Genomic DNA, 57,671 nt, shown 5'->3' with positions numbered 1-57,671 from the left:
GCGGCGGCCGTCTGCATCGCCATTTCCCGCAGCGCAGTGAGGTTGGTCTGGGTGAAGAACGCATCAATGGCAGCCCGCGCTTGCTCGGGCACGTAGACCTTGCCGTCGCGCAGACGCTCCAGCAGTTCGCGCGGCGGCAGGTCAATCAGCACCAGCTCATAAGCTTCCTGCAGCACCCAGTCGGGCAGCGTCTCGCGGACCTGCACTCCGGTGATGCCGCGCACTTGATCGTTGAGGCTTTCCAGGTGCTGGACGTTGACCGTGGTGTAAACGTCGATCCCGGCAGACAGCAGTTCCTGAATGTCCTGCCAGCGCTTGGCGTGCCGGCTGCCGGGCGCATTGCTGTGCGCCAGCTCGTCGACCAGTACCAGTTTCGGCCTGGCCGCGAGTAGACCGTCGAGGTCCATTTCTTCGAGCATGACGCCACGGTATTCGGTGCGTAGCATCGGCTGTTGCGGCAGACCGCCGAGCAACGCTTCGGTCTCGGCACGGCCGTGGGTCTCGACGACACCGGCCAGCAGCGCAACACCCTGGCGCATCTGGGAATGCGCGGCCTGAAGCATCGCGTAAGTCTTGCCCACCCCCGGCGCCGCGCCGAGAAACACCTTCAGCCGCCCGCGATCGTCTCGGGGCAGGTTGACCAGCAAGGCGTCGGCGCGGTTGGTTGAATTCACTAAGGTTGTCCTGAGGTGTGGGATCGGGTTGATCGTTGTCCTGACTTACGTTGCGCAACGTCACAGATCTGTATCCTGGCCGAGGCCAATTGCAGGAGCGCACTTGCCCGCGAAGGAGGCGGTACATCCGATGCATCTCCATCGTCTGTACTCATGCATTCGCGGGCAAGCGCGCTCCTACAGTTCGGCGTGCGCCACAGGTCCCTGTCCGGGCCGAAACCCGGCGTACCCATTACCGAGGCCATGCCAGCCGAACGATCCAGCGGACTTAGTTCACGACCTTGCCAGACGGTAACCGATCCAGACCCAAGTTCAAATCCAGTACGTTCACCACCGGCGGGCCGATCAATGAGGTGCGGGTGTTCTCGGCGACCATTTTCTGGACTGCTTCACGCGGCAGGTTGCGCGCCGCGGCGATACGCGCCACCTGGTAGTCCGCTGCTGCGGGCGAGAGATGCGGGTCAAGGCCGCTGCCGGAGGTTGTCAGCAGGTTCAGTGGCACCGGGCCCTGATTTTCGACCTTCTCCCTGGCCGCATCCTCACCGACCCGCGTGGCCAGCGCCGGATTGCTGGGCGACAGGTTACTCGCACCGCTCGCCACCGTGGCATACGCGCCGGCGGAAGGACGTGGGTGGAACCACTCCTCGCCGGTGAAATTCTGGGCAATCAATCCCGAGCCGCGCACCTTCTCATGGTCGTCGTAGACCAGGCTGCCGTTGGCCTGTTCGGGAAACGCTACCTGTGCGACACCGGTCACTACCAGCGGGTAAGCCACGCCGGTGATCAGGGTCATCAGAACGATCAGGCTCACGGCCGGACGCAATACGCTGGACATCATTCATTCCTCGTGTGAAGTGAGCGCCGCGCGGGATCATTCACCGCGCAGCACGATCAAGGGTTAAACCAGGTGCAAGGCCGTCAACAGCAGGTCGATCGCCTTGATGCCCACGAACGGCACCACCAGCCCGCCCAGCCCGTACACCAGCAGATTGCGTCGCAGCAAATGCGCAGCGCTCGCGGCCTGCACACGGACCCCGCGCAACGCCAGCGGAATCAGCACCACGATGATCAGCGCGTTGAACACGATGGCCGACAGGATCGCGCTTTGCGGGCTGGCCAGGTGCATGATGTTGAGCACGCCCAGCTGCGGGTAGATCGCCGCGAACAGCGCCGGCAGGATGGCAAAGTACTTGGCCACGTCATTGGCGATGGAAAAAGTCGTCAGCGCCCCGCGGGTCACCAGCAATTCCTTACCGATCTGCACCACGTCCAGCAGCTTGGTGGGGTCGCTGTCCAGGTCAACCATGTTGGCGGCTTCCCGCGCGGCCTGGGTGCCATCGTTCATCGCCATGCCGACATCGGCCTGGGCCAGGGCCGGGGCGTCGTTGGCGCCGTCGCCGCACATGGCCACCAGACGACCGTCGTTCTGCTCCTGCCGGATGCGCTCCAGTTTCTTCTCGGGCGTGGCTTCGGCCAGCACGTCATCAACGCCCGCCTCTGCCGCGATCGCCGCCGCGGTCAGCGGGTTATCGCCCGTCACCATCACGGTGCGAATGCCCAGTTTGCGCAGCTCTTCGAAGCGCTCGCGAATGCCTGGCTTGACCACGTCCTTCAGATGGATCGCGCCCAGCAGCTTGCCGTCGCCGCAGACCAGCAACGGGGTGCCGCCGGTTTTGGCGATCTTGTCGATTTCGCGAGCCAGCACCGGTGGCAGATCACTGCGGTCACGGCCGAGGAACTTCAGCAGCGAATCCACCGCGCCCTTGCGGTAGACACGGCCCTGGAAATCAACGCCGGACAAACGGGTTTCTGCGGTGAAAGGCACGGCGGTCAGCTGACTCGCCGCTGGCTCCGTCATGGGGTGCGAGGCGCGCAGGTACTCGACGATGGATTTGCCTTCGGCGGTGTCATCGGCCAGCGACGCCAGCAGCGTGCCCTCGCTCAGCTCTTTGGGCGATACGCCGGGCGCGGCATACACCGCCGAGCAGCGACGGTTGCCGAAAGTAATGGTGCCGGTCTTGTCCAGCAGCAGCACATGGACGTCGCCCGCCGCTTCTACCGCGCGGCCGGACTTGGCGATGACATTCAGCCGTACCAGGCGGTCCATGCCGGCGATACCGATGGCCGACAGCAAGCCGCCAATGGTCGTCGGGATCAGGGTCACCAGCAGCGCCACAAGGAACACCAGCGGCAGGTTACCGCCGGCAAAGTGCGCAAAGGGCTGCAGCGTCACGACCACCAGCAAAAAGATCAGGGTCAGGCCGATCAGCAAGATGTCGAGGGCGACCTCGTTGGGGGTCTTCTGCCGCTTGGCGCCTTCTACCAGCGCGATCATGCGGTCCAGGGTGGATTCGCCCGGGTTGGCGCTGATGCGCACCAGCAGCCAGTCGGACACCAGTCGGGTATTGCCCGTGACAGCCGAGCGGTCGCCACCGGATTCACGAATCACCGGGGCCGATTCACCGGTGATCGCTGCTTCGTTGACCGCGGCAATGCCTTCGATGACCTCGCCATCACCCGGGATCAACTCCCCGGCTTCGACACGGACCACATCGCCCTTGCGCAGGGTGGCAGCGTTGACCATCCGCTGTTGGCCGTTGGCATCTTGTACCCTCGCCTTCAAGCCTTCGGTGCCGGCTTTCAGGCTGTCGGCGCGGGCCTTGCCACGGCCTTCGGCCAGGGCTTCGGCGAAGTTGGCGAACAGCACGGTGAACCACAGCCAGACCGCGATCTGCACGGCGACGGACGTCGGCACTGCCGGATCAGGGATCAGACACAGCACGGTGGTCAGAATGGCGGTCAGTTCGACCACCAGCATCACCGGCGCCCGTTGCAGCTGACGCGGATCGAGCTTGACGAACGCCTGGATCAGCGCCGGGCGCCACAGTGCGGCGAACCCGGTTTTGGCTGGGGCGCTTGCGGGCTGCTGGCCATGACCGGGCACGGCCGTGTTGCTGGCCGGGGCGTTGCTGTCCGGGCTCTTTGTTACAGGGGCTTGCATGTTCATGGTGTAGTCCTCAGAAGCCCAGGCTCAAGTGTTCGGCAATCGGTCCCAGAGCCAGCGTCGGCAGGAACGTGAGGCCACCCACGAGCAGAATGGTCATGGTCAGCAAGGTAACGAACAGCGGGCCATGGGTCGGAAAGCTGTTCTGGCCGAGCGGGGACGTCTTCTTGGCCGCCAGACTGCCCGCCAGCGCCAGCACCGGCAGGATGTAGCCGAAGCGGCCAATGAACATCGACAAGCCCAGCATCAGGTTATGAAAGGTGGTGTTGGCGCTGAAGCCACCGAAGGCCGAGCCGTTGTTGGCGGTTGCCGAGGTATAGGCGTACAGCAACTGACTGAAACCGTGGGCGCCGGGGTTGCTCACTGCACCCGCCGGGCCCGGCAAGCTGGCGGCCAGCGCGCCGAACACCAGCACGCCAACCGGCATCACGATCAGCGTCGCCACCAGCAGCTTGACCTCACGGGCTTGAAGCTTCTTGCCCAGGTATTCCGGGGTGCGGCCGATCATCAGACCCGCCAGGAACACCGCGATCAGCACGTTGAGCAACATCCCGTAAAGGCCTGCACCAACGCCGCCGAAGATCACCTCACCGACCATCATGTTGGCCAGGGCGATCATGCCGGTCAGCGGGTTGAGGCTGTCGTGCATGCCGTTGACCGAACCGTTGGAAGCAGCCGTCGTGGTCGCGGCCCAGAGCACGGTAGCGGTGGTTCCGAAGCGCGTTTCCTTGCCCTCCATCGGCGCGGCCTGCTCGACCGAGGCGATGTTCAGCGCAGGGTTGGGCTGATACTCGGACCACATGGCCGTTGCGCCACCGATCAGAAACAGCGCCAGCATGCAGGCGATGATTGCGCGGCTCTGACGCATGTCCTTGACGTAATGGCCGAAGGTGAAGACCAGCGCCACCGGGATCAGGATGATCGACACCAGCTCGAACAGGTTGCTCCAGATGGTCGGGTTCTCGAACGGGTGCGCCGAGTTGACGCCGAAGAAACCGCCGCCGTTGGTGCCCAGTTGCTTGATCGCAATCTGGCTGGCCGCAGGGCCCAGGGGAATGGTCTGATCGGTACCTTGCAGGGTCACGGCATCAACGTAGTGCGCGAAGGTCTGCGGCACGCCCTGCCAGACCAGCAGCAGCGCCAGCACCAGGCACAGCGGCAGCAGGCCATACAAGGTGGCACGGGTCATGTCCGCCCAAAAGTTGCCCAGATGCTGAGTCGAGCGGCGGCTGATGCCGCGGCAAAACGCAACCAGCACGGCGATGCCGGTGGCGGCGCTGACGAAGTTCTGCACGGTCAGGCCGGCCATCTGGCTCAGGTAACTCAGCGAGGCTTCGCCGCTGTAGCTCTGCCAGTTGGTGTTGGTGACGAAGCTCATTGTGGTGTTGAACGCCAGCGACCATTCCATCCCCGGCAGGCCCTGAGGATTGAGCGGCAACGACCCCTGCATCAGCAGGATCGTAAACAACACGACAAACCCCGCCAGGTTGAACGCCAGCAGGGCCAGTGTGTAGGTTTTCCAGTTTTGCTCGACCGTGGGATCGACGCCCGCCAGGCGATAACAAACGCGCTCGACCGGGCCCATGACCGGGGTCAGAAAGGTCCGCTGACCTTCCATCACGTTGTAGTAAAACCGTCCCAGCAGCGGCGCGGGCAATAGCACCAGGGCGAAAAACGCCAGTATCAGCAGGTAGTCATAACCGTGCATGGCCGTCACTCCTCGACCCGGCCGGCACGCAGCAGCGCCACCAGCAAGTACACGAACAACCCTGCTGCCAGCAGCAGCGACACCCCATCCAGAACGCTCATGAAAAACTCTCCGTCATACGGCGACTGCCGTGTGGGGCAATTGTGTTCAGTGAGGGTGTAAAGGAACGAGAGCGACGGCGGTCGTGGGGCATAAAGAAAGCGTAAAGAGTGAATAAAACAGACCGTTTACAAGCTTTACACCGTAGGCATATCCGTTATTTGTGGGTGGAGTTGTTATGGTTCCGCCCTTACGGCGGGTCACTTTTGGCAAAAGCGCCCCAAAAGTAACCAAAAACGCTTTGCTCCTGGTTAGGTCCCTCCTCCGTCGGGATTCCCTCACTTCGACGACCCTCCGTGGGCCCGCGCCGAACGGACATCCATGTCCTGACGGCGCTCTCGCCGCATCCATGCGGCTCGACCCACTGCGCGTCGTCTACGTTCGGCCTGCGCCCAAGTCGCGTTTGGCGGCGTCCGGACTTTCTGTGTATGAAGATCAAGATCAAGATCAACGGCAACGGCAACGGCAACGGCAACGGCAACGGCAACGGCAACGGCAACGGCAACGGCAACGGCAAATTATGTTGCGATCACCAGCGTTTGCACGGTCTTTCTGACTGGATGCAATTCCCTGTAGGAGCCGGCTTGCTGGCGAATGGGGTGGGCCAGCCACAGACATGTCGGCAGGCAGACAGCGTTCGCCAGCAAGCCGGCTCCTACAGTGAGATCGCGATCACCCAGTGCGACCGGCTTCAGCCGGGAAGCAGATTGTCAGGCTGCATTTTTCCTAGCTGAAACATCGCATTCGCCATCAAGCCGGCCCCCAGTGAGATCGCGATCACCCAGTGCGACCGGCTTCAGCCGGGAAGCAGATTGTCAGGCTGCATTTTTCCTAGCTGAAACATCGCATTCGCCATCAAGCCGGCCCTACAGTGAGATCGCGATGACCCAGTGGGACCGGCTTCAGCCGGGAAGCTGTTGATCTGCTTTTGATCTCCTTACGCAAAAAGCCCAGTCACCGCCAATCGCGACTTGGGTGCAGGCTGAACGCAGGTCTCGTGGAGTGGGCCGAGCGGCATGGATGCCGCGAGAGCCGCCCCCCGCCATGGATGGCGGATGGCGGCGGGCCCACGGAGCGGGACCGGAGTGAAGGAACCCTGACGAAGGAAGGGCCTAGCCAGGAGCACAAGCCCTTGGTTGCTTGGGGCTTTATCAAGTAACTCGCCGAAGGCGAAACACGAGGCCGTTAGGCCGACGCTGTTGATCTGGCGCAGTCAGCCACCCCGCAAGGCCTGAGGATGTACCCGACTTGATACATTCAAGACACCCCACCGACACCTCCCCACCCCACCCTTTCGCCCCGCGCGCCAGCGAAGTAGCATGGCCGCGTCGACTCCTACCCGCGGCCCCATTCGGCAGCACAACACGGCGGCAGTACCATGCAGACACCTCCCGGCACCACCACCGCCACCTCGCCAGCCGAAGAGCGCCGCTGGAACACCCGCGCGCTGATCGTCGACGACGACATCCCGATCCGCGAACTGCTCTGCGACTACCTGGCCCGCTTCAACATCCACAGCACCGGTGTCACCGACGGCAACGCCATGCGCCAGGCGCTCGCCGAGGAGAACTACGACGTTGTGGTGCTCGACCTTATGCTGCCGGGTGAAGACGGGCTTTCGCTGTGCCGATGGCTGCGCAGCTCGTCCGACATCCCGATCCTGATGCTGACCGCCCGCTGCGAACCCACCGACCGCATCATCGGCCTCGAACTGGGCGCGGACGACTACATGGCCAAGCCCTTTGAGCCGCGCGAACTGGTGGCGCGCATCCAGACCATCCTGCGTCGCGTACGCGATGATCGCACCGAGGAACGCGCCACCCTGCGCTTCGACAACTGGCGGTTGAACAGCGTCCTGCGCCAGCTCACCGCGCCGGACGGCCTTGTCGTGCCCCTGTCCAACGCTGAATTCAGGCTGCTGCGGGTATTCCTCGAACGTCCACGGCGGGTGCTCAACCGCGAGCAGTTGCTCGACGCGGCCCGAGGACGCTCCATCGAGGCGTTCGACCGCAGCATCGATCTGCTCGTCTCGCGCCTGCGGCAGAAGCTGGGCGATGACCCGAAATCACCGCAGTTGATCAAAACGGTACGCGGCGAGGGCTACATGTTCGACGCCCGGGAGATTGGTTGATCCGCTCGGCCGACACCCTGTTCGCCCGGCTGTTCGGCGGAGCGCTGCTGGCTATCGTCCTGGCCCACCTGCTGGCGTTCGTCTGGTTTCATTACTACGGACCACGAATGCCGCCGCCCGAGTGCGCTCGGCCGATGGCCAGCCAGACGCAGCCTTCGCCGACTTCCGGCAGCACGTTGTCTGACAAAAACGACCCGCGCCCCGGGCCACCGTGCCGACCGCCGCTGCTGGGTATTCCGCTGGTGCCGCTGCTGTTTCAGCTGATCACCCTGGTAATCGCCGCGTGGTTCGGCGCCAAGGCCTTGAGCCGGCCAATTCGCCGGTTGAGCGAAGCGGCCGAGCGCCTCAGCGAAAACCTCGACAGCCCTCCCCTCGCTGCCAATGGGCCACGGGAAGCGCAGCAGGCAGCGCTCGCGTTCAACCTGATGCAGGAGCGCATCCGCGACCAGGTGCAACAGCGCGCACGCATGCTCGCCGCCGTGTCACACGACCTGCGCACCCCCCTGGCGCGCCTTAAACTAAGGGTCGAGCAGATAGAAGACCTGCGGCTGCATGGGCAAATGAGCCAGGACCTGAACGACATGATCGGCATGCTCGATGCCACCCTGACGTACCTAAACGAGCAGCGCACCAGCGAAGCGCTGCAGTATTTCGACGTACAGGCGCTGATCGAATCCCTGGCTGAGAACGCCCAGGACAACGGCGATGACATTCAGGCGAGCGGCACCTGCCGACCGTTGAATTCCCAGCCCATGGCCCTGCGCTCCTGCCTCAACAACCTGATCGACAACGCGCTGCGTTACGCCGGCCACGCACGCGTGGAAAGCGAAGACACCAGCGACCTGCTGCGCATCCGCGTCATCGACCACGGCCCCGGCATTGCCAAAGAGCTGCGCGAAATGGTGTTCGAACCGTTCTACCGCGTGGAAGGGTCGCGCAATCGCAACTCGGGTGGAGTCGGCATCGGCATGACCATCGCCCGCGAAGCAGCGCGCCGGATGGGGGGTGACTTGCACCTTGAGGAAACCCCCGGCGGCGGGCTAACGGCCGTGCTGGAGTTGCCGCGCACCTGAGCGTCCGCGCAGGGTCATTCACTCGTTGCTCGCTTTGATCGCCTGTCGGGCGCGACTGTCGCCCACCCAATCGAGCAGCAGGCTGTAGGCCACCGCCAAGAGCGTCGGACCAATGAACAGGCCGATAAAGCCAAACGCCAGCAAGCCGCCAAACACCCCAAGCAAGACAACCACCAAAGGCAAATTGCCGCCGCGACTGATCAGGTACGGCTTGAGCACGTTATCGACTCCGCTGACGATGAACGTGCCCCACAGACCGAGAAAGATCGCCATGCCGTAATCACCACGCCAGGCCAGCCACGCCGTGGCCGGGATCCAGATCAGCGGCGGGCCCATGGGCACAAGGCTGAGCAGAAAGGTCCCGATACCCAGCACCAGAGCGCCCGGCACGCCGGCAATCAGGAAACCGATCAAGGCCAGCACCGCCTGGGCCGCTGCCGTCCCGATCACTCCATTCACTACCCGCTGCACCGTGCCCGCCACCAGGTCGAGGTAATACTGTGCGCGGTCACCGATCAGCCGTTCCAGCAGGCTGAGCACGAACGCCGCCACCCGTGGTCCGTCGCGATAAAAGAAAAAAACGAAGACGATGCTCAGGGTCAGTTCGAGAATGCCCCCGCCGATCTGCGCGCTGCGCGCCAGCAGCCAGTTGCCGACCTGGCCCAGATAAGGTTTGACGCTGGCCAGCAAGGCAGCGCCCTGTTGGTCAATGGTGTTCCAGTAACCGACCAGCCGTTCGCCCACCAGCGGGACTCCCGCCAGCCACAGGGGTGGATCGGGCAAACCGTCCACCTGCACGTCCTTGATGAAGCCGGTGGCGTCGCGCACGTGGTCTGCGAGGTTGAAACCCAGCCAGACCAGAGGCGCGAGCACCAGCACCATCCAGCCTACGGTCAAAATGGCGGCGGCAAGTGATTCGCGTCCCTTAAGCGCCCGTGTCAGCAAGCGCATCAGCGGCCAGCTGGCAAAAGCCAGCACGGCGCCCCAGAACAGCGCCGACCAGAACGGCGCCATTACCCACAGGCAAGCGCCGAGCAGCGCGAGCAGGAGTATCTGCACCAACAGGCGATCGTTATTGAACATGGTCATTCCGCACAAGGATGGGGATATCTGAGGAGCATACCGGTGAACCCCGTCGCCCGCCTGCTCTGACCATGCAGCCTGGAGATGCGCGCCAGAGGCACCGGTTCGAGGTCAACTTCGCTTAACGAATGAGCTGCAAGGTCAGACCGGGATTTTTACCATCACCAGCCTCCAGCCGTGCTGCGCGTACGCCCTTGGCCACAAGCGCCTGACGCCAGGCCTCGCGTTGCTCTCCAGAGAGCGTGACGCGCAATGTGCTGTCCAGATTCAACCCGCGGGACAGCAAGGTGATCCAGGGCTCCTGCGGTTCGGCGGTCAGCATCGGCAGCTCAAGCTCACCCGTACTTTTCAGCTCACGCAACAGAGTCGCCGACGTCGGCAGCACATCGCCCAGCGGGGTGCTGGCCTGAAATTGTTCGACATGAAGGAAAGCGCGGCGGTTACCGCGAGTGATGCCATACAACGCCACCAAGGTGTTGTCAGCCGGGGCAGCCAGGCGCAGCAGCAGATAGGACTGGCCGTTATCGGCGCCGTACAGCTTGGCGTTGCCGAATACTTCGTTGGCCCACAGGCTGCTTTCGCCGCAGTCCCGCGCCTGACACCAGAACAGTAGCTGTGCGCCCTGCTGCTGCAATGCCTCACGTGCGGCGGTGAATGCTTCGTCGGCGCTGTGCTCAACCGGCAATTGGTAGGTGATGGCGGTGACATTGCCGCGCCCGGAGACCTGTCCGTCGAACCGCAGCTGGCCGCTGATCTTGCGTATCGAGCCCAGCGGGTAGATACGTTCCAGCTCGACGGCCGGGCGATAGTCGACGATTTCTGCGTCGGTCAGTCTCGGCAGATTGGGCAGGTCCTGGCTACCGGGAACGTCGGCGGCATGGGTGATGGTGCTGAGGCCGGAGAGCAGCAGCGCTAACGCGAGCGTGCGGGTGAAGGTGTGGCTGAACGTCATGGATGCACTCATGGCAGGTCAATCGGCGAGGCAGCCATTGAAGCGGCAGGCAAGGCAATCGGCAGGCAAAACAAAGCCGCGACAACGCGCGGCGTGCTGGAAAATAAAAGGTCGGGGCGTAGGCAATGGTCCATCGTGCAGTCTCCTGTTTCAACTGCCCCAGCGTCGGCAGTTGCAGGTCGCAAGTCAAGGAACGGCGAAGACGCGATTGAAACAGTCTGCAACAGAGCCCGTCATGCGCGCGCCCGTTCAAGCACCGCGTCGGGCTTCATGCTGCCTTCTTCTTCCGCCCAGCGGGACATCAAGGTCCTGAGCATGAGCGCTGTGTCTTCCGGGTATTCGAGGGGAAACATGTGTCCGCCAGGTACGCAAAGGTACAGGCCTTTGCGCATGTTTTTGACAGAGAGCGCATGGTGGCGGCGCACCACGTCACTGCTTTCGCCGCGCACCATCGCAAGCGGAACCCGCAACTGACGGGCAAGGCCCGGACTGGTGTGGGGCACGCTGCGGTAAATGCTGATTTCGGTCGCCGGATCAAAACGCAACCGCAAACCGTCTCCATCCGCTTGCAATCCATGGCGCAAATACGCCTCGAAGCACTCGGGGTCGAAACGCCGAAACAGGGACTTGCCGGAGAAATACTGGCGCGCCGCCTCCACGCTGCTGAACACTTCACGACGCCCCAACGTCCGGCCTGCGGGCGTGATGCGATCGATAAAACCCAAGCGCTTGGCGGCACGAATCATCCATTGATCGAAGCGCGTCAAGACCGGCGAATCCAGCATGACCACGCCACGGTACAACTCGGGATGACGCAGCGCGGCATGGTAGTGCAGCACGCCGCCCAGCGAATGGCCTACGCCCCAGACGGGCTGCGGCAGCTGGCGCAGGTGATGTATCAGCTCATCCACCAGCTCCGGCCAGTTGTCGGTCACCGGGAACTGGGGATCATGCGCGTGCTGCTCCAGATGGCGGATCTCATACTCGGATCCCAGCGCGGCGAACAGCTTGCCGTAGGTGCCTGACGGAAATCCGTTGGCGTGAGCGAAAAAAAGAAGTTGGGCCATGCCGACGCATCCAGGGCAACCAGAACAAGCCGCGATTGTGCGCACCAGCTGACCGGGCCGGCAATGATCGGAACTGCCATCAATGAGGCCACTCCGGTCATGGGGGCGTTTATCTGGGCGGGAGGGAATGACCGCCTATCTCTCCAAAACGGCAACCGGCGGCAAGGCGGAGCCGACCGGGACGGCATTCCCACGCGGAGCATGAAAACGATCAAGCGTTATACCCCAAGGCTGATGGTGCCCAAACCGGCCTCTTCCCGGCTAAAGCCGGTCCCACCAACAGCAGCGCGTACGGTCAGTAGGACCAGCCCCAGCCGGGAAGAACCAGTCCCACTAACAGCAGCGGGTACGGTCAGTGGGACCAGCCCCGGCCGGGAAGAACCAGTCCCACCAACAACAGCGCGTGCGCTCAGCGGGACCGGCTTTAGCCGGGAAGAGCCGGTCCCACCGACAACAGCGCGTGCGCTCAGTGGGACCGGCTTTAGCCGGGAAGCTTTTGGTGTGCTTTTGATCGAGTGACTCGCCGAGGTGCGAAATGTCTGCCATCAAGCAAACCCTCGCAACCGGACCGCGCACCCTGGGGACAGATTAATTCACGTCGAAGCGCTGAAAATAATCAGCCCCCTCTGGTACGTCAGCGTGAGGGAGGCTGCTCACCGTGGGGCACCACTGCGACGGTCAGACGGGAAATGCAGCAAGGTTTGCCATCTTCGGTCGTCAGCCGGATGTCCCACACATGCGTCGTGCGCCCGATGTGGACCGGATGCGCCACCGCCGTGACCCGACCACTGCGCACGCCGCGCAGATGATTGGCGTTGACCTCGATGCCTACGCAAAAAAACCGATCGGTATCGATGACCAGATAACTCGCAGTCGAACCCACAGTCTCGGCAAGCACCACCGACGCGCCGCCATGCAACAAACCGTAAGGCTGATGGGTGCGCTGATCGACGGCCATGCTTGCCGTCAGAGACTGGTTGTCGACTGCGTCGAAGCGAATATCCAGCACCTCGCCGATGGTGTTCTTCTGCAGGGTATTGAGGGCGTTCAGATCGGGGGGTTTGCGCCACAGGCTCATGGTTTCTTCCTTGTTGTTCAAAAGGGCAGCATTGCATGCGTCACGCGAGAGAGACGCGCAAAACGTCCCTCTCGCGTCTCATTCTGCGTGGCGAACATCCACCAGTTCCATGCCGCCAGCAAGGGGCAAATCGGCCTCAAGATGGGCGAGACTGGCGGTGTGCATCGACTGAGGCTGTTGCACGGAGCCATGTACCGCGAGCCCGATCAGCGCGCCAACCAGCGGTTGGTGACTGACCAGCAACACGTCTTCTGTGTTGTACGCTTCCAGCTCATCGAGCACTCTGCGCGGATTGCTGTCCGGGGTGAGCCACGGCACGGTGAGGATGGAGCCGGTAAACCCCAGAGCCTGACGGACCAACTCTGCGGTCTGCTGCGCGCGCACGTACGGGCTGGCAATGATGCGCTGCAGCGGTTGGCCCATCAGGTGAGCGGCGCTGCGCAAGACTTCCTCGCGTCCTTTGGCGGTCAGCTCTCGTTCAGCGTCAGTGCGCGCCTGGGGGGCAGCCTGGCCATGGCGCAAAATCCATACGTTCACAGCTTTGGCTCCTCGTCACGCTTTGCCGGCGGGGTTGGGGCCGTCGGTGGTGTGGGGGCCACGGCTGGCGGGGCAGCAAGTTCCGGCTCCGGTGATGGCTCAGGCGATGGCTCAGGTGTCGGTGTCGGTGTCGGTGTCGCTGTCGGGGGGTGTGCGGGCGTGGATGCGGGCGTCACAGGCGAGGCGTATGGCGTAACCGGCACCGTATAAGGAGTCTCTCCGTCGGGCGCGCGTGGCGTTGGCCAGTCAGCAAAGGGCCAGGGCTTCTGGTCAGTGTTGAACGTGCCGAAACGACCGATCTGCGCCAGGTATTGGCTCAGGCTGTCACCGAACGACATCATGCCGAGGCTCGGCGCGCCGTTGAACAGGCGATAGACCAGCTGGGCCAGTACCACGACCGCCAGCACCGTCTCTGCCACCTGCCAGACCAGCACAAACAGCACCATCCACAGAACCCGCAGCAGGATCGATTCGTGTTGCTTGAGTTTGGATTCGTTCAAGAGCCTTCTCCAGAAATGGGATCAGTTGAAACCACTGATTGAAATGAAATCGACGTCGGTTTTCGGCTCGGCGCGCATCAGCAACTCGATGACCTGCTCCAGCGTGCGCCCCTCGAAGAGGATGGCATGGAGCCCGGCCACAAGCGGCATATACACTTGCAGCTCCTGCGCCTTGGCCTTGAGCACCTTGAGCGTATTGACGCCCTCCGCGACCTCGCCCAACCGGGTGACGGCCTCGCCAAGACTCAGCCCCTGCCCCAGCGCAAAGCCGACCTGATAATTGCGGCTCTTGGGCGATGAGCAGGTAACGATCAAGTCGCCGACTCCGGCCAGACCCAGAAACGTCATCGGGTTGGCGCCCTGGCTGACGGCAAAGCGGGTCATCTCCGCCAGCGCCCGGGTGATCAACATGCTTTTAGTGTTTTCGCCCATGTTCAGGGCCACCGCCATGCCGGCAATGATGGCGTAAACGTTTTTCAGTGCACCGCCCAGTTCCACGCCAAAACGATCGGCGCTGGCGTACACGCGGAATGTGCGGCCATGCAACGCTGCCTGGACCTGCTGACAGAGCTCCTCATCTTCGCTGGCCACGACCGTTGCGGTCAGGGCGTGCTCGGCGATCTCGCGCGCAAGGTTGGGACCCGACAGCACCCCGATTCGTGCAGCGGGGGCGATGTCCTGAACGATCTCGCTCATGAGTTTGAAGGTGTCGGCTTCGATCCCCTTGGTCAGGCTGACCAGCATTTTGCCGGTGAGCAGCTCGACGTGTGGCGTCAGCACGCTGCGTAATGCGCTTGAGGGCAACGCCACGAAAACCAGCTCGCTACCTTGCAGCGTAGCTTGCAGGTCGGTGACTGCCTCGACGCCGTCGAGTACTTTGATACCCTTGAGGTACCGCGGGTTTTCGCGGTTGTCGCGAATGGCCGCGGCCTGCTCCGGGTCCCGCATCCACTGCTTCACCCGATGGCCGTTGCCAGCCAACAGATTGGCCACTGCGGTCCCGAAGCTGCCGCCGCCAAGGACCGCTATAGGTTGCTGCTCGGTCATAACACAATCCATTCAGGGCCATCACATCTGGCGATGCGGGCATTATACGGGGCGTTGTGCCGGCGACCAGCGGCAAAAGGCGCACTCACGAACATCTCGTCCAGGCCCCACTATCATCAAGGAAATTGCCCACGGCTCGGTTAAGATGCGCGCCCAGGATGAAAATTCCGCCAGGGCGCCGATGAGCTATCGTTAGGTCGCTCCCGAAGAGATCCGTTACATGACCCCCACCGTTCACAGCCTTCTGCCCGTCGGGTTCTGCCATGCCTGAGCAGCGCCTATCTCTGTGGATTGCGACCACCGGAGCCTCGCGGTGACGGCCCAGCGCGGATGGAACATCAGCACCCGGACGCAGATCCTCAGCCTCGGCCCGGCGTTGTTGCTCACGTTACTGTTGATCAGCTTCTTCACCGTGGTGCGTATTCAGGACCTGCGGCAGGAGCTCAATCACACCGGGCAGCTCATCGCCAATCAACTGGCACCCGCCACGGAATACGGCGTCATTGCGGGTAACACAGCGCTGCTCGAACACCTCATGAACGCCACCATGACCACGCCGCACGTGCGGTTTCTTGAGGTTCGCAATAGCGCTGGCGAAGTCCTGGTGCATGTCGAACCCGCTGAAGCGCAAGGCCGTGCGCGGCAAATGGAAGTCTTTCAGGCACCCATCCGCCTGCAGTCTGAAACCGCCGAAGCGGGCTGGGCGACCGCCAGCGGGCGCGGCTCCGTCGAAGATCCCAGCGTGCCGGTCGAAGCCTATCTGGGACGCGTATTGGTAGGCATGTCCAGCGACGCCTTCAACCAGCGCGAGCAGGAAATACTGCTCAAGGCCGGGGTGCTGGCGATGTTCGCCTTGTTGTTCACGTACTTGCTGGCCAGGCGCCTGTCGCTGAGCCTGTCGCAGCCGATCAGCGCCATGAGTGATGCGGTGAAAGCTATTCAGCAGGGTGACTACTCCGCCCCGCTCCCCGTTGCGGATGATGCCGAGCTGGGTGATCTGGCCCGGCACATCAACAATCTGGCCCTGGGCCTTGAGAAAGCCAGCCGTGAGCAAAAGCAGGCGATGGACGAGCTGATCCGGACCCGGGAAGAAGCCGAGCGCGCCAACAATGCGAAATCCGAATTTCTGGCGATGATGAGCCATGAGCTGCGGACACCGATGAACGGCGTACTGGGCATGCTGCAGCTGATGGAAACCACGAAAATGACCGACGAGCAGGCCGAGTATGCGGCGCTGGCCATGGAGTCAACCGAGCACCTGCTGCGGGTCATCAACGACATCCTCGACTTTTCGCGATTCGAGCGCGACGCACTCGAGCTGGAAAGCATTACCTTCAATCTGGCGGACCTTATCGCGACGTCGGTTCAGGCATTTGCTCACAACGCACAGCAGCGCGGCCTGGCATTGCAGCTGGACATGCCACCCTCGCTGGAGGGGCTGCAGGTCAAGGGCGATCCGACACGCATCAGGCAGATACTGGTCAATTTGATCGGCAACGCCCTGAAGTTCACCGAAGTGGGCAGCGTGCGCGTCGAAGCCGGGTTCACTCAGCCCGATCCGCACCACATTCTGTTTACCTGCGCGGTCCGTGACAGCGGGATTGGTATCTCCCCGGACTTGCTGGAATCAATGTTCGACGCGTTCCAGCAGGCCGACAATTCGATCTCGCGTCGCTATGGCGGCACAGGCCTGGGCCTGCCCATCGCGCGCAGCCTGGCCGAGCGCATGGGCGGCTCGCTGGGGGCGCAAAGCAGCGAGGGTCTGGGCTCGGTATTCCGGCTGCAGATACCGCTGGAGCGTGTCAACCAGCCGTTGAGCGTCCCTCCGCCGGGCACGGTCAGCGATCTGCCCCAGAGCCGCGATGCCTGTGTGCTGCTGGTCGAGGACAACCCGGTGAATCGTACGGTGGTCGAAGCGATGCTGCGCAGTCTGGGTCTGCAGGTCAGCGTCGCAGCCGACGGCGCTGAGGCGGTGAGCATGGCCAGCCAGGAAAGCTTCGCGCTGATCTTGATGGATTGCCGACTGCCGGTCATGGACGGCTACGAGGCCACGCGCCGAATCCGGACGCTGCCGGGCCTGGCAACGCTCCCCATCATTGCCCTGACCGCCAATGCCCAGCACGGTGATCGGGAGATCTGCCTGCAGGCCGGAATGAACGATTACCTGGCCAAGCCATTCAAACGCACTGATTTGCAGCAGGTTTTGCAGCGATGGTTGACCATTAAGGCATCTGCGACTGGCGGTAAATGATAAATTCCGGCAGTCTTGTGTGCCGATTCGACCCACGCCGACGTGCGGACGAAAAATTTCAGTGCACAGGTGTACATTCATTTCACCCGTGCTGTGACTTTCACTACAACGCAATAGTCTATGAGTAGGCTGCCAGCAGAGGGATGACCCGCTGGCCAGATTGGGTAAGTAACGCCACACCCTGCCGCACAGGATTATCGAGGAGTTCGCATGACCAAACAAAACGCCTTTACCCGGGAAGACCTGCTGCGCTGCAGTCGCGGCGAGCTGTTCGGCCCAGGTAATGCGCAACTGCCCGCCCCTAATATGCTGATGGTGGATCGCATCACCCTGATCAGCGAAGAAGGCGGCAAGTTCGGCAAAGGTGAATTGGTCGCCGAACTCGATATCAACCCTGACCTGTGGTTCTTTGCCTGCCACTTCGAGGGCGACCCGGTGATGCCAGGCTGCCTGGGCCTGGATGCCATGTGGCAGTTGGTCGGTTTCTTCCTCGGCTGGCAGGGCCTGCCGGGCCGCGGTCGCGCACTGGGTTCGGGCGAAGTCAAATTCTTCGGTCAGGTCCTCCCGACTGCGAAGAAAGTCACCTACAACATTCACATCAAGCGCGTCCTCAAAGGCAAGCTGAATCTGGCCATCGCCGATGGTTCGGTCAGCGTGGACGGCCGTGAAATCTATACCGCTGAAGGCCTGCGTGTCGGCGTCTTCACTTCCACTGACAATTTCTAAGGGTATTCGCATGCGCCGCGTCGTTATCACTGGTCTGGGCATTGTTTCCTGCTTGGGCAATGACAAAGACACCGTTTCCGCCAACCTGCGTGCAAGTCGCCCTGGCATCCGATTCAACCCGGAATACGCCGAAATGGGTCTGCGCAGCCAGGTTTCGGGCTCCATTGACCTCAATCTTGAAGAGCTGATCGATCGCAAGATCTTCCGCTTCGTCGGCCACGCGGCTGCCTATGCCTATCTGGCCATGAAGGACGCTGTTACCGATTCCGGTCTGACAGAAGAGCAGGTGTCCAACCCGCGTACCGGTCTGATCGCAGGTTCCGGCGGCGCATCGACGCTCAACCAGATGGAAGCGCTGGACATCCTGCGTGAGAAAGGCGTCAAGCGCGTCGGTCCATACCGGGTCACCCGTACCATGAGCAGCACGGTCTCGGCCTGTCTGGCGACGCCGTTCAAGATCAAGGGCCTGAACTACTCCATCGCGTCTGCCTGTGCAACCAGTGCCCACTGCATCGGTACTGCCATGGAACAGATTCAGATGGGCAAGCAGGACATCGTTTTCGCCGGCGGCGGCGAAGAAGAGCACTGGAGCCAGTCGTTCCTGTTCGATGCCATGGGCGCACTGTCCAGCAAGCGCAACGAGACGCCGGAACAGGCTTCCCGCGCTTACGATGCCGACCGTGACGGTTTCGTCATCGCCGGTGGCGGCGGCATGGTTGTGGTCGAGGAGCTGGAGCACGCTTTGGCCCGTGGCGCGAAAATCTACGCCGAACTGGTCGGCTACGGCGCCACGTCCGACGGTTACGACATGGTCGCCCCTAGCGGCGAGGGCGCCATTCGCTGCATGCAGCAGGCGCTGTCCACCGTTGATGGCAGCATCGACTACCTGAACACCCACGGCACTTCCACCCCTGTCGGCGACGTCAAGGAAATGGAAGGCGTTCGCGAAGTATTCGGCGACAAGGCTCCTGCGATCAGCTCCACCAAGAGCCTGTCGGGTCACTCGCTGGGCGCTGCCGGCGTCCACGAAGCGATCTACTGCATGCTGATGATGGAAGGTAATTTTATGGCTGGCTCGGCGAACATCGACGAGCTGGACCCAGCGGTTGCCGACATGCCGATCCTGACCAAAACCCGCGAGAACACCGAGCTCAACCTGGTGATGAGCAACAGCTTTGGCTTCGGTGGCACCAACGCCACGCTGGTGATGAAGCGCTGGACTGGCAAGTAACACGCCGAGCAGCACTAAAAAAGGCGCCCTGAGGGGCGCCTTTTTTATGCCTGGAGAATGCGGTCACTGCCAAAGCTCAGACACGATTTGCAGCAGAGGCTTAGCCGGGAACGCCGTCGGCGGCACACTGCAAGATTGACGGAGCCCTGACCGGCGCATTCCCGGCTGAAGCCAGTCCTACAACTGCGCCGCGTCTTAGTGAGACCGGCTTTAGCCAGTCCCACGCCAGCACCGCGTTCACTTAGTGGGACCGGCTTTAGCCGGGAAAGGGGCGGTTGTCACACCGAAAATGCTGCAACCATGCCATTCAGATCGGTCGCGAGCCTCGACAGCTCATGGCTGGCAGCGCTGGTCTGGTTGGCTCCCGCCGAACTCTGCAGCGAGATGTCGCGAATGTTGGTCAGATTGCGGTCCACCTCACGCGCCACCTGAGCCTGCTCTTCCGACGCGCTGGCGATGACCACGTTGCGTTCAGTGATCAGCGTAATGGCCGCCGCGATCTCATCCAGTGCAACCCCTGCCGACTGCGCCAGCTCCAGGGTCGTCTGCGCGCGGCTGTTGCTGCCTTGCATCGCGGCCACAGCCTGATCGGTGCCTTGGCGAATGTCGCCCACCAGTTGTTCAATTTCCTGTGTCGACGACTGCGTGCGATGCGCCAGGGCCCGGACCTCATCGGCCACCACGGCGAAACCGCGGCCCGCCTCACCTGCACGGGCTGCTTCGATCGCTGCGTTCAACGCCAGCAGGTTGGTCTGTTCCGCCACGGAGCGGATCACGTCCAGCACTTTGGTGATGCCGTAAACCTTCTGCGCGAGGGTTTCGACCTGCTCGCCCGCTTCAGTGACGTCCTCGGCCAAATGCGCGATAGAGGCTACGGTCTGCTGAACCTGCTCGCGGCCATGCTGCGCAATCCGGTCCGACTCCCCTGACGCCTCGGAGGTGGCGACCGCGTTGCGTGCCACCTCTTCCACCGCCGCCGTCATCTCATTGACTGCGGTGGCGGCTTGATCGATCTCCAGACTCTGCTGATGCAGGCCCCGCGTAGCGTCTTCTGTGACCGTGCTCAGCTCTTCCGACGCCGACGCCAGCTGGTTCGAGGAGTCGGCGATGCGCATGATGGTGCGACGCAGACTTTGCTGCATGACCTTCAGTGCTTCCAGCAGCCGAGCCGGTTCATCGCGACCCTCCACAACGATGTCTGCGGTGAGGTCGCCGGCTGCCACCACTTGAGCGATGCCCAGAGCCTGTGCGATCGGCCTGACGATGCTTCGGGTCAGGCCCCAGGCCAGCAACAGGGTCATCAACGCTGTCAGCAGCATCATGCCGACAACCCAGGCGAACGCACTGGAAAACACAGCCCGGGCCAGATCGCTTGCATCCAGGGCGCCTTGCTTGTTCAGCGTTGTCAGCTCATTCAGGGCGACCGTCATTTTGTCGGCGAGCTGTGTCATCTCGCCGTTGATCATCTTCAGTGCTTCATCGGTCAGACCCGCAGCAGAGAGCTCCATGACCTTGTCCTGTCGCTGCATGTAGGCAGCCTGGACAGCGGCGAAAGCCTCATACAGCTCGCGTTCGCGTGGCGAGCCAATCAACGCCGCGTAATTTTGCTGCGTGACTTTCAGCCCTGCCTTGAGTTGGTCCAGCTTGCCAGCGTTGTCGCGCAGCGCCTCGGGGCTTCGGTTGAGCATCAGACGCAGCGTCAAGGTTCGGACCCGCATCAGGTCCTGCCCAAGGGCGCCAAGCTCCATCACGCTAGGCAGCCACTTGGTTTCCACGTGGTCCGATTGGTTGCGCATGCTGGACATCTGCACCAGGGCAAATATCCCCAACGCAAACACCAGCAGGGCAAGCAGACCAAAGCCAAGTGCTGCGCGTGGCGCGATGTTCATGTTTCTAACGGTCATACCCTGTCCCTTCCTAGAACGCTGCTTCGAAAAAGCTGTTTCCAGAGGTGTCGGCTTCAGGAAATGGTTCTGTAGGACAATTCTCTGAGGCACCGTTCAAAACTTCGTAATAAATCATTACAAAACCGTTCCCGCGCATCACAACGCTGCTATCGGGAAACGTGGATTGCCGATAAATTTCGCTCAGTCATTCGTACCAGGCCTTTGAGTACCCGCCATGCTGACCATAATTCCTCGCGTCGAGGACGTAGAAGGCCAACCCATCCTGCGCCCTCTCCCCTCCGCCCGATGCCGCAGCGTCGGACCTTTCGTCTTCTTCGACCATATGCTCGAAACCACCTACATGCCTGGCTCCGGGATGGATATTCGTCAGCACCCGCACATAGGCCTGTCGACCCTGACCTACCTGTTCGCGGGCGAGATCCTGCACAAGGACAGCCTCGGCAGCGATCAGCACGTCAGGCCCGGCGAAGTCAGCTGGATGACCTCCGGCAGTGCCATCGCCCACATTGAGCGCACTCCCGAGGCATTGCGTGCGAGCGGCTCGCGGTTGCACGGGCTGCAAGTGTGGCTGGCATCGCCGAAAACCCACGAACACGGCGACGGCCATTACAGCCATCACCCTGCCCCGACGCTGCCAGTGAGTGACGCTATGGGCATTCGTATTCGCCTGATCGCCGGCGAGGGTTTCTGTTTGAAGTCGCCCGTGCCGGTGCTGTCGCCCACGCTGTACGCGGAGCTGAGCCTGCAAACAGCAACGACGCTGCGTGTCCCGGCGGAACATGCAGAACGTGCTCTGTACGTGATCCAAGGCGAGTTGACAGTGGATGGTGAGCCATTATCGCCACGAAGCCTGGTTGTGCTTGATCCGGGCAGCGAACCCACGCTGTTCGCACAGAGCGAATGCCATGCGGTACTGATTGGCGGAGCGCCACTGGATGGGCCAAGAAGGATGAACTGGAACTTCGTGGCGAGCGATCCAGCGCTGATCGACCAGGCTAGAGCGAAGTGGGCCGCTGGCGATTGGCCAACTGTGCCCGGAGAAGTGGAGCGAATTGAATTGCCAGTTCCAATGCCAATGCCACGAAAATAACCGCAGTTCCGCATCACCTGTAGGAGCCGGCTTGCTGGCGAATGCTTCACATCAGGCAGTTGCTGGACGCTGAAAATCCAGCCACTCAGCAGCTGCCCGACTCACAGGGTCAGCCGGCGAACACCTCGTCCAGCAGATTATGCATCGAGGTAAACGCACGCTTGGACACGGTCGGGTTGTACATCTGCACGCCCGGGTTGTTCGCATGGGGATCGGTGAACGAGTGAAACGCACCGCCGTAGCTGAGCAACTGCCAATCCACATTGGCCGCATTCATCTCTGCCTCGAACGCCGGCAATTGCTCTTTCGGCACCAGCGGATCCGATGCGCCGTGCAGGACGAGCACCTTGCCCTGAATGTTGTTGGCATCTGCAGGGTTTGGCGTATCCAGCGTGCCATGGAATGAAACAGCGGCCTTCAATGGAGCCCCGGTGCGCGCCAGCTCAAGCGCACAGCAACCGCCAAAGCAGAAACCAAACACCGCCAGCCGCGAGGTATCGACAGCGGCAGTGCGTTGGGAAGTGAGCTGATCCAGTGCGGCCTGCATGCGACGGTTGAGCAGCACGCGATCGTTCTTCAAGGGCATCATGGCAGCCGCTGCTTCATCACCATTGCCCGGGCGCACTGACTGCCCGTACAAGTCCGCCAGTAGCACCACATAGCCCTTCCCTGCTACGTCCATGGCAATCTGTTCGGCATCGTCGCTGACGCCCATCCAGTTGGGCGCCATCACCAGGCCCGGTGCGGCCTGAGCACTCTCGCTGAAGGCCAGACGGCTTTCGTAGCTTACGCCGTCGATCTGGTAGACGACGGACTGCACAGTCACATTGCTCATTACAGACTCCTGCTGATAAGGATGGAGGGACATTAAAATGACAAAACCCGCCGAGGCGGGTTCTGTCGTGACGCAAATGTTATACCGAGAGCTCAACCAACAACTTGTTCAAACGGCGCACGTAAGCGGCCGGATCTTTCAAGCTGTCGCCCGCAGCCAGCGCAGCCTGGTCGAACAGGATGTGCGACAGATCGCCGAAACGGTCCTCGTTCTGCTCGTTGTCCAGCTTGCCAATCAACGGGTGCGACGGGTTGAATTCGAAAATCGGCTTAGAGTCCGGCACCTTTTGACCGCTCGCTTCCAGGATCTGACGCATCTGCAGACCCAGATCCTGCTCACCGATCGCCAGAATTGCAGGCGAATCGGTCAGGCGATGAGAAACGCGGACCTCGCTGACGGCATCGCCCAGTGCGGTCTTCAAGCGCTCGATCAAGCCTTCCTTGTCTTTTGCCACCTCTTCCTGGGCCTTCTTGTCTTCTTCGGAATCAAGCTTGCCAAGGTCCAGGTCGCCGCGTGCAACGTCGACAAACCCTTTGCCGTCGAAGTCGCTCAGGTAGCTCATCAGCCACTCATCGATACGGTCGGTCAGCAGCAGCACTTCGATGCCCTTCTTGCGGAAGACTTCAAGGTGCGGACTGTTCTTGACCTGCGCGTAGCTCTCACCGGTCAGGTAGTAGATTTTGTCCTGGCCTTCCTTGGCACGCGACAGGTAGTCGGCCAAAGAAACGCTCTGCTCGCCGCTGTCGTCGGAGGTCGACGCGAAACGCAACAGGCCGGCGATTTTTTCCTTGTTGGCGAAGTCTTCGGCCGGGCCTTCTTTCAAGACCTGCCCGAAGTTTTTCCAGAAGCCTTTATATTCTTCAGGCTGGTTCTTCGCCAGTTTTTCCAGCATGTCCAGCACGCGCTTGGTCAGTGCAGACTTCATCGAATCGATGATCGGGTCTTTCTGCAGGATTTCACGCGAGACGTTCAGGGACAGATCGTTGGAATCGACCACACCCTTGATGAACCGCAGATAGAGAGGCAGGAACGATTCGGCCTGGTCCATCACAAACACGCGTTGCACATACAGCTTCAGGCCACGCGGGGCTTCACGCTGGTAAAGATCGAACGGTGCACGGGCCGGCACATAGAGCAGGGAGCTGTATTCCAGCTTGCCCTCGACCTTGTTATGGCTCCACGTCAACGGATTCTCGAAGTCGTGAGCGATGTGCTTGTAGAACTCCTGGTATTCCTCGTCCTTGACTTCGGTGCGTGGGCGGGTCCATAGCGCGCTGGCGCGGTTGACGGTTTCCCACTCCTGCACAACCTCGGCTTCGCCTTCCACCGCGGCCTGCTCTTTGGGCAGTTCGATCGGCAGGGCGATGTGATCGGAATACTTCTTGATGATGTTGCGCAGGCGATACCCGTCCGCAAACTCGTCTTCAGCGCTCTTGAGGCGCAGCACAATGCGCGTACCGCGATCGGCTTTCTCCACCGTGGCCACTTCGAACTCGCCCTCGCCTTTCGAGGACCAGTGCACGCCTTCGCGGGCCGGCAGGCCTGCGCGACGGGTGAACACTTCAACCTGGTCGGCAACAATGAACGCGGAGTAGAAACCGACGCCGAACTGACCGATCAGGTGGGAATCCTTCTTCTGGTCACCGGAGAGGTTTTTCATGAAGTCGGCGGTGCCGGACTTGGCAATGGTCCCCAAGTGGGTGATGACGTCTTCACGGCTCATGCCGATGCCGTTGTCTTCCAGGGTGACCGTGCGCGCATCCTTGTCGAAGCTGACGCGAATCTTCAGCTCGGCGCCGCCTTCCAGCAGCTCGGGCTTGGACAGCGCTTCGAAACGCAGCTTGTCCACCGCGTCCGACGCGTTGGAGATCAGCTCACGCAGGAAAATCTCCTTGTTCGAATACAGCGAATGGATCATGAGGTGCAGCAGTTGCTTCACCTCGGTCTGGAAGCCCAGGGTTTCCTTTTGAGTTTCCACACTCATGGTCATCAAACTCCAATCAGTCCACACAAATAGGGGGTAGCTGCACCGAAGGCCGAAAGCGGCTCCGAGCAACGGGTTGTGAACAAGGTGGGGGCTTGGACGACGATTTCAAGGGACACGGGTGCGCTCGACGAACAATCTTCATGCGCACAGCACACCCGTAACCCTCTTCAATATCGCTGCATTGCCTGCACAAATAATCGAAGGGTGTTATCGGAGCGAAGGAGCCGCTGTGAAAGCCATATTATTTATCCCGCCCCGATATGGAACTATCCTTATAACCGGGTGCTCGAAGGCACGTTGATGACCAATAAGGAGAAACACCCCATGCGTAAATCTTTAGCTATTGCCCTGATGCTGTCTGCCACTCTGGGCCTCGCCGCCTGCGACAAAAAATCCGAAGATAAACAGCAAGATGCAAACAAGGCTGCCGAGCAGTCGCAGGAATCGATGCAAAAAGCACAAGACAAAGTGAACGACGCTGCCAAAGAAAGTCAGGAAGCCGCTCAAAAGAATGCTGAAGCCGCTCAAGAGCGCGCTAAAGAAGCAAACCAGGCTGCACCGGCAACTAAGCCGTAATTTCCAAAGTTTCAAAAAAACAAAGCCCGCATTTAGCGGGCTTTGTTTTTTATGCGTTTAGTGAATGACCAGCGCGGCGGACATCGCCGTTCGCGATATGCATCAGGCCAGTGCTTCGCTGCGTTTTCCCAGCAGTCGGTCGACCAAAAATGCGCCGAGCAAGGTGATCAGCGACGGGATCAACCAGGCCAGGCCTTGTTCACTGAGCGGCAGATGCGCCAGCGCATCCGGCAGGTGTTCGCCCCAGGCGGAACCCTTGACTGCATCCACCACGCCAATCAGAAACGCCACCAGCATGACCGGCGCGACGATCCGACCCTGCTCCCGCCAGAAATCCTTGCAGAAACTCAAGGCCACCAACGCAATGCATGGCGGATAGATGGCCGTCAGCACTGGAATCGAGAACTGGATCAGTTTGGTCAGACCGAGGTTGGACACCAGCAACGAAAACGCCGCCAGGAGGATCACCAGGGTCTTGTAGGACAGCGGCAGCACCCGGCTGAAATATTCGGCGCAGGCACAGGTCAGCCCAACCGCTGTAACCAGACAGGCCAGGGAGATCAACACGGCGAGAAAACTGCTGCCCAATGTGCCAAAGGTATGCTGCACATAAGCGTGCAACACCGCTGCGCCATTGCTGGCGCCGGCGGCGATGGCATGGCTGTCGGAGCCCAGACGGAACAGGCTGATGTAAACCAGCGCCAGGCCTACACCGGCGATCAGGCCGGCAATGATGGCGTAACGGGTGATGAGCCGTGGGGACTCGACACCGCGCGAGCGAATTGCGTTGACGATGACAATGCCGAAGACCAGCGCGCCCAGGGTGTCCATGGTCAGGTAACCATTGATGAAGCCCTGGGAGAACGGCGCTGCCACGTAGGCGGGCTCGGCAACACCGACGTCGCCGGCAGGCAGGGCGAATGCTGCGACGCCGAGGATGGCCAGCGCGATGATCTTCAGTGGCGCCAGAAAGCGCCCTACCGTGTCGAGCAGACGGCCCGGATACAGGGAAATCCAGAACACCAGGACAAAATAAACCAGGCTGTACAGGAACAGCGCCAGCGGGCTTTCACCCGTCAGCGGCGCCAGACCGACTTCAAAAGACACAGTGGCCGTGCGTGGCGTTGCGAACAACGGCCCCACCGAGAGATAGCACACTGCGGCCAGAACCGTCCCGGCCACCTTGCCGATAGGACTGCTCAACGCGTCCATGGCACCGCCGACCTTGGCCAGCGCGATCACGGTGACCACGGGCAGGCCCACGGCCGTGACCAGAAAGCCCAGAGCGGCCATCCACACGTTAGGCCCGGCCTGCAGGCCTACGATCGGGGGGAAAATGATATTGCCGGCGCCCACGAACAACGCGAACGTCATGAAACCCAGTGCCAGAATGTCCTGGCCTTTCAACACTTTCATCAAGGAAACCACACTGCTGAATCGGAATTAAGAGAGGATTTCCCTGAGGGTGGGGGAAATGCTGCCCGCCCTTTTAAGACAGACCCTGAGCGCGCGCCTGCTCCTTGTGGGGGCTGACTGCGCAAAACGGCGGCTAGCCTAACCCATTTCCCGCACCGATACAGGGCGGTGCGACCGTTGAACGCACGTTGGTGTCGCATATCAGAAATGTCTTACAAAAATCGAGCGATCCTGATCAGTCGGCACCCTCTGCGGCTCTGTTGCAGGCGCGCGCTGGCCGTGAGTTGTGGAGATTCATCCAATGGTGTGCGTTGTTCTAGTCCGTTCGCCAGCAGGCCGGCTCTTACAGCTTTATCAGTCGCGACTCGTCTGCCCTCTCCTTATCAAACGCCAGAAACGCAAAAGCCACCCGAAGGTGGCTTTTGGTGATCAGCCAGTGAGACGAGGGCGATTAGGCCTTCTTCACTTCCCAACCGGTCAGCTCAGCCAGGGCTTTGCCGATGTCTGCCAGCGAACGCACGGTTTTAACGCCTGCGTCCTGCAGTGCAGCGAATTTCTCGTCTGCAGTGCCTTTGCCGCCGGAGATGATCGCGCCCGCATGGCCCATGCGCTTGCCCGGAGGAGCAGTCACACCAGCGATGTAGGAAACCACTGGCTTGGTCACGTGAGCCTTGATGTAGGCCGCCGCTTCTTCTTCAGCAGAGCCGCCGATCTCACCGATCATGACGATCGCTTCGGTCTTCGGGTCTTCCTGGAACAGCTTCAGGATGTCGATGAAGTTCGAACCCGGAATCGGGTCACCACCGATACCGACGCAAGTCGACTGACCGAAACCGGCGTCAGTGGTCTGCTTCACAGCTTCGTAAGTCAGGGTGCCGGAACGCGACACGATACCGACCTTGCCTGGCAAGTGAATGTGACCTGGCATGATGCCGATCTTGCACTCGCCCGGAGTGATGACGCCTGGGCAGTTAGGACCGATCAGGACCACACCCAGTTCGTCGCACTTGACCTTGGCTTCCAGCATGTCGATGGTCGGGATGCCTTCGGTGATGCAGACGATCAGCTTGATGCCGCCGAACGCTGCTTCAAGGATGGAGTCCTTGCAGAACGGAGCCGGAACGTAGATAACCGAAGCGGTTGCGCCGGTTTTCTCTACTGCTTCGGACACAGTGTTGAACACTGGCAGGTTCAGGTGCGTGGTGCCGCCCTTGCCTGGAGTCACGCCGCCAACCATTTTGGTGCCGTAGGCAATGGCTTGCTCGGAGTGGAAGGTACCCTGCGAGCCGGTGAAGCCCTGGCAGATAACCTTGGTGTCTTTATTGATCAGGACGCTCATTATTTGCCCTCCGCAGCTTTGACGACTTGTTGAGCAGCGTCGGTCAGGCTGGTAGCTGCGATGATGTTCAAGCCGCTTTCTGCCAGTACTTTAGCGCCCAGCTCAGCGTTGTTGCCTTCAAGGCGAACAACAACCGGGATTTTCACGCCGACTTCTTTCACTGCGCCAATGATGCCTTCGGCAATCATGTCGCAACGAACGATGCCGCCGAAGATGTTGACCAGTACTGCTGCGACGTTGGTATCGGACAGAATGATCTTGAACGCTTCGGTAACGCGTTCTTTGGTGGCACCGCCGCCAACGTCAAGGAAGTTGGCTGGCTTGCCGCCATGCAGGTTGACGATGTCCATGGTGCCCATGGCCAGGCCAGCACCGTTGACCATACAGCCGATGTTGCCTTCCAGTGCCACGTAGTTCAGTTCGAACTTGGCAGCGTGGGCTTCGCGCGGGTCGTCTTGCGACGGGTCGTGGAAAGCCTTCAGCTTTGGCTGACGGTACATGGCGTTGGCGTCGATGTTGATCTTGGCGTCGAGGCAGTGCAGATCGCCGTCAGCCTTGATCACCAGCGGGTTCACTTCCAGCAGGGCCAGGTCGTGGTCCTGGAACAGCTTGGCCAGACCGGTGAAGATCTTGGCGAACTGGGTGACCTGCTTGCCTTCCAGACCCAGCTGGAATGCCAGATCGCGACCCTGGAATGGCTGAGCGCCAACCAGTGGATCGATGGTGGCTTTGAGAATCTTTTCAGGCGTGTCGTGAGCGATTTTCTCGATGTCCACGCCACCTTCGGTGGAAGCCATGAACACGATACGGCGGCTCGAACGATCGACTACAGCGCCCAGGTACAGCTCTTTGGCGATGTCAGTGCACGATTCAACCAGGATCTTGGTGACTGGCTGGCCATTGGCATCAGTCTGATAAGTGACCAGACGCTTGCCCAACCACTGTTGAGCGAACGCAGCTGCGTCTTCCTTGCTGCGAACCAGCTTTACGCCGCCCGCTTTACCGCGACCACCCGCGTGAACCTGGGCTTTGACGACCCATTCGGTTCCGCCGATCTTGTCGCACGCTTCTGCTGCTGCTTCCGGGGTGTCTACTGCATAGCCCTTGGATACTGGCAGGCCGTATTCAGCAAACAGCTGCTTACCCTGATACTCGTGAAGATTCATGCTTATTACCGTCTTCGTTAGGTACTGCGCATTCGGTGCTGCTCGTCAAAGCGTGCCGCACCACCTGTGACCGCTTCTCCCGACACACAGGTCAGGCCTGATGCCTGCTTGCGTGCCGGAAGTTCGAGTCCAACGGACCTTCCGCGGTAAACCCTGCGAACAGGGCCTACGACGGGCGGACCGCCGTGGTTATCTTTAGCGTTTTTTCTTGTTCTGGATGTGAATGGCGCCGCCATTCACCGCCAGAGCCGCTTCGTGCAGTGCTTCGGACAGCGTCGGGTGAGAGAAGACCATCATGCCGATGTCTTCGGCACTGGTGCCGAACTCCATACCGATCGCGCCCTGCTGAACCAGCTCTGCAGCGCCTGGACCAATGACGTGTACACCCAGCACACGGTCGGTCTTGGCGTCAGCGATGACCTTGACGAAACCGCCGGTATCGTTCGCTGCCATTGCACGGCCGCTGGCCGCGAACGGGAAGCTGCCGACGTTAACCTCAACGCCCTCAGCCTTCAAGGTCTGCTCGGTTTTACCGACCCATGCGATTTCCGGGTGCGTGTAAATGACCGAAGGAATCAGGTCGTAGTTCATCTGGGTCTTGTGACCCTTGATGCGCTCGACAACCATGATGCCTTCTTCCGACGCCTTGTGCGCCAGCATCAGACCACGGACCACGTCACCGATGGCGAAGACGCCTGGGACGCTGGTTTCGCACTGGTCATTGACGAAGATGAAACCGCGCTCGTCGATGTCGACGCCGCTGTCGGCAGCCAGCAGCTCGGTGGTGACCGGGCGGCGGCCTACGGCCACGATGACGCGGTCGAAAGTGATGTTCTGCTCGCCGGCGTTGTCGGTGTATTTCACAACGACTTCATCGCCTTTGACCTCGGAGCCGGTAACACGGGCGCCGAGTTTGATGTCCAGACCCTGCTTGGTGAACGTCTTCAATGCTTCCTTGGCAACCGCTTCGTCAGCCGCTGGCAGGAACTTCTCCAGTGCTTCGAGAACGGTCACTTTCGCGCCCAGACGTGCCCACACGGAGCCCAGTTCCAGACCGATGACGCCTGCGCCGATCACGCACAGACGCTCAGGCACTGCCTGGAATTCCAGGGCACCGGTCGAATCGACGATGGTGACCTGGTTGACTGGAGCCGGCGGGATGTCGATCGGACGCGAACCGGACGCCAGAATGATGTTGTCCGCTTCGATGACTTCGGTGGTGCCGTCAGGCTTGGTCAGCTCGACCTTCTTGCCGGCCAGCAGTTTGCCGTGACCCTGCAGGGAAGTAACGCCGTTGGCTTTGAACAGGCTGGCAACGCCACCGGTCAGGCCTTTGACGATCTGAGACTTGCGGCCAATCATGGCAGCAACGTCCATTTTGACGTCGCCGACCGAGATGCCGTGAACACCGAACTGGTTCTTGGCTTCGTAGAATTTCCAGGAGCTGTCGAGCAGCGCCTTGGAAGGAATGCAGCCTACGTTCAGGCAGGTGCCGCCCAGGGCGAGCTTGCCCTCTTTATCCTGATACTTCTCGATGCAGGCAGTCGTGAGACCAAGTTGTGCAGCCTTGATGGCAGCCACGTAGCCGCCAGGGCCAGCGCCAATCACTACCACGTCGAATTTCTGGGACATAGAAAAGAGTTCCTCTTTAGCTGCGAGCTTTAAGCCACAAGCTGCAAGCTGATCCGTGATGCTTTACAGACGAGTTGCAGCCTGTTCATGAGATGTTGCGACGACCCAAGCGCTGGCGCCAGGCTGCTATTACTTGCAGCTTGGCGCGTGCGGCTTGCAGCTGTCCGTTAATCAGATGTCCAGCAGCAAACGCGCCGGGTCTTCCAGCAGGTTCTTGATGGTGACCAGGAAGGTCACGGCTTCTTTACCGTCGATCAGACGGTGATCGTAAGACAACGCCAGGTACATCATTGGACGAATGACAACCTGACCGTTGATCGCCATAGGACGCTGCAGAATGTTGTGCATGCCCAGGATGGCCGCTTGCGGCGGGTTGACGATCGGCGTCGACATCATCGAACCGAAAGTACCACCGTTGGTGATGGTGAAGGTACCGCCAGTCATCTCGTCGATGGACAGTTTGCCGTCACGGGCTTTCTTGCCGAAGGTGGCGATGCCGCCCTCGATTTCAGCCAGGCTCATCTGCTCGGCGTTGCGCAGCACTGGAACCACCAGGCCGCGGTCGCTCGATACGGCAACGCCGACGTCGGCATAACCGTGGTAGACGATGTCCGAGCCGTCGATCGACGCGTTGACAGCCGGGAAGCGCTTCAGCGCTTCGGTCGCCGCCTTGACGAAGAACGACATGAAGCCCAGGCGTACGCCGTTGTGGGACTTCTCGAACAGGTCCTTGTACTTCGAACGCAGCGCCATGACTTCAGTCATGTCGACTTCGTTGAACGTTGTCAGCATCGCCATGTTCGACTGAGCTTCAACCAGACGTTCGGCAACCTTGGCGCGCAGACGGGTCATCGGCACGCGCTTCTCGGTACGATCGCCAGCGGCAGCAACAGGCGCAGCGGCAGCTGCGGCAGGTTTGGCAGCAGGCGCAGCGGCCGGAGCGGATTTCTTCGCTTCGATGGCAGCGACCACGTCTTCCTTGGTCACACGGCCGTCCTTGCCAGTGCCCTTGACGCTGGCAAGGTTGATGCCATTTTCTTCGGCCAGCTTGCGGGCAGCTGGAGCTCCGATGGCGTCTTCGTCACCGGCTGCGGCAGCAGGTGCAGCAGCAGGCGCGGCGGCCTGAGCAGGAGCTGCGGCAGCCGAAGCAGGTGCAGCGGCGGCTGGAGCGGCGGCGGCACCGCCCTCTTCGATCGAGCCCAGCAGCTGGTTCGACAGGACAGTAGCGCCCTCTTCGGCAACGATTGCGCCCAGTACGCCGTCAGCTTCGGCCAATACTTCCAGGACGACTTTATCGGTTTCGATATCAACGATCAGTTCGTCACGCTTGACTGCGTCGCCCGGCTTCTTGTGCCAGGTGGCAACGGTGCCGTCGGCAACGGATTCCGGGAAAGAGGGGGCTTTGATCTCAATAGCCATTATCTGTAATTCCTTTAATTCGGTTTCAAGTGCGCGAAGGCGTTAAACGGAAAACGCGTCTTTCAGCAGTTTTTCCTGCTGTTCGGCGTGCATCGAAGCGTAACCACAAGCAGGAGCAGCTGAAGCGTCACGGCCGGCATACTCGAGCACGAGATTGCGGTTGTGATTGCCGATGCTGCGGCGCAGGTGGTGCTGACTGCTGTACCAGGCGCCCTGGTTCATCGGCTCTTCCTGACACCAGACCACGTGGGTCAAGTTGGAGTAAGGCGCGATGGCCTCCATCAGGTCGTCTTCCGGGAACGGGTAGAGCTGCTCGATACGCACGATGGCGATATCTTCGCGGCCTTCGGCACGGCGTTTTTCCAACAGGTCGTAGTAAACCTTGCCACTGCACAGCACCAGACGCGTCACTTTGGCGGCATCGAGGGTGTCGATTTCCGGGATGACGGTCTGGAACGAGCCATGGGCCAGATCTTCCAGGGTCGAAACGGCCAGCTTGTGGCGCAGCAACGACTTCGGCGTCAGCACGATCAGCGGCTTGCGCAGCGGGCGAATCACCTGACGGCGCAGCAGATGGTAGATCTGTGCCGGGGTGGTAGGCATGCACACCTGAATGTTGTGCTCCGCGCACAATTGCAGGTAACGCTCAAGACGGGCCGAAGAGTGCTCCGGGCCCTGCCCTTCGTAGCCATGCGGCAACAGCATCGTCAGGCCGCACAAACGACCCCACTTGTGCTCGCCGCTGGTGATGAACTGGTCGATCACGACCTGTGCACCGTTGGCGAAGTCACCGAACTGGGCTTCCCAGATCACCAGCGCATTGGGCTGAGTGGTCGAGTAACCGTATTCGAACGCCAGTACCGCCTCTTCCGACAGGAACGAGTCGTACAGGTCGAAACGCGGCTGACCGGCGTACAGGTTCTGCAACGGCACGTAAGTGGCGCCGTCTTTCTGGTTGTGCAGCACGGCGTGACGGTGCGAGAACGTACCGCGACCCACGTCCTGACCGGTGATGCGCACCTGATGGCCTTCAAACGCCAGCGTGGCGTAAGCCATGGTTTCTGCGTAGCCCCAGTTGATCGGAAGCCCGCCGACTTGCATCTTCTGGCGGTCTTCGTAGATTTTCTGAACCTGACGCTGAACCACGAACCCTTCCGGCACTTCCATCAGCTTGGCCGACAGCTCCTGAAGAGTCTTGAGGTCGAAGCTGGTGTCGTGACGTGCGGTCCACGCGTGACCCAGGTAAGGACGCCAGTCGACGAACAATTCCTTGTTCGGCTCCTTGACCAGGCTCTTGACCACGTGCATGCCGTTGTCCAGCGCGTTGCGGTACTCGTCGACCTTGGTCTGAGCCGCTTCTGCGTTGAGAACACCGGCTGCAGCCAGAGCGTCGGCGTACAGCTCGCGCGTGGTGCGCTGCTTGGCGATCTGCTGGTACATCAGCGGCTGGGTGCCGCTTGGCTCGTCGGCCTCGTTGTGGCCGCGACGACGGTAGCAGACCAGGTCGATCACCACGTCACGCTTGAACTGCATGCGGTAATCGATGGCCAGCTGAGTGACGAACAACACGGCTTCCGGGTCATCGCCATTCACATGAAGAATCGGTGCCTGAATCATCTTGGCAACGTCGGTCGCGTACTCTGTCGAGCGCGAGTCTTCCTGCTTGCTGATGGTGAAGCCGACCTGGTTGTTGATCACGATGTGGATCGTGCCGCCCGTCTTGAAGCCGCGGGTCTGCGACATCTGGAAGGTTTCCAGCACGACACCCTGACCGGCGAACGCAGCGTCACCGTGGATCGAGATCGGCAGAACCTTCTCGCCGGTGGCGTCGTTACGGCGGTCCTGACGGGCGCGCACAGAACCCTCGACCACCGGAGAAACGATCTCCAGGTGAGACGGGTTGAAGGCCATCGCCAGGTGAACTTCGCCACCGGTGGTCATGACGTTGGACGAGAAGCCCTGGTGATATTTCACGTCACCGGAACCCAGCTCGACCTTTTTCTTGCCTTCGAATTCGTCGAACAGGTCGCGCGGGTTTTTACCGAAGGTGTTGACCAGCACGTTGAGACGGCCACGGTGGGCCATGCCGATGACCACTTCCTTGGTCCCGTAGGACCCGGAACGCTGGATCAGCTCGTCGAGCATCGGGATGAGGCTTTCCCCGCCTTCCAGGCCAAAACGCTTGGTGCCCGGGTACTTGGTGCCCAGGTACTTTTCCAGACCCTCGGCCGCAGTCACGCGCTCAAGCAGATGGCTCTTGAGGTCAGCGGAATAGGCTGGACGGCCCCGCACGCTCTCGAGGCGCTGCATGAACCAGTTGCGCTGGTTGGAATCGACGATGTGGGTGAACTCGGCGCCGATGGTGCGGCAATATGTCTGCTGCAACGATTCAACGATTTCGCGTAGGCTCGCTTCTTCCTTGCCGATGAACAGGTCGCCGGCACGGAATGTGGTATCGAGGTCAGCGTTGGTCAAACCGTAATGGTTGATCGACAGGTCAGCTGGCGCAGTCCGCTGCCACAAACCCAGAGGATCGAGTTGCGCCGCCTGATGGCCGCGCATACGGAATGCCTGGATAAGCCGCAGTACTTCAACTTGCTTCTTCTCATGCTCGCTGCTCACGCTGCCGGCGGAGACCGGTTGGGCGCGGCGCTGGTTTTTCCCCAGCAACACGAAATGATCGCGAACCGTCGAGTGCGATACATCGGTGGCAGTGCTGCCGTCAGCCGGCAACGTCTGAAAATAGGTGCGCCACTCTTCTGGCACAGCGTTAGGGTCGTGCAGGTAGAGCTCGTAGAGCTCTTCCACATAGGCAGCGTTACCACCGGAAAGGTGGGCGCTGTTCCACATGCGCTGCATCACGCTTTCTTGCATGCTTGGTCACCCTCGGTTAGGGGACACCATCGGCGTCGATGCCAGCGCAAACTTGAAAAGTCCATGTGCAGCGACTTCAAGTCACTAGGAATCACGCAGATAGTCCGGGTACCAGCCCGGATGCCCCTGCTGGTTTCATTTCTTCAAAATAAGAGCTGAGGCCATACGACAACTGCTCAGGTTAAAACTACGGCGCCGGTTGAAGCCTGCGCCGCAGCGTTTACGGGTACTGCAGTAGCGGGTGCTGCGATATTACAGGTGCGACTGGATCAGACACCGCTTTTGAGCAACATGTTGCGCACGTGACCAATAGCCTTGGTTGGGTTAAGGCCTTTCGGGCAAACGTTGACGCAGTTCATGATGCCGCGGCAGCGGAATACGCTGAACGGATCGTCCATCGAGGCAAGGCGCTCTTCAGTCTTGGTGTCGCGGCTGTCAGCCAGGAAGCGATAGGCTTGCAGCAACGCAGCGGGGCCGAGGAATTTGTCGGGGTTCCACCAGAACGAAGGGCACGACGTCGAGCAGCAGGCGCACAGGATGCACTCGTACAGGCCGTCGAGCTTTTCGCGCTCTTCCGGCGTCTGCAGGCGTTCGATGGCCGGAGCAGGCGTGTCGTTCTGCAGGAATGGCTTCACCTTCTCGTACTGCTTGTAGAAGATGCTCATGTCGACAACCAGATCACGGATGACCGGCAGGCCAGGCAGTGGACGAACCACCATCTTGTTGCCCTTGACCACGGCCGACAGCGGAGTGATGCAGGCCAGGCCATTCTTGCCGTTGATGTTCATGCCATCGGAACCGCACACGCCTTCGCGGCACGAACGACGGTACGAAAAGCCTTCGTCCTGCTCTTTGATCAGAGCGAGCACATCCAGCACCATCAGGTCTTTGCCACCGGTATCGACCTGGAAATCCTGCATGAACGGCGCGGCGTCCTGATCAGGGTTGTAGCGGTAAACACTGACTTGCAACATGGCGGTCACCCTTAATAAGTCCGAATCTTAGGTTCAAAAGTCGGAACAGTTTTCGGCGAGAAGTTCACGGCACGCTTGGCTACGCGCTTGTCACCCGGGAAGTACAGGGTGTGGCACAGCCAGTTCTCGTCGTCGCGATCTTCGAAGTCTTCACGGGCGTGAGCGCCACGGGACTCCTTGCGATGCTCTGCGGCGATCGCCGTTGCTTCAGCGACTTCCAGCAGGTTCTGCAGCTCCAGCGCTTCGATCCGGGCAGTGTTGAATGCCTGGCTCTTGTCGTTGATTTTGACGTTGGCGATGCGCTCGCGCAGGGTCGCCAGCTGGGCAATACCCTTCTGCATGTATTCGCCGGTACGGAACACGCCGAAGTAGTTCTGCATGCAGCTCTGCAGTTCTTTGCGCAGGGTCGCAACGTCTTCACCGGTGGTGCGTTCGTTCAGGCCGCTGAGGCGAGCCAGGGCGACGTCGATGTCGGTTTCCGAGGCGCGACGGTAGTCAATGCCTTCGTTGAGCGCCTGCTCCAGGTGCAGACCGGCAGCACGACCGAACACCACCAGATCGAGCAGCGAGTTGCCGCCCAGACGGTTGGCACCGTGAACCGAAACGCAGGCAACCTCGCCGACCGCGAACAGGCCAGGGATGATTGCATCAACGCCGGCGGCGTCCTGGGTGATGGCCTGACCATGAATGTTGGTGGCCACGCCGCCCATCATGTAGTGGCAAGTCGGTACGACAGGAATTGGCGCGACGGCCGGGTCGACGTGAGCGAAGGTCTTGGACAATTCCATGATGCCCGGGAGACGGCTGTGCAGCACTTCCTCACCCAGGTGATCAAGCTTGAGCATCACGTGATCGCCATCCGGGCCACAGCCGTTGCCGGCAATGATCTCTTTGACCATGGAGCGAGCCACAACGTCACGACCGGCAAGGTCCTTGGCGTTCGGAGCGTAACGCTCCATGAAACGCTCGCCGTGCTTGTTGATCAGGTAACCGCCTTCACCACGGCAACCTTCGGTGACCAGTACACCTGCGCCGGCGATGCCGGTCGGGTGGAACTGCCACATTTCGATGTCCTGAACCGGTACACCTGCACGCAAAGCCATGCCAACGCCGTCGCCGGTGTTGATCAGGGCATTGGTGGTGGACGAGTAGATACGCCCGGCGCCGCCAGTGGCCAATACAGTCGCGTTGGCGCGGATGTAGGAGGTTTCACCGGTTTCGATGCAGATAGCGATAATGCCGACGAATGCGCCGTCCTGGTTTTTGACCAGATCCACCGCGTAGTACTCGTTGAGGAATACAGTGCCGGCCTTCAGGTTGGCCTGGTACAGGGTGTGCAGCAGCGCGTGACCGGTACGGTCGGCTGCGGCGCAGGTACGTGCAGCCTGACCGCCCTTGCCGAAGTCCTTCGACTGGCCACCGAACGGACGCTGGTAGATGCGGCCCTGCTCGGTACGCGAGAACGGCAGACCCATGTGCTCGAGCTCGAACACTGCCTCGGGACCCACGGAACACATGTACTCGATCGCGTCCTGGTCGCCGATGTAGTCGGAGCCCTTGACGGTGTCGTACATGTGCCAGCGCCAGTCATCGTTTGGATCGGCAGAAGCGATTGCGCAGGTGATGCCACCCTGAGCGGAAACGGTGTGAGAGCGGGTCGGGAAGACCTTGGTGACCACAGCGGTCTTGTGGCCGCCCTGAGCCAGTTGCAGTGCGGCACGCATGCCGGCACCACCGCCGCCAATGATGATGGCGTCGAATGAAAGCGAATTAATGTTAGCCATGAATCAGATACCCCAAAGAATCTGCACACCCCAGACGAAGTAAGCGAACATCGCAATGCCGCACACAGCCTGGAACAGGAAACGCACCGCTGTCGCGGACTTGCCCAGCGCCATCGGCGTCAGGTAGTCGGTCGCGATGGTCCACATGCCGACCCATGTGTGGGCCGCGAGGGCAACCAGAGCCAGCAGACTGAAGATGCGCATTCCGTTATGGGAGAACAGAGCGTGCCACGTGGCGAAATCAAGGCCAGGGTGCGCGATCAGGTACCCGATCAGGAAGATGAAATAAGCCGCGAGTACGACGGCAGAGACGCGCTGCGCCATCCAGTCGTACAGGCCCGAACGAGAAAGGTTTGTGACGTTGGTTACCATATCCACACTCCTGCCAGAACGATCACCACCACAGACACGGCGATAACGATTTTAGAGCCCCGCTTGCCGCCTTCCAGCGTCTCGCCGATGCCCGTGTCCATGATCAGGTGACGGACGCCCGCCACCAGGTGATACAGCAGTGCGGACAGAAGAGCCCATATCACAAACTTGGCCAGCGGACTGGTCAGTCCCGCTTTCACCGTCGCGAAGCCTTCCTCGGAATCGAGCGACAAGTCCAGTCCGTACAGCATGATTGCAATGCCGACGAAGAGGATGACACCGGAAATACGATGAAGGATGGACGTGTAAGCAGTGATAGGGAGTTTGATGGTCCTTAGGTCTAGGTTTACAGGTCGTTGGCTTTTCACGGCTTTTTTTCACACTGAAGAGCCCTAACACTCAGGGCAAGTTGTTGGGAAGTGCACTGGTCAGGTACCCACTACCCAGGAAGTGACCAACCCCAGTGAATCGGGCCTGAAAGCCCCTGGCGGTCGGACGCCGAGTATAGACAGTTAGCCAACTAATGACAACGCGCAGACCCTACCCCAAGGGTGGATTGCTTTAGCTGGATAATTGGCGTAAATGGCCCCTAATTTCGACGAAAACTGTGCCTTAAAGCCCTCTGCTACAAGACTTTTGGCAAATTGACTTTAGAATTTATCTCACTATAGTGATGCGGGCCCTGCGTGGGGGGTCTGTCTGATGATTTGAAGCATAATTAGGAGGCCACATGGCTGATAAAAAAGCGCAGTTGATCATCGAGGGCGCAGCCCCCGTCGAGCTGCCCATTCTGACCGGCACCGTTGGTCCCGATGTCATCGACGTACGCGGCCTGACTGCCACCGGACGCTTCACATTCGACCCGGGCTTCATGTCCACCGCCTCTTGCGAATCGAAGATCACCTACATCGACGGTGACAATGGCATTCTCCTGCACCGCGGCTACCCGATCGAACAGTTGGCAGAGCAATCGGACTACCTGGAAACCTGCTACCTGCTGCTTAACGGCGAACTGCCAACCGCCGAGCAAAAAGCCGAATTCGTCGTCACCGTGAAGAATCACACCATGGTGCACGAGCAACTCAAGACCTTCTTCAACGGTTTCCGCCGCGACGCCCACCCGATGGCCGTCATGTGCGGTGTGGTCGGCGCCCTGTCGGCGTTCTACCACGACTCGCTGGACATCAATAATCCACAGCATCGCGAGATCTCGGCGATCCGTCTGGTCGCCAAGATGCCGACCCTGGCAGCGATGGTTTACAAGTACTCCATGGGCCAGCCCATGATGTACCCGCGCAATGACCTGAGCTACGCGGAAAACTTCCTGCACATGATGTTCAACACGCCGTGCGAGATCAAACCGATCAGCCCGACGCTGGCCAAGGCCATGGACCGGATTTTCATCCTCCACGCCGACCACGAACAAAACGCCTCTACCTCCACCGTGCGCATGGCGGGCTCCTCGGGCGCCAACCCGTTCGCCTGTATTGCTGCCGGCATTGCCGCACTCTGGGGCCCTGCCCACGGCGGTGCGAACGAAGCCGTGCTGACCATGCTCGACGAGATCGGCGATGTGTCCAACATCGACACCTACATCGCCAAGGCCAAGGACAAGAACGATCCGTTCAAGCTCATGGGCTTCGGTCACCGCGTCTACAAGAACCGCGACCCGCGTGCCACCGTGATGAAGCAGACGTGCGACGAAGTCCTGCGCGAACTCGGCATCACCAACGATCCTCAGCTCGAACTGGCCATGCGCCTGGAAGAGATTGCCCTGACCGACCCGTACTTCATCGAACGTTCGCTGTACCCGAACGTCGATTTCTACTCGGGCATCATCCTCAAGGCGATCGGGATCCCGACCAGCATGTTCACGGTGATCTTCGCCCTGGCACGCACCGTTGGCTGGATTTCGCACTGGAAGGAAATGCTGTCGAGCCCTTACAAAATCGGTCGTCCGCGCCAGCTGTACACCGGTGAAGTGTCGCGCGACATCGTTCCGCTGGCCGAGCGCAAGTAACTCGGCGGCACCTGCAAGACACAAAAAAGGCTGCCTTCGGGCAGCCTTGTTTTGTCGCGTCAGGGCGTAAACAAGCCGATCAGTTCTTCTCCGCTCGGTCTTTCAGGGCTTTAAGGGTGTTGAACGGCGCATCTACCACGAACTTGTTCGCCAGCCAGGACGGCACGCTGCCACCCGGCTCGGTGTGCACTTGGTAGGTCACCTCGGTCAAATTGTCGCCTTTGGGCACGAACTTCCAGAACCCATCAACCTGAGCAACCCGCACGAAGCCCTTTTCCTCCGGGATGTACTTGGGATCGGCCTCGAGCTTGCGCGTGACACTGCCATCCGTGCCTTCTACGGTGGTGACCTTCAACACTGAATCCCTGGGAGTCACCGGCCACGGCGTATTGAACTGCGAGTAAGTCCAGGTCTTGTCGCCCTCGTGCTTGAGGATTTTTTGCAGCTTGCACTCGTGAATCCATGCGCACGCAGCAACTACGTCTTCCTGCAACGCTCTTAGCTTGCCGATGCCTGCCTTGATAGTCGTCACGCCCTGATAGGCCTTGTACTGTGACCCAGGGACTTCACTGAGGGAGACTTTGATGCCCTCCTCGTTCTTGGCGACCTTCCATTCCTCGGCCTGCGCGGACGCTGCCACCCATACAGTCAGTCCCAACCCGAAAGCGATGCGGTACAGCGAACTCATAAATTATTCCTTATTGTTGAAGTTCAGTCATGACCGGCCGCGTTTCAAGCCACCGACGTCATCTTTTCCCACCAGCCGATCAGACGGATTGCGTCCTCGGGGCCGGCGCCACATACGTCGGGCTCTGCCGCAAACTGACCACACACGGCCGGCCTGCCCGGCTGGCCGAAGATGCCACAGAGCATGTCAATCGAAAGATGCAGGCAGCGCACGCCCGCAGGTTTGCCGTTGGGCATGCCGGGAATAGGTGAGGTAATGGACGGCGCGATGCAGCACGCGCCGCAGCCTGGACGGCATTCCATAAGAGACCCTGTCTGGACAGTTAAGACGATGGCCGGATCTTACGCGCTAAAACACACGTTTGAAAATCCGGCACTCCGACAGCTTCAGGCTTTCATCATTTTTTAAATGTGAAATCCAGCGCTGCACCTTCCACGTCCTTGCGCGCTTCATTGCGCAATTGCAGGTCCATTTCGTTGCTCAGCAGCCGACCTTGCATCTGGAAGTCAGGGTCGGCGTTGGCATCGGGGAACATCTTCGGCAGCAGCGGCTTGGCACCGGCTGGCAGGGGTTTGGTCTTCGACGCAGAGGTGATCACGTTGGCCGGCGGGGTCAACTGCTTGACCATCTCGGGAGGCAAGCTGAGATCAAGCGGCACCTTATTTAAACGGGTCTCTTTGACGACCTGGGAAGCCGCCTTGGACTTATTCGCGACCGGAGCGCGCCGAGCCACCTCGGCATTATCCGCTTTAACCTTGGCCGATTTAGCATCGGAAGGCACGGAGCTCGCCGCGGCCTTGCCGCCAGCGATCGGTGTCTCACTGGACTTTCCAGACGGCTTCCCGGAGGCGACAACCGGGACCGCAGGGATGTTGGGCGCCAGTTCGTGGACCGCCTGCCCCTCCACCGCCGGCTTGCCGATAGGCAACGGTTCGCCCGTAGACACAGCGGATGCAGCGGACGGCGCAGATTTCTGTCCATCAGCGACGTCACCCGTAGCGCTCGCAGCCGGGGCCGAAGCAGCCGGGGCGGCCGAGTTGCTGACCTTCGCTGGCGGAGCCGGCGCCTTGTCAGCGTCACAGGCACTCAGCAACACCACCAACATCACACTAAAACAGCGCAGTGATTTCATAGACTGGACGACTGTATTCAAGACATGAGCCATATGCTGGCTCTTTGCACGGAGGCTGACAAGTCACCTGTCTGCCGCCCTTCATAGTATGGAAAGCGGCCGCTCTCTTGAGTTCACCAGGATTGGCCCGCATCCTGGCATAACTGCTTAGCCAGCATACCCACTGTCATTAACGCCCTTTCCGCCTCGCGATTCCACGGCAGCCCACAATTGAGGCGTATGCAGTGATTGAATTGCTCCGTGTTGCTGAATATCAACCCCGGCGCGATGCTGATGCCCTGCTCAAGCGCGCGCACATGCAGCTCCTGAGTATTCACCCGGCCCGGCAGGCTGATCCAGAGAATGAACCCGCCCGCAGGGCGGCTGATCTGCGTGCCTTCAGGAAACATCTGCTGCACAGCTAACTGGAACGCACTGAGGTTCTTGCGGTGCTCCTGCCGAATAAAGCGCAGGTGCCGGTCGTACCCGCCGTTCTCGAGGTAGGATGCGACCGCCATCTGCGTCACGCTGCACGCCGAATGGGTACTGAACGTTTGCAGACGCTGAATTTCCGCCTGGTACTTGCCGGCGATCATCCAGCCGATTCGCACGCCCGGCGATAAGGTCTTGGAGAAACTTGAGCAGTAGATGACGTGCCCCAGACGGTCGAACGCCTTCAGCGCCTTGGTCTTGTTCTGCTCGTACATCAACTCGCCGTAGATGTCGTCCTCGATGATCTGGATGTCAAAATCCGAGGCAAGACGCAATAAATGTTTTTGCCGCTCTTCGGGCATGGTGCTGCCCAGGGGATTGCTCAATCGCGACGTCATCACCAAGGCCTTGATGGACCATTGATTCGCCGCCAGTTGAAGCGCCTCCAGGCTGATTCCGGTGTTAGGGTCGCTGGGGATCTCGATGACTTTCAGGCCCAGCAGGTCGGCCAATTGCAACAGGCCGTAGTAGGTGGGGGATTCGGCGGCGATCAGGTCGCCGGGGCTGGTCAGCACACGCAATGACATTTGCAGCGCATCGACGCAGCCATGGGTGATCACGACCTCGGACGGGTCCACCACGACGCCAGCGTCACGCATGCGGATGGCCACCTGGCGACGAAGGGGCTCGAAGCCGGGGCTGAACATGTAGTTGAAGGCACGCGGGCTTTGAAAGCGCGTCACTTTAGCCAGTTGCTGGTGCAAGGCCCGCAATGGCAGGTAGTCGATATGCGGAACAGCAGCGCCGAACGCGAACACCCCTTCGCGCCGCGCTTCGACCAGCACCTGCTGAATGATGCTGGCGCGCGTCACCAGACCAGGGCGCTCGACACGGGCGATGTCCGGGGTGGCCGCCGTCAGTGCCGGCGTCTGATGCACGTAGTAGCCGGACTGCGGACGCGCACGAATCAACCCCTGATCTTCGAGATTGGCATAGGCCTGAAGAACTGTGGCGTGACTGACGTTGAGCTGCGAGCTCATCTTGCGCACCGAGGGCACGCGCTCGCCGGGCTGATAGACACCTCGGCGGATGTCTTCGGCCAGCTGTTGGGCAATGCGCTGGTAGAGCAACAGACTGGTCATTCGCGTCCCTCGATCCCATTCTTTGATCATGCGTAGCGGCAATCAAAGCGTAGATCACCGGAACAGTTGGGAAGTGTACGGTGACAGTTCCCGTTCCGGCTAGAGGGCGTGGTGTTTGAATAACGAGATTGAATGCCTGGCTGGATTCTGCAGGAGCCGGCTTGCTGGCGAATCGGTAGATCACTCGCTCTCTATGGCGTCTGATCAAATGCGTTCGCCAGCAAGCCGGCTCCTGCAAAGAGCGCGGCCGGGGACCCCTTCTCCAGAGCGACCTAAACTCCTGACGCATGGGGAGCCCAGGCTGGTGCCGCCATACTCTCAACGTGGCGCGCTGAGGCGACCCTTGTCATCCGAGAACACGATCTCGACGCGACGATTCTGCGCACGCCCACGCTCCGAGGTGTTCACGTCTACCGGATACTGGTCTCCGTAGCCCTCAACCTGGATGCGCTCTTCCTCGATCCCCAGATCGGACAGCACGTCGGCGACCGCCTGCGCCCGATCTTTGGACAGCGTGAGGTTTTCCTGCCCGTCGCCCGTGCTGTCGGTATAGCCTTCGATGCGCACGACGCGCCTGGGATTGAACTGGAGGAACTGCACGACCTTGAGCACGGTGCGGTTGGCCGAGCTTTTCAGTTCGGCGCGACCTGTGTCGAAGAGCATGTCGCCCAGGGTCATTACCAGCCCGCGTTCATTCTGCTGGGTGGACAGGCTGACGACCTGATCCTCCGCCCACTGGCCTTGTTGTTGGGCACCGGCCAGTTTCGCTTCACGCAACGCCAGTTGCAGGCGCTGACGCTCCAGTTCCAGACGCGCCAGCTTCTCCTGATTGAGCAGCAGCTTGCTGTGCTCCCGGGCGATCGCACTGTAACGACTGCTCAGATACGCGTAATGGGTGACGTCATCCGCGCTGCCGATGTAACTCGACAGGCGCTCTGCCCGCCCCAGCAACTCGCCAGCGCGAATCACGTCTTTCGGCGCGCTGCGCAGCACGTTGGTGTCTTCCTTGACCTTCTGGTAATCGGCAACGGCACCTTGCAGCGCCTGATCGCTGCCCTGGTGGCCAGCACAGCCAGCCAGACCGGCACTCGCCAGCAACAGGCCGAAACCGAGGCTTCGTGATACGGCGTTCATTGGCCGGCCCCCAGCTGCTTGCGCAGGCGCTCGAGACGAGCATTGACCTGCGCCACCTGCGCTTCACTTTTCTGTGTCAATACCCGCGCCTCTGCCAGCCGCGCGTCCAGCTCGGCCTGCTCGGCATGCATGCGTGCCGCCTTGTAGGACTGGTCCGCCATGTCCGCGCGCGCCTGGGTCAGCTGGGTCTGCGCGTTGACGAGATCCGGTTCTTCATCGGTTGCGCCCACGGCCTGGGCTTGCGCCACCGCCTGCTGGGTCAGCTTCAACTGCTCGGTTGGCGCAGGATCGTTGGCGCAGCCGACCAGGGCGGCGAATAGCACGGCGGCAACTACGGGCTGAATTCTCAAAACAAAGCTCAAAACATATCCCTACTGATGGATGGCGCTGCCGGACTGCTGCAGCTGAATTTTCCACAGGTCCAGATTGCGCGTGACCGCCTCACTGGAGCGCCCGGAAGCCGCCAATTCTGTCATTTTTTTCGCCAGCTGTCCGCGCAGCCATGGATCGTTGCAGGCGGAGTTGAACGACAGCGCAAGATAAAACCCGGGGCGGTCGAGCGGAACGGGTTGAGTCTGTACGTCGTTGGCGATGTTGAGTGCCTGCGTGACCGCCATGCCGGCATAGCGGCCGGCGAGGACAAACTCGACTTGCCCGGCGCCCAGTTTTTGAAAGGCCAGGGGCAGACTCGCCTGCTTCTCCAGCGACAGACGCGATTTGACCGCCTCTTCGAATGCGGCAGTCACTCGGGTTTTTTCGGACATCGCGCCAGGATGCCCCTGAAGATCGGTCGGCGAGTTGAACGGCTGATCGTGGCCCACACGTGTCCAGACCATGATCTCATTCTGAGCGATGGGCGGATGAATGAAATCGAGGGATTCCAGCTCTGCGGCGTTCAAAGGGATGTCAGCAAGAAGATCCATGCGCCCCGTGCGCACTTCCTCAATGGCCTGACTGCGCTTGCCGGCGTATAAAAGCTCGACCTTGACGCCAATCTGCTGCGCAACCTCCTTGAGCAAGTCGGCATTCGCGCCCATAAGGTGCTTGGGGTCCTGAGGATCGCGCCAGAGATACGGCGGCGCATCCGGGCTGCCGGTAACAATCAACCGGTCGCACTTTCCGCCAGACCAGGCCAGCGACGGCAGCAACAAAACTGCGCCCAGCAGTGAAGACAGCGCCCGCGTCCGCAACGACATGAAGACTCCTTTTTTTGCCCATAAAAAAACCCGCCGGCGCTGGCTGCATCAAGCATGGTCTGTCGGCTGACATCACCAACGCTTGGGGCAGCCCTTGCGGGCGGGTCTCTTTATAAGTCAGGGAAGTGGATTAGACCAGCTTCTCCAACTCAGGGATTGCTTCGAACAGATCGGCTACCAGGCCGTAATCAGCGACCTGGAAGATCGGTGCTTCTTCATCCTTGTTGATCGCGACGATCACCTTGGAGTCTTTCATGCCTGCCAGGTGCTGGATCGCGCCCGAGATGCCGACCGCGATGTACAGCTGCGGCGCGACGATCTTGCCGGTCTGGCCGACCTGCATGTCGTTCGGCACAAAGCCTGCGTCCACGGCAGCGCGGGAAGCGCCAACCGCCGCGCCCAGCTTGTCCGCCAGCGTGTACAGGTGCTTGAAGTTGTCACCGTTCTGCATGCCGCGTCCGCCGGACACGACAATCTTGGCAGCCGTCAGCTCGGGACGATCGGACTTGGCCAGTTCTTCACTGACGAAGGACGACTTGCCCGCATCATGGGCTGCGCCAACTGCTTCAACCGCAGCGGAACCGCCCTCGGCTGCGACTGCGTCGAAGCCTGTGGCACGCACGGTGATGACCTTCACGGCTGCCGACGACTGAACGGTCGCAATGGCGTTGCCGGCGTAGATCGGGCGCTTGAACGTGTCAGCGCTTTCGACGGAGATGATTTCGGAGATCTGGTCGACATCCAGCTGCGCGGCAACACGCGGCAGGATGTTCTTGCCGTTGGACGTGGCAGCCGCCAAAACGTGGCTGTAGCCGGAGGCCAGCTCGACCACCAGCGGGGCGACGTTTTCAGGCAGTTGGTGTTCGTAGGCAGCGTTGTCGGCCAGCAGGACCTTGGACACGCCTGAGATCTTCGACGCTGCGTCAGCAACAGCGGCCGCGTTCAGGCCTGCAACCAGAACATGAATGTCACCACCGATCTTGGCGGCGGCGGCAACGGTATTCAGGGTGGCGGGAGCGATTGCGCCGTTTTCGTGCTCAGCGATAACCAGGGTCGTCATCAGATCACCTTCGCTTCATTTTTCAGTTTATCAACCAGTTCAGCGACCGATTTGACCTTGATGCCAGCGCTGCGGGCAGCCGGGGCTTCGACTTTGAGGGTCTTGTTGGTCGACGAAGTGGAAACACCCAACGCGTCAGGCGTCAGTACTTCCAGCGGCTTCTTCTTGGCCTTCATGATGTTCGGCAGCGATGCGTAGCGCGGCTCGTTCAGACGCAGGTCAGTGGTAACGATAGCCGGCAGTTTCAGGGAAACGGTTTGCGCGCCGGCGTCGATTTCACGGGTCACGTTAACGCTGTCACCGGACACCTCGACTTTCGAAGCAAAGGTGCCCTGGGCGTAACCACTGAGGGCCGCCAGCATCTGACCCGTCTGGTTGTTGTCGCTGTCGATGGCCTGCTTGCCGAGAATAACCAGCTGCGGCTGTTCTTTATCAACGACAGCCTTGAGCAGCTTGGCAACCGCCAGGGACGTCAGTTCGTCAGCGGATTCCACGAGGATGGCGCGATCGGCACCCAGTGCAAGGGCGGTACGCAACTGCTCCTGAGCAGTGGTCGGGCCGATGGACACAACGACGATCTCGGTCGCAACGCCTTTCTCTTTCAGGCGAACGGCCTCTTCCACGGCGATTTCGCAGAAGGGGTTCATCGACATTTTGACGTTTGCGAGATCGACGCCGGAGTTGTCCGCTTTGACGCGAACCTTGACGTTGTAGTCGACCACTCGTTTGACAGCTACAAGAACCTTCATGGATTCCTCGTTACTCTCCGGTGAAAAGAAATCGCCGGGCCATGCCCGGCGATGGGTACACGTCAGTGTAAAGAACACCTGTGAAAACAACGTATTCACGGTTGCCGAATGCCGATGTCAGCAAAAGCGGCCGCAGCTCAGCGGCAATCCAAGCCAGACTCACATCGCCCGTGTAAACTGCGGCGCGCTGGCGGGCGGCAGTTTAAGTGGGCGAAGAACCGTGGTGACGGCGCTTTCACGGGTGTTCTGGTAACGACGCTTTGGGCTGATTGACCAGGTGCATACGCAACCGGGCGTGAGCGCAAAACCGCCCGTATCTTGACCGCATCGGGTAGTCGGGTCAATACGACATAAACGCCAGTCGCAAGCCGCCTCGCTATGATTTATCAGGGTTTCAGCCGATTCAAACAAACGTTTGTATTGGACCTGTGAGGTGGTGTAGATATAATGCGCGCCTTTAGGGATGACACCCGGATAACGACCTTCCGCGTGTCGGTCCAGCTGCCTTATAAAAAAATATGCCGTTGAGCCTTGAGTAGGAGATAGCCTGTGGAACGCGAATACATGGAATTCGACGTCGTCATCGTCGGAGCCGGGCCCGCCGGGCTGTCAGCCGCTTGCCGCCTGAAACAGAAAGCCGCTTACGCCGGGCAGGAAATCAGCGTGTGCGTGGTGGAAAAAGGCTCTGAAGTCGGCGCCCACATTCTGTCGGGTGCTGTGTTCGAACCCCGTGCCCTCGACGAACTCTTCCCTGACTGGAAAGCCCTTGGCGCGCCGTTGAACACCCCAGTCAAAGGCGACGACATCTATGTGCTGACGGGCGCAGATGCCAGCCAGAAGGTGCCGGGTATGTTTGTGCCCAAAACCATGCACAACGAAGGCAACTACATCATCTCCCTGGGCAATCTTTGCCGCTGGCTCGCTCAGCAGGCCGAGAACCTGGGCGTCGAAATCTATCCCGGCTTCGCTGCTCAGGAAGCGCTGATCGACGACAACGGCGTGGTTCGCGGCATTCTCACCGGCGACCTGGGTGTTGACCGCGAAGGCAACCCTAAGGAGGGCCTGTACACGCCCGGCATGGAACTGCGCGGCAAGTACACGCTGTTCGCCGAAGGCTGCCGTGGCCACATCGGCAAGCAACTGATCAACCGTTTCAAGCTCGACAGCGAAGCCGACGCGCAGCATTACGGCATTGGCCTCAAGGAAATCTGGGAAGTCGATCCGGCCAAACATCAGCCAGGCCTGGTGGTGCACACCGCCGGCTGGCCGCTGGATATCATGGGCACCGAAAACACCGGCGGCTCCTTTCTGTATCACCTGGAAAACAATCAGGTCGTGGTCGGCCTGATCGTTGACCTGTCTTACGCCAACCCCTATCTGTCACCGTTTGACGAGTTCCAGCGCCTCAAGCATCACCCGGTCCTCAAGCAGTACCTGGAAGGCGGCAAGCGCATCAGCTACGGCGCAAGGGCCATCTGCAAAGGCGGCCTGAACGCACTGCCGAAGATGGTATTCCCGGGCGGCGCGCTGATCGGGTGCGATCTGGGCACGCTCAACTTCGCCAAGATCAAAGGCAGCCACACGGCGATGAAGTCCGGCATGCTGGCCGCCGAGGCCGTGGCCGATGCGCTCTTCGCAGGCAACGCCGGCGGCGACATGCTGAACGGCTACGTTGAAGGCTTCAAGGCCAGCTGGCTGCATGAAGAACTGTTCGCCAGCCGCAACTTCGGGGCTGCCGTGCACAAGTACGGGGCGATACTCGGCGGCGCCTTCAACGTGATTGACCAAAACCTGTTTGGCGGCAAGATTCCCTTCACGCTGCGCGATAACAAGCCGGACTACGCATGCATGAAACTGGCAGCCGACTCCAAAAAGATCGACTACCCGAAACCGGACGGCAAGTTGAGTTTCGACAAGCTGAGCTCGGTGTTCATCTCCGGCACCAATCACGAAGAAGAGCAGCCGTGCCACCTCAAGCTCAAGGACCCGAGCATCCCGATCAGCGTCAACCTGCCCAAATACGATGAGCCCGCTCAGCGTTATTGCCCCGCGGGTGTGTATGAGGTGGTGACTCAGGAAGACGGCGCCAAGCGCTTCCAGATCAACGCGCAGAACTGCGTCCATTGCAAGACCTGCGACATCAAGGATCCTTCGCAGAACATCACCTGGGTAGCACCGGAAGGCGCAGGCGGCCCGACCTACCCGAACATGTAATGGATTGTGAGTAGGACCGGCTCTGGCCGGGAAGGCGTCAGCGGCCACATCGCACAATTGATGTTGCACACGCTGGCCTCTTCCCGGCTGAAGCCGGTCCCACAAAGAGGTCGCATGCATCCAAAGCAACTGGCGGTGACCATGACCGTGGGACCGGCTTTAGCCGGGAAGCCCTTTAGCCCCAGCCTTGTTTCTCACGCTGATATCTTCAGCCTTTCACCCTCTTCCCCCGGATTGCGCTCAAAGTAGCGCTTGTACTCGCGGCTGAATTGCGAGGTGCTCTGGTAGCCGACCTTGTGCGCCACCTGCGCGACGCCCATGCCTTCACCGATGAGCATCTGTTGTGCCTTGAGCAAACGCAGGCGTTTGAGGTACTGGACAGGCGAGAGCAAGGTGCTGCGCTTGAAGTGCTCATGAAACGTCGAGGCACTCATGTTGGCACAGCGGGCCAGGTCATTGACGCTTAACGCCTGATCGTAGTGATCGCGCAGGTGCTGCAGCGAAGCGGCGATACGCGCGAAGTGCCCCGTCTGCTCGACCAGTGCCCGCAACACCCCGGCTTGCGGACCGCGCAAAGCGGCATACACCACTTCCCGGACCCTGGCCTGACCCAGCACCTGGGCGTCGAGCGGATCGTGCAGGCAGCGCAACAGTCGCTCGACACTTTCGCGCATCGGTGCGTCCAGCTCGGCGGAGGTCATGGACTCCGGCGTCTGCGCCTTGACCTTGACGTGCGGCGCCTCGCCCATGGCTTGCACCAGTTCACCCAGCAGCGCGCGATCAATCGACACCGCTACGCCATACATGGGTGCTTGTGTCGTGGCGAAAGTTTCGCACATGAACGGCACCGATAACGCCTGCACCAGATAGTGCCCCGCGCCGTATTCCAGCGTGCGCGGACCAAGGCGCGCGAGCTTGCTGCCTTGCGCGATGATCACCAGGCTCGGCTCGTAGATCTGCGGGCTGCTGGCCACGTAGTAATCCCAGGACATGGCTTGCACGCCGGGCACGCGCGTGTCGACAAAGCCCGGACGTAAGGCCAACGGTTTGATGAGCGAAACCAATTCGGCGTTGGCCTCGGAGTGAGAAACAGGAGTCATAGGCAGCCATGCGGAGGATTTGACAGCGCCATCATCGCAGATCAGCACCACACCGCCACATGCAAAGCCCAATATCTGGAGGATCAGGCATGACACACGTAGGAATGGTCATGGCCGACAAAGGCGTGGCTGAGGAAAATGCACCGCCTCAACCGTCATCGTTTATGAGGTGCTCCATGTACACAGCCATCGGTTACGCCGCCCAGTCAGCCACCGCCCCCCTCGCCCCCATGACGTTCAGCCGTCGCAGCCCTCGGCCAGACGACGTGGCCATCGAAATTCTGTACTGCGGTGTCTGCCATTCCGACATCCATCAAGCGCGCAATGAATGGGGCATCGCCGTGTACCCGCTGATGCCCGGCCACGAGATCGTCGGCAAGGTCACCGAAGTCGGTGCCAACGTCAGCAAACACAAGGTGGGGGATCTGGTCGGGGTCGGCTGTATGGTCGACTCCTGCCGCCATTGCGAAGCCTGCGCTCAGGACCTTGAGCAGTATTGCCTCGAAGGCCCGACCATGACGTACGCCACGCCGGACCGCGTCGACGGCAGCAACACCATGGGCGGCTACTCCAACAGCATCGTGGTCAGCGAGCACTTCGTTGTTCGTATCCCGGAAAAGCTCGACCTGGCCGCTGCCGCGCCGATCCTCTGTGCGGGCATCACCACTTACTCGCCGCTCAAGCATTACGGCGTCAAGGCCGGTGACAAGGTCGGTATTCTGGGCATGGGCGGCCTGGGCCACATGGGCATCAAGTTCGCCAAGGCCATGGGCGCCGAAGTGACCCTGTTCACCCGCTCTGCAAGCAAAGCCGAGGAAGGCCGACGTCAGGGCGCGGACCACGTGATCGTCTCTACCGACGCGGCGCAGATGAAAGCCGCCGCCGGCCAGTTCGACTTCCTGCTGGACACCATTCCGGTGCAGCACGATTTGAACCCCTACCTGGAAACCCTGCGCTTTGACGGCGTGCACATTCTAGTGGGCCTGATCGAACCGGTGGACCCGGCGCTGCATGCGGCCAATCTGGTGATGAAGCGCCGCGTGCTGGCGGGCTCGCTGATCGGCGGCATTGCCGAGACTCAGGAAGTGCTGGATTTCTGTGCCGAGCACGGCATCACGTGTGACATCGAGATGCTCGACATCCAGCACATCAACGAGGCCTACAGCCGTATGATCGCTGGCGACGTGAAATACCGCTTCGTGATTGATATGGCCACGTTGAAGGCCTGATGGAGGCGTCGCCCCGCGCAATGCGGGGCGAACGGCAACAAACTACAGCGAGCGCTCAAGCCACTCCGGCTGGAGCGCCGACTCAGCATGAGGCGCCTCATCCGGCTCGGGTGCAGCACTGGCCTCGGCGATCCCATGGGCCAAGGGTGCAACGTCGCTGGGCGCATGCTTTCGTCCCTTGACTACCGTCACCGTGGGCTTGGCGACGACAGCATTAGCGATGGCCTTCAGTGCCGTCGCCTGCTTCGCAGCGCGCAGGTTCGAGGGCGAAGGCTTCGATGCAGACGTGGCGGTCACTTCCGTTTGCGAAGATGGTGGGCTATCTGCGCCGAGTTCGCGCTGGCGCAGCATTTTGCTGGCTTCTTCATGCACCTGCCCTACGCCCTGTAGCAACGCCAGGCTCATCTGGACGTCGTGCTTGAAGTCCCGGATGTACTGCCGGGTGTGCTCGGTCCGGCCTTGCGCTTCAAACAATTTTGCCTGCAGCGCCTTGATAGTGGCCCGTAGTTTTGCCTGCTTTTTGCGCTTCCCGACTGGCGTGGTGTCGAGCCGGCTTCGCTTCTTGCCAAGCTTCGTCTCCAGTTTGGTCCGCTTCTTTTCGAGCCTGGAAAGCATCTTTTCTGCATCCGCGAGCGCCCGGCCGCAGGCTTGCTCAAAATGCTCCATCAAAAGGGTGGTGATTTCCTCAAGCAGCTGCAGCGGTGTGGAGCCTGTTTTTTTTCTACTCACCATGACATTTCACCCCAAATCGCGTTTGCCTCGGCCGATCGGCCATTGGCCCCTGAAGAGCTATGACCGCGGGTCTCCAGGATTGTTGGTGCGCTTTCGAGCCGATTTCTCGATCTGGTCAGCAAACCGGGCTGTGCAGGCGCCCAAAAGGGTATGGCTGCGCCAGGTTTCCCGGATGTTTAGCCCGCCAGCGACTCCTGCCAGGCACGGGCTTGTTAACCCCCTAGCTCTGCCGACAAGCGCGCCGCCGCGTCCTTGATCAATGGCACCAGCTCGGCCATTTTTTCCAGTGGCATATAGGGCACGGTGCTGGCGATGCTGATCCCGGCGACGATGTGTTTGCTCGCGTCACGCACAGGCGCCGCCACGCAGCGGATCGACGGTTCGTTGTCCTCCAGATCGAACGCATAGCCGCCTTTTACGTATTCGTGCATGCGCGCTTGCACCTGCTGCCACGTCTGCTCTTCATGCACCGGCCACAGCGGATTTTTGCCGGTGGTCGGCACGCTGATTTCGTACAACCGCTGCCACTCGCTTTCCGGGTCGTCCAGCATCAACGCCTTGCCGATCCCGGTGCGGGCCAGCGGCATGCGATGGCCCACCCGCGAACGCATTTCAGGGCCGTTGCGTCCCGGATTTTTGTGCAGGTACAACACCTCGTCACCATCACGCATGGCCAAGTGCACGGTGTCACCGGTTTGCGCCGACAACTCATCGAGGAAAGGTTTGGCCACTACCAGCAGCGGCACTTCTTCGCGGGCCTGAAAGCCCAGCTCGATCAGCTTGGGGCCTAGCAAATAGCCCACTTGCGGCAAAACCCGCAGGTAACGCTCCTCGACCAGGCAACTGGCAAGCCGATGGGTCGTGCTGCGGGTGGTGCCAATCAGCCGGGCGATTTCCTTGAGGTCGCGGGCGCCACCGGCGACTGCCTGGACCACGCCCAGGCCACGGATCAAGGTTTGCGTACCGGTGGGTGCAGGGTCTTTGCCAGTCACGGCGGTGTCGGGAACATCTTGCATGGCGCGCCTTATCGAATCAGAAAACCGGCGACATTATCGTCGCCGGCCTTGAAGCCTGCCAGCGGAGCATGAGGACTGCGCAGAATGTGCGCAGAACGCATGCAGCACTTGTGCGGAACGTGTGCAGGGCGATTACAACTCGATACGTTCGACCTTGCCCACCAGCAGGATGTAAGACAACGCCCCAAGCAACGCCAGAACGGCGATGTAGGTGATTGCCGGCGCGAACGAGTCCCCCGACGCGAGGAAGCCAATCACGATCGGCGTGGCAATCGCCGCCAGGTTACCAATCAGGTTGAACGTGCCGCCGGTCAGTCCCAACAACCGCGCCGGAGCAAGGGTCGATACCAGCGACCAAGTGATCGAGGCCAGGCCATTGCCGAAAAACGCCAAGGCCAGGAACGCGATCACCAGTGGTGTCGAATCCACGTAGTTGGCGCCGATGATCGAAGTAGAGATCAGCAAGCCGGCGATGATCGGCGTTTTACGGGCAAAACCCACCGTGTGGCCGCGACGGATCAGCCAGTCGGAGAAGAACCCCGAGCACAGCACGCCGACGAACGCTGCGAGGAATGGCAGGGACGCCAATAAACCCGACTTGATGAAGTCCATGCCCCGGTATTTGACGAGGTAAGTCGGGAACCAGGTAAGGAAGAACCACAACGTCGAGTTCAGGCAGAACTGACCCAGGTAAATGCCCCACAACTTGCGCTTGGTCAGCACGATGCCGAGGTCCTGCCAGCTGAACCCGCTTTTGTGTTTCGACGCATCGGTCTGCATGTCGACCAGGCCGCCACCGTCCTTGATCAGGTCGATCTCGCCCTGATTGATGCCTTTGAAGTCACGCGGCTCGCGATAGACCATGTACCAGATCGCCGCCCACAGCACGCCGACGCCGCCGGTGGCCACGAACACCATGTGCCAGCCGTAGCGCGTTTGCAGCCAGGCGAGCACCGGCGTCAGAAACGCCAAACCGACGAATTGGCCTGAGGTGTAGAAGCCTACCGCGGTGGCCCGCTCCTTTTCCGGGAACCAGGCGGTGACGACGCGGCTGTTGATGGGGTAGGCCGGAGCCTCCAGCGCACCCACTGCCATGCGCAGCACGAAAAGGCCGATGAAGCTGCCGACGAAGCCGAGGAAGATGGTGGCGATGGACCATAGCGCCAGCGCCACGGTGTAGAGGATGCGCGGCGGCACGCGGTCCACCAGCCAGCCGCCGGGCAGCTGCATGGCGGCGTAGGTCCAGCCGAACGCGGAGAAGATCAGCCCGACATGCACCGGGTCGATGCCCAGCTCGCTGGTCAGTGCGGGCGCGGCGATGGAGAGGTTGCTGCGGTCGAGGTAGTTGATCACCACCGTGATGAACAGCAACACCATGATGAAAAAGCGTTTGCGGGTCGGCGTGGCGGTGATCGCCCGCGCCTCGGGAACAGTCTGTGTGCGCATGAGAAGTGCCTCTTTTTATGGTTATCTGAGGTCTGGAGTTTTAGTGTTGCGGGTGTGGGGCAACCGGCGCGGCGCAGGGGCCTGAACACCGCCTTGTAGGAGCCGGCTTGCTGCGGGCCGCGTTCGGACGAACGCAATCGATCATTCACCCACGCAGCGCCTGACCCACCACGTCCGCCAGCAGGCCAGCGCCTACAGAACCGCCCCTAAGTCAGCAGGGCCTGATCACCACTCGGCAAAACTGCCGTCGGCGTGGCGCCAGATCGGGTTGCGCCAGCGGTGGCCGATGGCGGCGCGCTCTTTGACGTATTCCTCGTTGATCTCGATGCCCAGCCCCGGCCCGTTGGGAATCTTCACCATGCCTTTGTCGTAGTCGAAGACTTCGGGGTTCTTGATGTAATCAAGCAGATCGTTGCTCTCGTTGTAGTGAATCCCCAGGCTCTGCTCCTGGATGAACGCGTTGTAGCAGGCGGCGTCCAGTTGCAGACAGGCGGCCAGCGCAATCGGCCCCAGAGGGCAGTGCAACGCCAGCGCCACGTCATAGGCTTCGGCCATGTTGGCGATCTTGCGGGTTTCGGTGATACCGCCTGCGTGGGAGGCATCAGGCTGGATGATGTCGACGTAGCCTTCGCTGAGCACCCGCTTGAAATCCCAACGGGAGAACAGCCGCTCGCCCAGCGCAATCGGGGTGCTGGTCAACGGCGCCAGCTCCTTGAGTGCTTCGTAATTCTCGCTGAGCACCGGTTCTTCGATGAACATCAACTTGTACGGGTCCAGCTCTTTCATCAGCACTTTGGCCATCGGCTTGTGCACGCGACCGTGGAAGTCGACGCCAATGCCCACGTTCGGCCCTACGGCATCTCGCACGGCGGCGACGTTGGCCAGCGCCAGATCGACCTTGTCAAAAGTGTCGAGGAATTGCAGCTCTTCGGTGCCGTTCATTTTCACAGCGGTGAAGCCGCGTTCCACCGCTTCTTTTGCTGCACGAGCGGTGTCCGCCGGACGGTCGCCGCCGATCCACGAATAGACCCGAATCTTGTCGCGCACCTGGCCGCCGAGCAGGTCGCTGACCGACACGCCCAGCGCCTTGCCCTTGATGTCCCACAGCGCCTGGTCGATACCGGCCAGGGCGCTCATGTGGACAGCGCCGCCACGGTAGAAGCCGCCGCGATAGAGCACGGTCCAGATGTCTTCGATGTTGCGAGGGTCCTTGCCGATCAGGTAATCGGACAATTCTTCGACCGCAGCGGCGACCGTGTGCGCACGGCCTTCTACCACGGGCTCGCCCCAGCCGGTAACGCCCTGGTCCGTTTCCACCTTCAGGAAGCACCAGCGCGGCGGGACGATGTAAGTCGTGAGTTTGGTGATTTTCATGTCTTGTCTCTCTTATTCAAAAACACAGGCTCGATGACGCGCGTGTTCAAACAGCCGGGGTTGAGGGTCCGGCGAGCCAATGGGTCACGGGTGAGTTGAAGGCTTGTGCTGGTGCCAGGCGGCCACGTAGGCCTTGGCGCTTTTGGCGACGTCGTCGGCGCTCATCCCGGGCTTGAACAACCCGGAGCCCAGGCCGAAACCGGAAACACCGGCGTCGAGGAACACTTTCATATTGTCCGGGGTGATGCCACCGACCGGGATCAGCGCGGTGCCGGCCGGCAACACCGCGAGCCATGCCTTGACCACCGCCGGGCCCATTTGCTCAGCGGGGAACATCTTCAATACGTCGGCACCCTCAGCCAGCGCGGCGAAGGCTTCGGTCGGCGTGGCCACGCCCGGGGACAGAAACAAGCCCTCCGCCTTGGCGGCGCGCAACACTTTTGGATCGCTGTGAGGCATGACGATGACCTGCCCGCCTGCTTCCTTGACCTGGCGC

General features: G+C 60.8%; 50 protein-coding genes and 4 pseudogenes (2 of these 54 running past the window's edge). 13 read left to right on the top strand and 41 right to left on the bottom strand.

Translation table 11 applies throughout. From position 1 onward, the window contains the following. The 5 genes from LT42_RS01885 to kdpF all read right to left on the bottom strand — a co-directional run. Nucleotides 1-674: the start of a sensor histidine kinase gene (locus LT42_RS01885; protein WP_037009444.1), read on the bottom strand. It extends 1,984 nt beyond the left edge of the window; only the first 674 of its 2,658 coding nucleotides appear in the window; the start codon lies at nt 672-674; its stop codon lies off the left edge, out of view. A gap of 268 nt (nt 675-942) precedes the next feature. Further along, complete coding sequence (gene kdpC, locus LT42_RS01880) at nt 943-1,509, bottom strand: potassium-transporting ATPase subunit KdpC (RefSeq protein WP_037009442.1); 567 nt, start codon at nt 1,507-1,509, stop codon at nt 943-945. Between the two features lie 63 nt (nt 1,510-1,572). Continuing rightward, the gene (kdpB, locus tag LT42_RS01875) at nt 1,573-3,681 is read right to left on the bottom strand and encodes a potassium-transporting ATPase subunit KdpB (RefSeq protein ID WP_037009441.1); all 2,109 of its coding nucleotides are present in this window, start codon (nt 3,679-3,681) and stop codon (nt 1,573-1,575) included. 10 nt (nt 3,682-3,691) lie between these two features. Next, entirely contained in the window at nt 3,692-5,386 is a 1,695-nt protein-coding gene (gene kdpA, locus LT42_RS01870; RefSeq protein ID WP_037009438.1) for a potassium-transporting ATPase subunit KdpA, read from the bottom strand. A 5-nt stretch (nt 5,387-5,391) separates the two neighbouring features. After that, complete coding sequence (gene kdpF / locus LT42_RS01865; RefSeq protein ID WP_037009437.1) at nt 5,392-5,487, bottom strand: K(+)-transporting ATPase subunit F; 96 nt, start codon at nt 5,485-5,487, stop codon at nt 5,392-5,394. Between the two features lie 426 nt (nt 5,488-5,913). On the opposite strand from kdpF, the gene LT42_RS25585 reads away from it, so the two are divergent. The 3 genes from LT42_RS25585 to LT42_RS01850 all read left to right on the top strand — a co-directional run bounded on the left by LT42_RS25585 (nt 5,914) and on the right by LT42_RS01850 (nt 8,689). Then, nucleotides 5,914-6,219 (top strand): hypothetical protein, encoded by a 306-nt coding sequence (locus tag LT42_RS25585; RefSeq protein WP_037009436.1) that lies wholly within the window; start codon nt 5,914-5,916, stop codon nt 6,217-6,219. 644 nt (nt 6,220-6,863) lie between these two features. Beyond that, nucleotides 6,864-7,616, top strand: a complete 753-nt coding sequence (locus LT42_RS01855) for a response regulator (RefSeq protein ID WP_037009434.1) — start codon at nt 6,864-6,866, stop codon at nt 7,614-7,616. Then, entirely contained in the window at nt 7,613-8,689 is a 1,077-nt protein-coding gene (locus LT42_RS01850) for a sensor histidine kinase (RefSeq protein WP_037009432.1), read from the top strand. Before LT42_RS01855 ends, LT42_RS01850 begins: the two co-directional genes overlap by 4 nt. Before the next feature lie 18 nt (nt 8,690-8,707). Here the strand turns inward: LT42_RS01850 and LT42_RS01845 are convergent, their stop codons facing one another. From LT42_RS01845 to LT42_RS01815, 7 genes and pseudogenes are all read right to left on the bottom strand, one after another. Next, nucleotides 8,708-9,772 (bottom strand): AI-2E family transporter, encoded by a 1,065-nt coding sequence (locus tag LT42_RS01845; RefSeq protein ID WP_037009430.1) that lies wholly within the window; start codon nt 9,770-9,772, stop codon nt 8,708-8,710. Nucleotides 9,773-9,893: 121 nt separating this feature from the next. After that, on the bottom strand, nt 9,894-10,724 hold the full coding sequence (locus tag LT42_RS01840; RefSeq protein ID WP_052074957.1) for a DUF4892 domain-containing protein: 831 nt from the start codon (nt 10,722-10,724) through the stop codon (nt 9,894-9,896). 233 nt (nt 10,725-10,957) lie between these two features. Further along, a complete protein-coding gene (locus tag LT42_RS01835; protein ID WP_037009428.1) occupies nt 10,958-11,791 on the bottom strand; it encodes an alpha/beta fold hydrolase in 834 nt (277 codons plus the stop codon). Nucleotides 11,792-12,425: 634 nt separating this feature from the next. Continuing rightward, entirely contained in the window at nt 12,426-12,869 is a 444-nt protein-coding gene (locus tag LT42_RS01830) for a hotdog fold thioesterase (RefSeq protein ID WP_037009426.1), read from the bottom strand. A 78-nt stretch (nt 12,870-12,947) separates the two neighbouring features. Further along, nucleotides 12,948-13,406, bottom strand: coding sequence for a phosphohistidine phosphatase SixA (gene sixA, locus LT42_RS01825; protein WP_037009423.1), 459 nt, complete (start codon nt 13,404-13,406; stop codon nt 12,948-12,950). A 185-nt stretch (nt 13,407-13,591) separates the two neighbouring features. Continuing rightward, nucleotides 13,592-13,852 (bottom strand): annotated as a pseudogene (locus LT42_RS26125) (DUF4389 domain-containing protein); the annotation flags it as partial. Between the two features lie 75 nt (nt 13,853-13,927). After that, nucleotides 13,928-14,953: an NAD(P)H-dependent glycerol-3-phosphate dehydrogenase gene (locus LT42_RS01815; RefSeq protein ID WP_037009421.1), complete on the bottom strand. Its 1,026-nt coding sequence runs from the start codon at nt 14,951-14,953 to the stop codon at nt 13,928-13,930. Between the two features lie 313 nt (nt 14,954-15,266). On the opposite strand from LT42_RS01815, the pseudogene LT42_RS01810 reads away from it, so the two are divergent. The 4 genes and pseudogenes from LT42_RS01810 to fabB form a co-directional block, all read left to right on the top strand. Beyond that, nucleotides 15,267-16,755: pseudogene (locus tag LT42_RS01810) on the top strand (sensor histidine kinase); the annotation flags it as partial. Nucleotides 16,756-16,820: 65 nt separating this feature from the next. Continuing rightward, nucleotides 16,821-17,204, top strand: a pseudogene (locus LT42_RS26390) (response regulator); the annotation flags it as partial. Nucleotides 17,205-17,414: 210 nt separating this feature from the next. Then, complete coding sequence (gene fabA, locus LT42_RS01805) at nt 17,415-17,930, top strand: 3-hydroxyacyl-[acyl-carrier-protein] dehydratase FabA (protein WP_037009417.1); 516 nt, start codon at nt 17,415-17,417, stop codon at nt 17,928-17,930. Between the two features lie 10 nt (nt 17,931-17,940). After that, entirely contained in the window at nt 17,941-19,161 is a 1,221-nt protein-coding gene (gene fabB / locus LT42_RS01800; RefSeq protein WP_037009415.1) for a beta-ketoacyl-ACP synthase I, read from the top strand. Nucleotides 19,162-19,439: 278 nt separating this feature from the next. Here fabB and LT42_RS26385 read toward each other — a convergent pair whose 3' ends face one another. Further along, complete coding sequence (locus LT42_RS26385; RefSeq protein WP_420806883.1) at nt 19,440-20,276, bottom strand: methyl-accepting chemotaxis protein; 837 nt, start codon at nt 20,274-20,276, stop codon at nt 19,440-19,442. Between the two features lie 21 nt (nt 20,277-20,297). Further along, nucleotides 20,298-21,050, bottom strand: a pseudogene (locus tag LT42_RS26380) (MCP four helix bundle domain-containing protein); the annotation flags it as partial. A 232-nt stretch (nt 21,051-21,282) separates the two neighbouring features. Between LT42_RS26380 and LT42_RS01790 the strand changes: the two are divergent. Continuing rightward, entirely contained in the window at nt 21,283-22,158 is an 876-nt protein-coding gene (locus LT42_RS01790) for a pirin family protein (RefSeq protein WP_037009411.1), read from the top strand. A 109-nt stretch (nt 22,159-22,267) separates the two neighbouring features. On the opposite strand, the gene LT42_RS01785 is transcribed toward LT42_RS01790, so the two are convergent. Together LT42_RS01785 and htpG are read right to left on the bottom strand one after the other, a co-directional pair. After that, nucleotides 22,268-22,993: a dienelactone hydrolase family protein gene (locus tag LT42_RS01785; protein ID WP_037009408.1), complete on the bottom strand. Its 726-nt coding sequence runs from the start codon at nt 22,991-22,993 to the stop codon at nt 22,268-22,270. A gap of 79 nt (nt 22,994-23,072) precedes the next feature. Further along, nucleotides 23,073-24,977, bottom strand: a complete 1,905-nt coding sequence (gene htpG, locus LT42_RS01780) for a molecular chaperone HtpG (protein ID WP_037012765.1) — start codon at nt 24,975-24,977, stop codon at nt 23,073-23,075. A 327-nt stretch (nt 24,978-25,304) separates the two neighbouring features. Between htpG and LT42_RS01775 the strand changes: the two genes are divergently transcribed. Next, complete coding sequence (locus LT42_RS01775) at nt 25,305-25,556, top strand: hypothetical protein (protein WP_037009404.1); 252 nt, start codon at nt 25,305-25,307, stop codon at nt 25,554-25,556. A 102-nt stretch (nt 25,557-25,658) separates the two neighbouring features. Here LT42_RS01775 and brnQ read toward each other — a convergent pair whose 3' ends face one another. The 10 genes from brnQ to sdhC form a co-directional block, all read right to left on the bottom strand. Continuing rightward, nucleotides 25,659-26,972: a branched-chain amino acid transport system II carrier protein gene (gene brnQ, locus LT42_RS01770; RefSeq protein ID WP_037009401.1), complete on the bottom strand. Its 1,314-nt coding sequence runs from the start codon at nt 26,970-26,972 to the stop codon at nt 25,659-25,661. A 451-nt stretch (nt 26,973-27,423) separates the two neighbouring features. After that, nucleotides 27,424-28,311, bottom strand: a complete 888-nt coding sequence (gene sucD / locus LT42_RS01765; protein WP_037009399.1) for a succinate--CoA ligase subunit alpha — start codon at nt 28,309-28,311, stop codon at nt 27,424-27,426. Then, nucleotides 28,311-29,477: an ADP-forming succinate--CoA ligase subunit beta gene (gene sucC / locus LT42_RS01760; protein WP_004882574.1), complete on the bottom strand. Its 1,167-nt coding sequence runs from the start codon at nt 29,475-29,477 to the stop codon at nt 28,311-28,313. The genes sucD and sucC overlap by 1 nt, the downstream gene beginning before the upstream one ends. 195 nt (nt 29,478-29,672) lie before the next feature. Further along, complete coding sequence (gene lpdA / locus LT42_RS01755; RefSeq protein WP_037009396.1) at nt 29,673-31,109, bottom strand: dihydrolipoyl dehydrogenase; 1,437 nt, start codon at nt 31,107-31,109, stop codon at nt 29,673-29,675. A gap of 171 nt (nt 31,110-31,280) precedes the next feature. Then, complete coding sequence (gene odhB, locus LT42_RS01750) at nt 31,281-32,528, bottom strand: 2-oxoglutarate dehydrogenase complex dihydrolipoyllysine-residue succinyltransferase (RefSeq protein ID WP_037009395.1); 1,248 nt, start codon at nt 32,526-32,528, stop codon at nt 31,281-31,283. A 42-nt stretch (nt 32,529-32,570) separates the two neighbouring features. Next, nucleotides 32,571-35,402 carry a 2-oxoglutarate dehydrogenase E1 component gene (locus LT42_RS01745; protein ID WP_037009394.1) on the bottom strand — a complete coding sequence of 944 codons (2,832 nt, stop codon included), beginning with the start codon at nt 35,400-35,402 and terminating at the stop codon, nt 32,571-32,573. A gap of 269 nt (nt 35,403-35,671) precedes the next feature. After that, complete coding sequence (locus LT42_RS01740) at nt 35,672-36,376, bottom strand: succinate dehydrogenase iron-sulfur subunit (RefSeq protein ID WP_037009391.1); 705 nt, start codon at nt 36,374-36,376, stop codon at nt 35,672-35,674. Between the two features lie 11 nt (nt 36,377-36,387). After that, nucleotides 36,388-38,160 carry a succinate dehydrogenase flavoprotein subunit gene (gene sdhA, locus LT42_RS01735; RefSeq protein WP_037009388.1) on the bottom strand — a complete coding sequence of 591 codons (1,773 nt, stop codon included), beginning with the start codon at nt 38,158-38,160 and terminating at the stop codon, nt 36,388-36,390. Between the two features lie 3 nt (nt 38,161-38,163). Then, the gene (gene sdhD, locus LT42_RS01730) at nt 38,164-38,532 is read right to left on the bottom strand and encodes a succinate dehydrogenase, hydrophobic membrane anchor protein (RefSeq protein ID WP_037009386.1); all 369 of its coding nucleotides are present in this window, start codon (nt 38,530-38,532) and stop codon (nt 38,164-38,166) included. Beyond that, the gene (sdhC, locus tag LT42_RS01725; protein WP_037009385.1) at nt 38,526-38,900 is read right to left on the bottom strand and encodes a succinate dehydrogenase, cytochrome b556 subunit; all 375 of its coding nucleotides are present in this window, start codon (nt 38,898-38,900) and stop codon (nt 38,526-38,528) included. The genes sdhD and sdhC overlap by 7 nt, the downstream gene beginning before the upstream one ends. A 362-nt stretch (nt 38,901-39,262) precedes the next feature. Here sdhC and gltA point away from each other — a divergent pair, with 362 nt between their 5' ends. Beyond that, complete coding sequence (gltA, locus tag LT42_RS01720; protein ID WP_037009384.1) at nt 39,263-40,552, top strand: citrate synthase; 1,290 nt, start codon at nt 39,263-39,265, stop codon at nt 40,550-40,552. Between the two features lie 79 nt (nt 40,553-40,631). Here the strand turns inward: gltA and LT42_RS01715 are convergent, their stop codons facing one another. The 9 genes from LT42_RS01715 to LT42_RS01675 form a co-directional block, all read right to left on the bottom strand. Next, nucleotides 40,632-41,240: an START domain-containing protein gene (locus tag LT42_RS01715; protein ID WP_037009383.1), complete on the bottom strand. Its 609-nt coding sequence runs from the start codon at nt 41,238-41,240 to the stop codon at nt 40,632-40,634. Nucleotides 41,241-41,284: 44 nt separating this feature from the next. Then, entirely contained in the window at nt 41,285-41,542 is a 258-nt protein-coding gene (locus tag LT42_RS01710; protein ID WP_037009381.1) for a YkgJ family cysteine cluster protein, read from the bottom strand. Between the two features lie 95 nt (nt 41,543-41,637). Then, a complete protein-coding gene (locus LT42_RS01705) occupies nt 41,638-42,168 on the bottom strand; it encodes a translation initiation factor 2 (protein ID WP_152597573.1) in 531 nt (176 codons plus the stop codon). 317 nt (nt 42,169-42,485) lie between these two features. Beyond that, nucleotides 42,486-43,925 (bottom strand): aminotransferase-like domain-containing protein, encoded by a 1,440-nt coding sequence (locus LT42_RS01700; protein WP_037009378.1) that lies wholly within the window; start codon nt 43,923-43,925, stop codon nt 42,486-42,488. Between the two features lie 318 nt (nt 43,926-44,243). Continuing rightward, nucleotides 44,244-45,059 carry an OmpA family protein gene (locus tag LT42_RS01695; protein WP_037009375.1) on the bottom strand — a complete coding sequence of 272 codons (816 nt, stop codon included), beginning with the start codon at nt 45,057-45,059 and terminating at the stop codon, nt 44,244-44,246. Beyond that, nucleotides 45,056-45,409, bottom strand: a complete 354-nt coding sequence (locus tag LT42_RS01690; protein ID WP_037012763.1) for a DUF4398 domain-containing protein — start codon at nt 45,407-45,409, stop codon at nt 45,056-45,058. The genes LT42_RS01695 and LT42_RS01690 overlap by 4 nt, the downstream gene beginning before the upstream one ends. A gap of 21 nt (nt 45,410-45,430) precedes the next feature. Continuing rightward, a complete protein-coding gene (locus LT42_RS01685) occupies nt 45,431-46,255 on the bottom strand; it encodes a substrate-binding periplasmic protein (protein ID WP_152597572.1) in 825 nt (274 codons plus the stop codon). Nucleotides 46,256-46,385: 130 nt separating this feature from the next. Then, entirely contained in the window at nt 46,386-47,315 is a 930-nt protein-coding gene (locus tag LT42_RS01680; protein WP_037009373.1) for an electron transfer flavoprotein subunit alpha/FixB family protein, read from the bottom strand. Beyond that, nucleotides 47,315-48,064 carry an electron transfer flavoprotein subunit beta/FixA family protein gene (locus LT42_RS01675; protein WP_037009371.1) on the bottom strand — a complete coding sequence of 250 codons (750 nt, stop codon included), beginning with the start codon at nt 48,062-48,064 and terminating at the stop codon, nt 47,315-47,317. The genes LT42_RS01680 and LT42_RS01675 overlap by 1 nt, the downstream gene beginning before the upstream one ends. Here LT42_RS01675 and LT42_RS25575 point away from each other — a divergent pair. After that, nucleotides 48,063-48,317 carry a hypothetical protein gene (locus LT42_RS25575; protein ID WP_152597571.1) on the top strand — a complete coding sequence of 85 codons (255 nt, stop codon included), beginning with the start codon at nt 48,063-48,065 and terminating at the stop codon, nt 48,315-48,317. The genes LT42_RS01675 and LT42_RS25575 overlap by 2 nt on opposite strands. Before the next feature lie 296 nt (nt 48,318-48,613). Next, nucleotides 48,614-50,278: an electron transfer flavoprotein-ubiquinone oxidoreductase gene (locus LT42_RS01670; protein WP_037009369.1), complete on the top strand. Its 1,665-nt coding sequence runs from the start codon at nt 48,614-48,616 to the stop codon at nt 50,276-50,278. Nucleotides 50,279-50,472: 194 nt separating this feature from the next. Here the strand turns inward: LT42_RS01670 and LT42_RS01665 are convergent, their stop codons facing one another. Then, on the bottom strand, nt 50,473-51,378 hold the full coding sequence (locus LT42_RS01665) for an AraC family transcriptional regulator (protein ID WP_037012761.1): 906 nt from the start codon (nt 51,376-51,378) through the stop codon (nt 50,473-50,475). Between the two features lie 176 nt (nt 51,379-51,554). On the opposite strand from LT42_RS01665, the gene LT42_RS01660 reads away from it, so the two are divergent. Beyond that, nucleotides 51,555-52,607, top strand: a complete 1,053-nt coding sequence (locus LT42_RS01660; RefSeq protein WP_037009366.1) for an NAD(P)-dependent alcohol dehydrogenase — start codon at nt 51,555-51,557, stop codon at nt 52,605-52,607. Between the two features lie 42 nt (nt 52,608-52,649). Here the strand turns inward: LT42_RS01660 and LT42_RS01655 are convergent, their stop codons facing one another. From LT42_RS01655 to LT42_RS01635, 5 genes are all read right to left on the bottom strand, one after another. Continuing rightward, nucleotides 52,650-53,339 (bottom strand): AlgP family protein, encoded by a 690-nt coding sequence (locus LT42_RS01655; protein WP_037009364.1) that lies wholly within the window; start codon nt 53,337-53,339, stop codon nt 52,650-52,652. A gap of 212 nt (nt 53,340-53,551) precedes the next feature. Then, nucleotides 53,552-54,355, bottom strand: a complete 804-nt coding sequence (locus LT42_RS01650) for an IclR family transcriptional regulator (RefSeq protein WP_037009363.1) — start codon at nt 54,353-54,355, stop codon at nt 53,552-53,554. Between the two features lie 132 nt (nt 54,356-54,487). After that, a complete protein-coding gene (locus LT42_RS01645; RefSeq protein WP_037009360.1) occupies nt 54,488-55,801 on the bottom strand; it encodes an MFS transporter in 1,314 nt (437 codons plus the stop codon). Nucleotides 55,802-56,026: 225 nt separating this feature from the next. Next, nucleotides 56,027-57,175 carry a galactonate dehydratase gene (dgoD, locus tag LT42_RS01640; protein WP_037009357.1) on the bottom strand — a complete coding sequence of 383 codons (1,149 nt, stop codon included), beginning with the start codon at nt 57,173-57,175 and terminating at the stop codon, nt 56,027-56,029. Between the two features lie 84 nt (nt 57,176-57,259). Continuing rightward, a protein-coding gene (locus LT42_RS01635) for a 2-dehydro-3-deoxy-6-phosphogalactonate aldolase (protein ID WP_037009355.1) crosses the window boundary here: on the bottom strand, nt 57,260-57,671 show its 3' portion. Its footprint extends 224 nt past the window's final position; 412 of the gene's 636 nt are visible here — the last part of the coding sequence; the start codon falls outside the window, past its right edge; the stop codon is at nt 57,260-57,262.

Source organism: Pseudomonas lutea, assembly GCF_000759445.1.
Classification (GTDB): Bacteria; Pseudomonadota; Gammaproteobacteria; order Pseudomonadales; family Pseudomonadaceae; genus Aquipseudomonas; species Aquipseudomonas lutea.
The sequence above is the reverse complement of the archived record's forward strand: the minus strand, read 5'-3'. Positions and strand labels throughout refer to the sequence as shown.

Bases quoted from the DNA above. Each gene is read 5' to 3' on its own strand.
- LT42_RS01660 (WP_037009366.1), top strand. From the start codon at position 51,555: ATGTACACAGCCATCGGTTACGCCGCCCAGTCAGCCACCGCCCCCCTC.
- LT42_RS25585 (WP_037009436.1), top strand. From the start codon at position 5,914: ATGAAGATCAAGATCAAGATCAACGGCAACGGCAACGGCAACGGCAAC.
- LT42_RS01845 (WP_037009430.1), bottom strand. From the start codon at position 9,772: ATGTTCAATAACGATCGCCTGTTGGTGCAGATACTCCTGCTCGCGCTG.
- kdpB (WP_037009441.1), bottom strand. From the start codon at position 3,681: ATGAACATGCAAGCCCCTGTAACAAAGAGCCCGGACAGCAACGCCCCG.
- fabA (WP_037009417.1), top strand. From the start codon at position 17,415: ATGACCAAACAAAACGCCTTTACCCGGGAAGACCTGCTGCGCTGCAGT.
- LT42_RS01745 (WP_037009394.1), bottom strand. From the start codon at position 35,402: ATGCAAGAAAGCGTGATGCAGCGCATGTGGAACAGCGCCCACCTTTCC.
- sucD (WP_037009399.1), bottom strand. From the start codon at position 28,311: ATGAGCGTCCTGATCAATAAAGACACCAAGGTTATCTGCCAGGGCTTC.
- LT42_RS01815 (WP_037009421.1), bottom strand. From the start codon at position 14,953: ATGACCGAGCAGCAACCTATAGCGGTCCTTGGCGGCGGCAGCTTCGGG.
- LT42_RS01830 (WP_037009426.1), bottom strand. From the start codon at position 12,869: ATGAGCCTGTGGCGCAAACCCCCCGATCTGAACGCCCTCAATACCCTG.
- brnQ (WP_037009401.1), bottom strand. From the start codon at position 26,972: ATGAAAGTGTTGAAAGGCCAGGACATTCTGGCACTGGGTTTCATGACG.
- LT42_RS25575 (WP_152597571.1), top strand. From the start codon at position 48,063: ATGGATTCCTCGTTACTCTCCGGTGAAAAGAAATCGCCGGGCCATGCC.
- LT42_RS01835 (WP_037009428.1), bottom strand. From the start codon at position 11,791: ATGGCCCAACTTCTTTTTTTCGCTCACGCCAACGGATTTCCGTCAGGC.
- LT42_RS01655 (WP_037009364.1), bottom strand. From the start codon at position 53,339: ATGGTGAGTAGAAAAAAAACAGGCTCCACACCGCTGCAGCTGCTTGAG.
- LT42_RS01685 (WP_152597572.1), bottom strand. From the start codon at position 46,255: ATGTCGTTGCGGACGCGGGCGCTGTCTTCACTGCTGGGCGCAGTTTTG.
- LT42_RS01665 (WP_037012761.1), bottom strand. From the start codon at position 51,378: ATGACTCCTGTTTCTCACTCCGAGGCCAACGCCGAATTGGTTTCGCTC.
- LT42_RS01700 (WP_037009378.1), bottom strand. From the start codon at position 43,925: ATGACCAGTCTGTTGCTCTACCAGCGCATTGCCCAACAGCTGGCCGAA.
- LT42_RS01840 (WP_052074957.1), bottom strand. From the start codon at position 10,724: ATGACGTTCAGCCACACCTTCACCCGCACGCTCGCGTTAGCGCTGCTG.
- kdpC (WP_037009442.1), bottom strand. From the start codon at position 1,509: ATGTCCAGCGTATTGCGTCCGGCCGTGAGCCTGATCGTTCTGATGACC.
- htpG (WP_037012765.1), bottom strand. From the start codon at position 24,977: ATGAGTGTGGAAACTCAAAAGGAAACCCTGGGCTTCCAGACCGAGGTG.
- kdpA (WP_037009438.1), bottom strand. From the start codon at position 5,386: ATGCACGGTTATGACTACCTGCTGATACTGGCGTTTTTCGCCCTGGTG.
- odhB (WP_037009395.1), bottom strand. From the start codon at position 32,528: ATGGCTATTGAGATCAAAGCCCCCTCTTTCCCGGAATCCGTTGCCGAC.
- LT42_RS01775 (WP_037009404.1), top strand. From the start codon at position 25,305: ATGCGTAAATCTTTAGCTATTGCCCTGATGCTGTCTGCCACTCTGGGC.
- LT42_RS01740 (WP_037009391.1), bottom strand. From the start codon at position 36,376: ATGTTGCAAGTCAGTGTTTACCGCTACAACCCTGATCAGGACGCCGCG.
- LT42_RS01680 (WP_037009373.1), bottom strand. From the start codon at position 47,315: ATGACGACCCTGGTTATCGCTGAGCACGAAAACGGCGCAATCGCTCCC.
- LT42_RS01785 (WP_037009408.1), bottom strand. From the start codon at position 22,993: ATGAGCAATGTGACTGTGCAGTCCGTCGTCTACCAGATCGACGGCGTA.
- sdhA (WP_037009388.1), bottom strand. From the start codon at position 38,160: ATGGCTAACATTAATTCGCTTTCATTCGACGCCATCATCATTGGCGGC.
- kdpF (WP_037009437.1), bottom strand. From the start codon at position 5,487: ATGAGCGTTCTGGATGGGGTGTCGCTGCTGCTGGCAGCAGGGTTGTTC.
- LT42_RS01675 (WP_037009371.1), bottom strand. From the start codon at position 48,064: ATGAAGGTTCTTGTAGCTGTCAAACGAGTGGTCGACTACAACGTCAAG.
- LT42_RS26385 (WP_420806883.1), bottom strand. From the start codon at position 20,276: ATGCGCATCGCCGACTCCTCGAACCAGCTGGCGTCGGCGTCGGAAGAG.
- LT42_RS01790 (WP_037009411.1), top strand. From the start codon at position 21,283: ATGCTGACCATAATTCCTCGCGTCGAGGACGTAGAAGGCCAACCCATC.
- LT42_RS01695 (WP_037009375.1), bottom strand. From the start codon at position 45,059: ATGAACGCCGTATCACGAAGCCTCGGTTTCGGCCTGTTGCTGGCGAGT.
- gltA (WP_037009384.1), top strand. From the start codon at position 39,263: ATGGCTGATAAAAAAGCGCAGTTGATCATCGAGGGCGCAGCCCCCGTC.
- sdhD (WP_037009386.1), bottom strand. From the start codon at position 38,532: ATGGTAACCAACGTCACAAACCTTTCTCGTTCGGGCCTGTACGACTGG.
- LT42_RS01645 (WP_037009360.1), bottom strand. From the start codon at position 55,801: ATGCGCACACAGACTGTTCCCGAGGCGCGGGCGATCACCGCCACGCCG.
- fabB (WP_037009415.1), top strand. From the start codon at position 17,941: ATGCGCCGCGTCGTTATCACTGGTCTGGGCATTGTTTCCTGCTTGGGC.
- sucC (WP_004882574.1), bottom strand. From the start codon at position 29,477: ATGAATCTTCACGAGTATCAGGGTAAGCAGCTGTTTGCTGAATACGGC.
- LT42_RS01715 (WP_037009383.1), bottom strand. From the start codon at position 41,240: ATGAGTTCGCTGTACCGCATCGCTTTCGGGTTGGGACTGACTGTATGG.
- LT42_RS01710 (WP_037009381.1), bottom strand. From the start codon at position 41,542: ATGGAATGCCGTCCAGGCTGCGGCGCGTGCTGCATCGCGCCGTCCATT.
- dgoD (WP_037009357.1), bottom strand. From the start codon at position 57,175: ATGAAAATCACCAAACTCACGACTTACATCGTCCCGCCGCGCTGGTGC.
- lpdA (WP_037009396.1), bottom strand. From the start codon at position 31,109: ATGTCCCAGAAATTCGACGTGGTAGTGATTGGCGCTGGCCCTGGCGGC.
- LT42_RS01855 (WP_037009434.1), top strand. From the start codon at position 6,864: ATGCAGACACCTCCCGGCACCACCACCGCCACCTCGCCAGCCGAAGAG.
- LT42_RS01650 (WP_037009363.1), bottom strand. From the start codon at position 54,355: ATGCAAGATGTTCCCGACACCGCCGTGACTGGCAAAGACCCTGCACCC.